Source organism: Paenarthrobacter nicotinovorans (genome assembly GCF_007670255.1).
GTDB lineage: Bacteria > Actinomycetota > Actinomycetes > Actinomycetales > Micrococcaceae > Arthrobacter > Arthrobacter nicotinovorans_B.
Window position 1 is genome coordinate 169,887 of sequence record NZ_SZVS01000006.1, and the last position, 56,206, is coordinate 226,092.

Below are 56,206 nucleotides of genomic sequence, written 5' to 3' on the forward strand. Positions count from 1 at the left end.
CATTCGCCACCAGAGCGCGTCCCTCTCCGTTGCGTCCAGGTCGTCGCGCATAGACTCTTGAAGTCGCTCAACAGCCAGCCCGAGGTTCTGTCGTTCAGTCTCATAGTCGTCGGAGAGGACAGCGTCAAAAGCTTGGCGTTGGCCCGCAGAGACTACGTTGGCAAAGGTCCGCACCTCCCTTGCAGCAATGATCTCAAGTCGCGCGTTAGTGGTATCAGTGATGTCTTTCAGCGGTACCTCCTTAGGAGGCTTATGACCGTGATGTTGCTCGTCCAAGGATCTTACTGAGACGTGCACTTGACGAAGAAGATTGGTGTAAGCATCGACTTTCTGGTTTCTAAGCCACTGCTTGTGTTCCGTTGTCATGCCAAGGCGCGCACCGACCCAAGCACCGGCCAAAGCTGCGGCAACAGGTACGAGAAGCCACCACCCTTAGCCTTGTCGGAGCAATTCATCCATGACACGAAACTACCCTGCAACCAAGGAATCTTCGGTTAGCACCGTGGCATGACTAGTGGCCCGGTGCACGATCGCTTGTTTGCTGCCGAAAAGGACTCCAAGGAGCCTCGATTCTCTTTTGAAAGAGAAGGGGGACAATCTCGGGATTTACTCAACGACTGAGCCCTTACCCGTGGAACGTGAGGACACGGAAATCATCGATACAACCGATGAGCACCACGATGCCCGGCACCTAACTCAGGTGCATGACGCTATCGAATGGGGAGTCAGTCCAACGGAAGACAACGGGTCATAGCGGACGCTGGCGCCGGTATCCGACCCCCGCGGGTCGCTCAAATAAACAGAAATCGTCTTGTCTCGGGTGGACGCATTACATTGGGCAGATGAGCGAAAATCAGGGCTCCGAGCCGAGTAACCTCCTATTCCACTACACGTCAGCCGAGGTTGGAATCTTCAATATCCTGATGGGAGGGACGCTGCGACTCTCGCCTATGAGCACCACCAATGACCCATGGGAAACTGAACCAGTAATGCCCGGCTTCCAGATAGTGCCCCCAGACGATGATGCGTTCGGGCCCGACCACGCCATTAAGGCTTGGGAGGAAATTGACCGAGACATTCGACTGCATTCAAAACTAGTAAGCCTCACCCAGGACTGGGGTCCCGCAGACATCTTCTTCGACACGCCTCGGCGTGGATGGAGTCATCTATCTTCGTGGGCGCACTATGGTGCACGTCAATCCGGCGTGTGCTTGGGCTTCGACCGTGAAATTCTTCTCGAAGAGTTCAGCAAGCTCGGCGACCCAGCAGCCCTGCATGTCCAGGGCCCGGTCACTTACTGGAGGGACGGTTCTCACGCCGTATTCCATCCAATACTCAGCACTCACCTCCGCAAGTACGGTACGGACGCCGTATCTCGACAATATGCAGAAGAGCACCAGCAAGCGTTGTTTCTGTCCAAGCACATCGACTGGGCAAACGAGTACGAGTACCGCCTCGCCCTGATGAACGGCTCAGCATTGCCTGAGTTCATAGACATAAGCCGGGCGATGAAAGCTGTGGTTGTCGGCAGTAAATTTTCGGCTGGTCTTAAGCCGGCGCTGGAAGAGGCCCTGAGTAAATATTCGAACGTAACCGTTGGACAGATTGGGGTGATGGGGCACCAGACATTTGCGACTCCATACCCGCTGAACGAAACGAAAGCGGAGACAAGCATCAAACCGAGTGAAGCGGGAGACCTCGCCACCCGCGTCGAGAACCTCCGCCAGGAGTACGCAGAGTACTCTGCTGAGAGACTTAAAGCCCTGAGCGAAATCCTAAATTAGTCTTGCTGCGAGGAAGTGGCGCCGCTCTAGACGAACAAAATGCCCCCACCTAACGCTCTGAGGTGGCGGCTTACTTGTGTCGCAAATACTAGGTTCACTGAACCGGTCTTATGTCGCCCTGCGAGGGTGCTCTGTTAACTGCAGGGCAGCGTCGATAGAATTGAAGTCATGCCTTCGTCCACAAGGTCAACCAGGTTTAGATAGAGGTCCGGTTCGAGCCCGGCTGAGCGAAAGCTCTGGAGCGCGAGTGGCAGCCCAAGAATGGCCCCGGTTTTCGCCAGGGCCATTCCAATGTCTTCACTCCGGGGCGCCTTCCTTGACCTCATTTACGGACACGTCACCGTCATGCGGCAACCACTGGGAAGTTAGCCGGTTCTTGAAATCGTCAATTACTTCCGCAAAACCGGAGTCACTTCCGGGGTGACAACTACTGTCATTGTGATGGTGATCTTCATCTTTCAGATTCCTTACGCTGGGTAGATGGCCGGGTAGAGCGAGTGCATGCCGTCCACCCACTGCTCAATCTCGGTGAGTGTCAGCACGCGGTTCCACAGAGCAATCTCGGCATAGGAGGCTGCGATGAACGCTCCCGCGCTGAAGTGGCCGGCAACGGCGGGGGCCAGCGGGTGGCAATTCGTCACGGAGGGTGCCAGCGATACGGACCTTGTTGGCGCTGATGGTCGCAGCGCCGCCCGTGGTGAGCGCTGCCGTGATGACGTTCCCAGCCAGGGGACGCCGCGACACTGATCGTGGTTCCGTCACCGTTGCGCATGTAGACCAACCCGGTAGCGGAGTTCCACACAACGTTGCCGTTGGAAGTGGTGGTCATGCCGGGCGGCGTGCTGTGTACCAGCCGGACTTCATACCCTTGGGCTGACCGGCGATGGCAACGATGATGCAGGGAAGCGCTTTGCCGGTCTTGACCTTGTCCAGGGCTGTAGGAGGGTACACCCAGTTGAAGCCATAAACGCCGCACTGTGCCTTTCCCGCGGTTCCTTGCCGAGAAGCTTGCGGTTCAGTGTGAGGGCAAGGGGCGTGACGATCTTGCTTTCCCTGGCGAGAACGGTCATCGCCTACGACTTGCGCGAGTCCACGAGGACAACATGAGTTGGTTTGGCAGCGCCGTGAAGCGTTCTGGGGTCCCGCGCATCACACGTCATGATCTGCGCCACTCTGCTGCGAGCTCTGCCGTTTCTGCCGGCGCAAACGTGAAGGCGGCTCAGAAGATGCTGGGCCACAGCTCCTCGGCGATGACTCTCGACGTGCCCGCGGATCTCTTTGACGGCGACTTGGACTCGGTTTCAGACGCCCAGGTCACGCCGTCTCTCTGGCGAATGTGCCCAAATTTGCCCACCAGCCTGATTCGGGTATGAAGAAAGGCCCCGCCTCCCTCATAAACAAAGGGAAGCAGGGCCTTTCTCATCGGCGGTGACGGTGGGATTTGAACCCACGTTGGCTTTTACACCAAACAACATTTCGAGTGTTGCACCTTCGGCCGCTCGGACACGTCACCAACTGAAATAGGGTACCGGAGTTGGACCCGGTTCCCCAAAACGAGACCCCAACACGCCAGCGCGGACACCCCGAAATCACCCACGAAACAGCGCCAACTTCCATCCGAAGCGCCCCGCCACTAGATTCGTAAGTACCATGACTATTCCTCGCGAGCACGTACACCAAGCCACCGCCTACTGGGTCACCAAGTCCGGCGATGGTGAACTGCGTCCCGAAGCCATTGAGAGCCCCACAGAAGAAGAGGCCCTGGTCAGGACCCTGTACTCCGGGGTCAGCCGGGGCACTGAGCGGGTGGTTCACGAGGGCCGTGTTCCCGAGCGAGTAGCAGATCTGATGCAGGCCCCGCACCAGGAAGGTGAGTTCCCTGGCCCGGTCAAGTACGGCTACCTGAGCGTCGGCGTCGTCGAACAGGGACCGGAAGAATGGCTCGGCAAGACCATCTTCAGCCTCCACCCGCACCAGGACTTCTACGTCGTCCCCACCAGCCAGCTGACTCCCATTCCCGCGGATGTCCCCGCGCGCCGCGCGGTGCTGACCGGCATTGTCGAAGTCGCCATCAATGCCATCTGGGAAGCCGGACCGAGGCTGGGAGACCGGGTCGCCGTCGTCGGTGGTGGCCTGGTGGGCGGCGTCCTGGCGACGCTGCTGCGCAAGTATCCGCTGGGTCGCCTGCAACTGGTGGACGCGGACCCGGAGAAACGAAGCCTCGCCGACAAGCTGGGCATCGAATTCGCCGAGCCTGACAACGCGGACAACGACAACGACATCGTCTTCCACTGCTCCGCCTCCAACGACGGCCTCAAACTGAGCCTGCAACTGGCCGGCGATGACTCTGACGTGATTGAGCTTTCCTGGTTCGCTGACAAGGAAGTCACCCTGCCGCTCGGTGAGGATTTCCATGCCCGCAGGTTGAACATCCGCTCCAGCCAGGTGGGCGCGGTGGCCCTGCCCCGCAGGCATCGGCGGACCAATGCGCAGCGCTTGCAGGAAGCGGCCGCCCAGCTCAAGGACCCACTGTTCGACACGTTCCTGACCAGTGAATGCCAGTTCCAAAACCTGCCCGCAACACTCGCTAGATTGCTTGAACGGCCCGGCGGTTTCTGCCACGTGGTCGCGTATCCAAACCCGGAGGATTAATACATGTTCAGCCTGACCGTCCGACGCCACTTCATGATCGCCCACAGCCTTCCCCGCGAAGCGTTCGGCCCGGCCCAAGGCCTCCACGGGGCCACGTTCGTTGCCGAAGTCAGCTTCCGGCGTCGTGAACTCAACAACGACGCAATCGTCCTGGACATCGGCGCCGCGGGCGGCATCCTGGAGGAAATACTCGAAGACCTGAACTACAAGAACCTGGACGAGCACCCCGCTTTCAAGGGCAAGCTCTCCACCACCGAGGCCCTCGCCAAGCACATCGCGGACGCCATGGCCACCCGGATCCAGGACACCGAGGACGGACCGGCGCTGGCTGGTATCGACGTCGTCCTCCGCGAGAACCCCGACGCCTGGGCGGGCTACTCGCTGGAGCTCGCGGCCAAGTAGGTGCGCATCCGCTTCCTCGTCCCCGGCAACGTCCGGCACGGCTCCGGCGGCAACAAATACAACGCCAAACTTGCCGAACACCTGACTGTCCTCGGCGCGACGGTCGAGACAGTAACGGTCGACGGCGATTGGCCGGTGGGCAGCGCAGCGGATCGGCAGCGTTTCGCTGACATGCTCGACGGCGGCAGCACCGTGATTGCCGACGGCTTGGTTGCCAGTGGGGCTCCGGAAGAGATCGCCGGCGCGGTGCAGGCCGGGACCAAGGTGTGGATCCTTTCGCACATGGCGTTGGCGGACCATCCCGGGCTTGAAGCGAGGGCGTTGGCAGCGGCGACGGGGATCATCTGCCCGAGTGCCCACTCAGCATCGGGATTGCAGGCAAGGCATGGCTCGCTGGACATAGTGGTGGCCACGCCGGGGGCAGAACCGGCCGACATCGGCGAGGGGTCCCAGCCCAAGCATATCGTGTCCGTCGCGGCCCTCCTGCCGAACAAGAGTCAAACACTCTTGATCGAAGCCCTAAGCGGGATCAAGGAACTCCCCTGGACGGCAGCCCTCATCGGCTCGGAAGAAGCCGACCCGGCGTACGCGGCCGAGGTGAGGGCCGCCGTCGAACGTCACGGTCTGCAGGACCGCATCCGTGTCACCGGCGAACTCACTGGGCAGGCGTTGCAGGACCAGTGGCGTCGGGCGGACCTGAGTGTGCTGATCTCGCAGTCGGAGTCGTTTGGGATGGTGGTGACGGAGTCACTGGCTCACGGGATTCCGGTGATTGTGCGGCAGGGGACCGGTGCCGTGGAGGCGCTGGGCGACAGCGGCGCTGGAAAGGCGTGGGATCCGGGAAGGTCGTTGGCGGGAACACTCCGGGCCTGGCTCACGGACGAGTTGCTCCAAGAGTCCTGGCGCAGCAACGCCCTTCAAGCCCGGCGCGGTTTGCAGCGCTGGGAATCGACCGCCCGGACCGTCCTGGACGCCTTGGAAGCTCCACCGAGATGACACTTAATGACAATTCCGGGCCGCCGGACTGTCATTAACTGCCAACTCGCGGGGCGGCTGCGGAGCCGGGCACGCGGTGCGCGGCGAAGAAGTCCCTAAGGAGCGCTGAACACTCGTCCTCGCGAACCCCTGGGTAGACCTCCACCCAGTGGTTGAGGCGGCGCTCGCGCAGGATGTCGAAGACAGAGCCCGCCGCGCCGGCTTTCTCATCCCACGCGCCAAAAACCACGCGGGGAATACGGGCCAACACAATCGCACCGGCACACATGGCGCACGGCTCGAGGGTCACCACCAAGGTGCAGTCCTCCAGCCGCCACCCATCACCGGAGGCACCGGAATCCACGGCGCGTTGCCGCAGCGCAGCGGCCGCCTGCCGGATCGCGACGACTTCGGCATGGGCGGTCGGGTCCCCGTGCGCCTCACGTTCGTTGCGGCCGGAACCCAGCACCCCGCCGTCGGGCCCTAACACGACGGCGCCGATCGGCACGTCGTCCGTCTCCAACGCCAACCGGGCTTCGTCCAGGGCAAGGCCCATCCAGGCCAAGTGATCTGCGTGATACGGCTCGGTGGCGCTCATGTCTCAATGATAGTTTTGGGGGATGCGCACATTCGTCGTGGACCACCCGCTGGTCGCTCACAAGCTCACCGTATTGCGGGACAAGAACACTCCTTCACCGGTCTTCCGGCAACTCACCGAAGAACTCGTCACCCTCCTGGCGTATGAAGCCACCCGCGAGGTCAAGACGCAGCCGGTCGAGATCGAGACCCCGGTCACCAAGACCATCGGCACCGCCTTCACCAAGCCCACGCCGCTGGTGGTACCCATCCTGCGCGCAGGGCTGGGCATGCTGGAGGGGATGACCAAGCTCGTCCCCACCGCGGAGGTCGGCTTCCTGGGAATGGCCCGCGACGAAGAAACCCTGGACATCATTACCTACGCCGAGCGCCTCCCCGAGGACCTCACCGGCCGGCAGATCTTCGTCCTGGATCCCATGCTCGCAACCGGCGGCACCCTGCGCGAGGCCATCAAGTTCCTTTTCAAGCGCGGCGCCTCGGACGTTACGTGCATCTGCCTGCTGGCAGCACCCGAAGGCCTGGCCAAGCTGGAAGAAGAGCTCTCCGACGCCAACGTCAACATCGTGCTGGCCTCGATTGATGAGAAGCTCAACGAAAAGTCGTACATCGTGCCGGGCCTGGGCGACGCCGGCGACCGCCTCTACGGCGTGGCCGGCTAGAGGGAGACCCCTACCGGTTTCCTGCCTGCCCCGTTAGCCTGTGGCGCATGGACTGGAAACTTGAACTGGTATTTGTCCCCGTGTCCGATGTCGACCGGGCGAAGGATTTCTACGTCAACAAGGTTGGTTTCAACGCCGATTACGATGAGCGTCCTACGGACGGCATCCGCTTCGTGCAGCTGACTCCGCCGGGTTCCGCCTGCTCCATCGCCATCGGGGAAGGCCTGAACGACGCGCCTCCAGGTTCGGCACCGTCGCTTCAGATCGTGGTGGCGGACATCAACAAAGCGCACGAACAACTCAAAGCCAACGGCGTGGACGTCAGCGACATCGACATCCAGGACTGGGGCCACTTCGTGTACTTCGCGGATCCGGATGGCAACAAGTGGGCGGTCCAGTACCTCCCTCAGCGGCCCAATGGGTGAGTAACTCCCGCCAGGTACGGCAGGATGGAACCATGAGCCATCCTGCCGCGAATGCTGCCACAGAACCGCCCGTGTTGACCGTCCGCGCCATCCTCTTCGACATGGACGGAACACTGGTTGATTCCACGGCCATCGTGGAGCAGGTCTGGCTGGAGTTCGCCGAACGCTACGGCCTGGACTACAACGAGATTCTTCGCACCTCCCACGGCGTCCAAGCAGGGGACACTATCCGCCGTTACGCGCCCGCAGACGCTGATCTTGAGGCGCTGACCGCAGAACTTGGCGAGATGGAGCGTTCCAGGACCGACGGCGTCATCGCGCTTCCCGGTGCCGAGGCCCTGCTTGCGGGACTGCCGGATGAGGCGATCGCTTTGGTCACCTCGGCGGATCGCATCCTGGCGGAAATCCGGATGAAGGCTGCCGGGCTCAGCATGCCGTCCACCACCGTCACTGCCGAATCCGTCACCCAGGGCAAGCCGCATCCGGAGGGATACCTCAAAGCCGCCGCGCTGCTGGGAGCCGAACCGGCCGACGTCGTGGTTTTTGAAGACGCGCCCGCAGGTATTGCCGCTGCGCGCGCGGCAGGCATGCGCACCGTTGTCGTCGGTGACTCCGGCGGCGAACTGGAAGAGGGCATGTGGCGGATCCCGGACTATACGGCGGTGACGGTCACCGCGGTGAAGGATGACGACGGCGGCCACCTCCTGACGCTGACCCTCTAATAAGGTTCAGTCCGGTCTGTTCCCGCCGGAAAACCGGGAGTACGCTGTGCGCATGTCTGCGATGCCGGAGGCTTACGGGGCTGCATTGGAACGGGCAATGGTCCACGCCGGTGCTTGGCTCACGTCGGTGCCTACTCGTCCTGTCCGCCCTTCCTCCGACGCCGATCAGGTAGCCGGCAGCATCCTGCAGCGCCTCCCTGATGAGGCCACCGATGCCGCCGAGGTGGTCGATGAGCTCGCAGCTTTGGCTGAGCCGGGCCTCATGGCGATCCAGTCCGGCCGTTTCTTCGGGTGGGTCATGGGCGGCACCTTGCCCGCGGCCATGGCCGCCGACTGGTTGGTCTCGGCGTGGGACCAGAACACTGGACTTCGTTTCGCTACGCCCGCGGCAGCTGCCATCGAGGAATCAGCGGCTGCCTGGCTCCTGGACCTTCTTCACCTTCCCACAACAGCCGACGTCGGATTCACTACAGGCGCTACCACCGCCAACTTCGTGGGGTTGGCAGCGGGACGGCAGTACCTGATGGACGAAGCCGGCTGGGACCTTGAGTCGTTGGGCTTGAACGGCGGGCCGAGGATCACCACCTTCGCTGGCAGGGAACGCCACGCCGCAGTGGACCTTGCGCTGCGGTACCTGGGCTTGGGGGCCTGCGTTCCTGTTGATGCTGACCACGAGGGCCGTATCCTCCCCGACGCCCTGGCAGCAGCCATGGATGAGCAGCCGGGCCCGTCCTTGGTGTGTTTGCAGGCAGGGAACCTGCACTCCGGCGCTTTCGATCCCATGGAAGAAGCAATCGCGGTTGCCCACGACCGTGGAGCGTGGGTCCATGTCGATGGTGCTTTCGGTCTGTGGGCTGCTGTGAGCCCGACTTTGAGACAGCGGCTGGCCGGTGTAGAGGAGGCCGACTCCTGGGCGACGGATGCCCATAAGACCCTCAACGTCCCCTATGACTGCGGACTGGCGATCGTCTCCCGCCCCGAATCCCTACGCCGCGCTTTCAGCGTCCACACCAGCTATCTAATTGCCAGCGAAACGGGGATGGGTGACCCTTTGGAGAAGGTTCCCGAGATGTCCCGCCGGGCACGCGGCATCCCGGTGTGGGCTGCCTTGCGGCAACTGGGCCGGTCCGGGGTGATCGCCATGGTGGAGCGGTTGGCGGCAAATGCGCGGGCATTGGCGGAAGGCCTGGCTGCGATTCCCGGCGTCGAAGTCCTCAATGACGTGGTTTTCACCCAAGTCTCCGTGAGCTTCGGCAGCGACGACCGCACCCACAGGATCACGCAACGTCTCATGGCCGAAGGCGCGGTGTGGATGTCGGGTTCGTCCTGGCGGGGCCGGGAGATCCTCAGGATTTCCGTGAGCAACTGGACCACGGATGCCGGAGACGTGGCGGCGTCCATCGCGGCGGTCCGTGGTGCAGTGGAGGCAGAGCCGGAGGAGTAGCGGCACGGATCCCTACTATGCCCGGGCCTTTTCCAGGTAGCCCATCAGACCTGCCAGATCCTCGGGGCTCCATGGCAGATTCGCGCTGATCGACTGGCTGTTCTCCTGCCACGCGGCCCGGGCTGCGGCTTTGGTGTCGTCGCTCGAATGGAACATGGCGCCGATTCCATCCCATGAGCGGACCCACTCCTGCACTGCAGGATCGGTGACTGGCGTGCCGGTGCGGGCGAAGGCCAGGCCCTCTTCGACCAATGCCGCCCACTTCTGCTTGGCATCCTCAATTTGTTCGGCTCCGAGCTCTTGGCGCCTGTCAGCAAGCTGTTGCCGCTGCTCCGCGGTGAAATGCTGTTCGTACACGGTGATCATCTCCAATGTCGTCATGAACTGTTCCGGGGTGGGCATGGCGGGTCCGTCCATCCGGGCCAATAAGTCGCCCAACCGGTCCTCAAGCAGGCGAACCTGTTCGGGCATGTTCGCGGACCTGGGCCAACTGCTGCTCCAAGAGGCCATGAAGCGAAGCTTCGGGGCTGTCCAGCACGTCAGCAATGGAGGCCAGAGGAAGGCCCAGCATCTGTAACGCCTTGATTCGGTAGAGCCGCCGAACATCGTCCTCGCCATAACGCCGATGTCCGGCTGCTGTCCGTTCACTCGCGGACAGCAGCCCGACCTGGTCGTAATGGTGCAGGGTTCGAACACTGACACCACACGCTGCTGCCAGTTCCCCGATGCTCCACGGACCGTTCCCTGGTGTTCCCGTCATGGGAACCACGCTAATTCCTGACGTTGCGTCAGGTGCAAGCCCCTAGCCCCGAAGCTCGTACACCGTGGTTCCACCAATGGTCTGCGCCTGATAGTTCGCGGCCACCCAAGCCGCGATCTCACTGGAAGCGTCCGAACCGCCGTTGCCCTGCATGAGGCGGCCTCCGATGAAGTAGTGGATCTTCCCGTCGGCCACGAGTTGCTGGAACTGCGCCAACGTCGGTGAAGGGTCCGTTCCGTTGAACCCGCCGACAGCCATGACCGGAAGCCCGGTGGCCAGTTGGTAGCCCGCCGCGTTGTTGGAACCCACGACGGCGGCCGCCAAGGTGTAGTTTCCGGCGTCGGCTTTGAGAGCGGTCACCAGTTCGGACGACGGCGTGGTGGCACCAAGCAGGCCGCCCATGGCGCCGCCCTGTCCGCCACCGCCGGCAAAGCCGCCGCCACCAAAACCTTGCCCGCCCAGCGCCTGACCCGTGCCCTGCCGTGTGGCCGGCCCCCGAACACCTTGCGCTGAAGCGTTGCGGCCGAAACCGGGACCGATTCCAGCCGTGGCCGGACCTGCGCTCACGATCGCACCTGTATGCGGCACGGCGGCGGTCGCCACTGAGTAGGCCAGCGGCGCGGCGAGGCCAACGGCGACGGCGAGTCCCGCCGTCGTACGCGTCAACCAGACCCAGCGCCAGCGGCCGGTCAGGACAACGACGGCGGCCAGCAGCACGGTGCCAAGAATCACCACCCACCGCAGCCACGGAAGGAACGTCGGGGCTAGGCCCAGGAGGGCGAAGGCCGTGAACCCCGCAGCCAGCAGTGACGCCCCAAGGAGCAAGGCGACAGGGAGTTGCGGGCGCCGCTGCCACAACAGCACACCGCCCAGGCCCACCAGCCCGGCAATTCCCGGAGCCAGCGCCACTGCGTAGTAGGGGTGGATGATGCCCTGCATGTAGCTGAACACCAGGCCGGTCACCAGCAGCCACGAACCCCACACAATGACCGACGCCCTGACCACGTCGGTTCGCGGCGCGCGGCGGCCCAGCCACAAGAGGGCGCCGCTAAGAATGAGCGCGGTCGGAATGAGCCACGCGATCTGGCCACCAAACTCCGTGCCGAACATGCGCAGCAAGCCCGGGGTGCCCCACCCGTTGCCGCCACCGCCCACACTGCCGGTCTCGTCGCCGTTGAGTCGGCCCAAGCCGTTGTAGCCAAACGTCAGTTCGAGGATGGAGTTGTTCTGCGACCCGCCGATATAGGGTCGCAGGTTCGCGGGGACGAGTTCGACGGCGGCAATCCACCAACCAGCCGAAGCCACCATCGCGCCTCCTGCGGCCAGGAGGTGGAGTACCCGCTTGCCCGGCTTGGGGTGGGCCGCAACAAGGTAGGCGAGCGCGAAGCCCGGAACCACCAGGAGGACCTGCAGCTGCTTGGCCAGGAAGCCGAAACCAAGGAATACCCCGGCAAGGATGAGCCATCGCAGTTTCCGGTCCTGGATGGAGCGGACCACCGCGTAGCCCGCTGCGGTCATCAGCAGGACAAGCAAAGCGTCCGGGTTGTTGAAGCGGAACATGAGCGTGGCAACGGGGGTGAGGGCCAGGACCGCGGCGGCCAGGAGGCCGGCGCGGTGTGCCAAGCGAAGGTTGTCCGTGGCGGGGAGCGCTGCCCGGCGGATGGCCAGGTACATGACCCAGGCGGTGGCCACCCCCATCAACGCCTGCGGAACCAGGATGCTCCAGGAGTTCAAGCCGAACAATCGGACGGACAGCCCAGTGATCCAGAGTGCCGCCGGAGGCTTGTCCACGGTGATGGAGTTGGCGGCGTCGGAGGAACCGAAGAACCACGCTGTCCAGTCCTGTGAGCCGGCCTGGGCTGCAGCGGAGTAGAACGCGTTGGCCCAGCCGGAGGCTCCGAGGCCCCAGATGTACAGGACCGCAGTTCCCACAAGGACTGCCGTGAGTTCCAAGCGGTGCCGGACGGGGCCGGGGTTGCTGCGTCGTACGGCCCCGCTTCGTGATGCCAGGCGGCTTGGTGCCGCGCTCGCCTGGCCTGCTGGTTCGGTCAGCGGTTTGAAGTACGTGGTCATGTCAGCCCACCAGCTTGTAGACGGTGGTGCCGCCGACGGTTTGGGCCTGGTAGTTGGCCGCTACCCAGGCTGCGACTTCGGAGTTGCCGCCCCGGCCGCCCATACCGCCACCCATGCCGCCACCGGAGATGAAGTAGCTGATCTGGCCTTTGTCCACCATGTCCTGGAATTGGGCCAGCGTGGGGTAGGGGTCGCCGCCGTTCCAGCCTCCCAACGCGATGACGCTGGTGTTCGTGGCGAGTTCCAGGTCGGCTGCCTGGGTGGCGCCGGAGACAATGGCGGACCATGTGGTGGTGGTGGACTTCAGCAGGGCGGTCAGCTCGGCGTTCGCGGTGCTCCCGCCTCCGGGCCCACCGATTCCTCCGGCGCCACCGATTCCTCCGGCGCCCGGGAAGTCGTTGGCTGCTGGGTCGGGCGTCCCGCCGAGGCCGTTCTCCGCATCGCCAAAGTCGCGGTTCCTGCCGTCCAGTCCTGCCCGGGCGCCAAAGCCGCCGCTGGCCGCGCCGGAAGGTCCCGACGTCGGGATGGAGCCTGAGTGCGGCGTCGCCGCAGTGGCCACTGTCCACGCCCCGGTTCCCAGCCCTCCGGCGAGCAACGACACCACGACGACGGCGGCAGCAGGCAGCCGCCTCAGGGCACCTTTAAGCCTGGACACACCCAGCTGATCCACACGAAGCAGGAGAGCCGCTGCTGCGAGGACACCAAGGACCACCACGACGATCCGCAGCCACGGCAGCCATGAGGCGTCCCGGCCCAGGAGCACTGCGGACCACAGCGCACTGCCCAGCACCACCACTGCCAGCACGATCCGCGCCATCCACGAGGCCCTGCCGCGCCAGAGTTCGACGCACCCGATTCCGATCAGGGCGGCAATCGCCGGGGCCAGTGCTGCCGCGTAGTAAGGGTGGACGATGCCGCTCATGAAGCTGAAGATGCCTGCGGTGACGATCAGCCAGCCACCCCACATCAACAGGGCAGCGCGGCTTCGCGAAGTGCGGGCTTCGCGACGGGTGAACCACAGCCCGGCCACCAGCAGGATCAACGCTGCGGGCAGGAGCCAGGAGACTTCACCGCCGAAACTGGTTCCGAACATCCGGCCCAGGCCGGCAGCCCCACCGAAGCCGCCGCCGCCGAAACCGCCACCCGGCCCACCAGCAAGGCCGCCAGTGGAACCGCCGGGCATGCCACCACCGGCACCGCCTTCACCCGAGCCGGTGATCCGCCCCAGCCCGTTGTAGCCGAAGGTGAGTTCCAGGAAGCTGTTGCCCGTCGAGCCGGCCATGTAAGGCCTGGCCGAGGCCGGAGTGAGCTGGAAGATCACAATGTAGCTACCCGCCACGGCCACGATGCCCGCGCCCGCTGCAAGAAGGTGCACGAGCCGGCTGCGAAGTGTGGTGGGAGCGGCCCAAAGGTAAGCAAGTGCCAGGCCCGGAACAATCAGGAAACCCTGGAGCATCTTGGTAAGGAACGCCAGGCCAACCACTGCCCCTGCCGCGGCCAACCATTTCCAGCCGGCCTTCTCAATGGCGCGGGTCGTCAGGTACGCGGCCAGGACCAGGCACAGCGTGAGCATGGCGTCGGGGTTGTTGAAACGGAACATCAAGGCAGCAACGGGTGTCAGCGCCAACGCGCCGCCGGCGAGGAGCCCTGCCGCAGGACCGGATACGCGCTTGACCGTCAGGTACAGAAGCCCGACGGCGGCGACCCCCATGAGTGCCTCAGGAACCAGCATGCTGGTAGGAGAGAAGCCGAAGATCCTGCCCACCAAGGCCGGAATCCAGAGGGACGCCGGCGGCTTATCCACCGTGATGGCGTTGCCGGCATCGAGCGAGCCGAAGAAGAGCGCGGTCCAGTCCTTGGTGCCGGCCTGGATAGCTGCTGCGTAGAAGGAGTTGCCGTATCCCGTTGCGGCAAGATTCCAGAGATAGAGGAAGGCGGTCCCCACAAGCAGCCCGGCGGCGGACGGACGCACCCACCGGGGTTGCTGCCCGAAAGCGAGGCGCTGCAAGCGGGTCGGTGTTTCCGGGGACTTCACAGGTTCGTCAACGGCATGGCTTGGCTGGAGGGCTGTAATCATTTCGCTGCCACCTCTGTGGTCTTGTCGGAACTCTCGGGGCGAGGGGCTGGTGTCGCGGGGCGGCGGAACACCCACAGGCGGAACAGCAGGAACCGTGCAACGGTTGCGGCGAGGTTCGCGCCAACTACGGTTGCCACCTCAAGCCAGCGGTCCGGCGTCGTGGTTCCATGCACCAGGGCCAGCGCGCCCGAGGTGAGGGCCAGGCCGATGCTGAAGACGATCAGGCCTTCAAAGTGGTGGCGGGCATGGTTGCCGCCTTGGATGCCGAACGTGAAGCGGCGGTTGGCGGCCGTGTTGGCGACGGCCGTCACGATGAGAGCCAGGAAGTTGGCCAGCTGCGGGTCCATGAATCCACGGCACAGCAGGAAGATCAGCAGGTAAGCCACCGTGGACGCAGCGCCAATGAATCCAAACCGCACCAATTGCCCGAACAAGCTGGCGCGCGGGGTCGATTCGGAGGTCCGCGACGACGCCGGCAACGGACCGCGGGCCAGTGCCGCGCGCAGCTCCGGGATGGGGATCCGGCCGGTGACGAGGTCGCGCGTCAGGCGCGCCATTCCGCGGAGGTCGGCCACGGCGGTTCGTACGACGTCGACACTTGAGTTGGGATCGTCCGTCCAGTCGACGGGGACTTCATGGACACGGAGGCCGCAGCGCTCGGCAAGGACCAGGAGTTCGGTGTCGAAGAACCAGGCGTTGTCCAGGGTGTGGGGGAGGATCCTGTGGGCGACGTCTGCCCGGATGGCCTTGAAGCCGCACTGGGCATCGGAGAACCGGGCCCCCATGAGCGTATGCAGGAGGACGTTGTAGCTGCGGGAGACGAACTCGCGTTTTGGCCCGCGGACCACGCGGGAGTTGCGGGACAGACGTGTACCGATGGCAAGGTCTGAGTGGCCGGAGATCAGTGGAGCCAGCAGGGGCGCCGGGGCGGCAAGATCAGTGGAAAGGTCCACATCCATGTAGGCGAGCACCGGGGACGGCGAGGCGAGCCAGACTTGGCGGAGGGCGTTGCCCCGGCCTTTTTCCTCGAAGCGCATGACGACGATTTCAGGGAGCTCGCGGGCCAGACGCTCGGCGATCTTCAGGGTGTTGTCCGTGCTCGCATTGTCCGCCACCGTGATACGGAACGTATGCGGGAACGTCTCCACCAGGTGGCCGTGCAGGCGGCGCAGGCATTCCTCGAGGTCGGTCTCTTCGTTGTGGACGGGAATGGTGACGTCCAGGACAGGGGCCGTGGTCCGCGTGTCCACGGGAGAGCGCCGCGGCTGCCGGTGGGGCAAGGCAGGAGCGGCGAAGCGCCCCGCATGGGCGGGGTTCGGCAGCGCACTGGTGGCGGGATCTATGAGCGTCATGCATTCACAGTGGGGCCGCCGATTGTGAGGGCTTTAGGCGGAAGCTGTGATGCGACTGTGTAAGTGTTCAGGGCCCTTTACACGCGAAAAGCCGCCCCCGGAACGGGAGCGGCTTTTCAGGAAACTTTTGGCTTAGTACCAGTTGTTGGCCAGGTGGAAGGCCAGGGCAGCTGACGGGGAGCCGTAGCGTTCCTTGATGTAGTTCAGGCCCCACTTGATCTGGGTCTGGTAGTTGGTCTGCCAGTCGGCACCGGCAGAAGCCATCTTGCCGGCCGGAAGCGACTGGACAATACCGTAGGCACCGCTGGAAGCGTTGGTGGCAGTGGTCCGCCAACCTGATTCCTTCTCCCACAGCGTGTTCAGTGCCGTCATCTCAGAGGCGCTCCAGCCGTAGCTGCCCAGAATGCTGGCAGCGTAGGCCTTGGCAGCAGCGGGGTCGTCAACAGCCTTGGGGGCTGCAGCGGCGGCTGCGGCTTCTGCGGCGGCGGCAGCAGCGGCGTCGGCTGCCTGCTTGGCGGCTGCGTCGGCGGCAGCCTTTTCTGCTGCGGCCTGGTCGGCAGCGGCCTTCTCGGCTGCTGCCTGTGCAGCGGCGGCCTGGTCGGCAGCGGCCTTGTCAGCGGCGGCCTTGTCGGCTGCAGCCTTGTCAGCTGCTGCTTTGTCAGCGGCGGCCTTGGCGGCAGCAGCCTTTTCGTCAGCGGCCTTCTTGGCGGCGGCGGCTTCTTCAGCGGCCTTGGCGTTGCTGGCCTCGGCGGCGGTCCGGGTCTCGGCAACGCGGCTTGCCTCGGGAAGGTTAAGCGCGGCATTGGCAGCTGTTCCCAGGGAGGCAACGCCCAGCGCGGCGGCAATAACGCCGGCCACTACGGGCATGCGGTTGCCGGACTTGCCCTCACGGGCGGCCTTTTTGAGGACGGTCTGCGACTTCTTCAACGGGGAGTCGTTCTGGTCGCGGTGACGCGCGGAAGGGCGCGTCTGATCGTTAAGTTCAGACATGTGTGATTACCTCTCAGCGCCTGCGGAGTTAGCTGTCGGGTTCGGATGAGGTCATCCGGCCGCGCGTCACGCTGCGGCTTCACCCCAAGGGCCGGCAAATGCCTGGGCCCGGAGACTCTGGGTCCCCCGTCTCTGCCTCGGAGTAAGAACGGACTCCGGGAAGTGGCAGAGCTCGGCGCATCCCGGATGCGGGCCCTTTTGAGCGACCCACCCTTTCGACGGTACAGGAGGATTCCGCAGAAGTCACATTTAGGTAACAGAGATCACGACGCCGGTGAGTCGCCTTGCCGGTTTCGTTATGCGCGGTTGCTGATGGCGGCCGGTAGCCGGACAGCGAACTCCGTCCGCCCGGGTTTGGACGTCACCTCCACGCTTCCGCCGTGGGCTTCGACGATGGACTCGACGATGGACAGGCCCAGGCCGGAGGTCCCTTCCGACCCCGATCTTGCGGCATCGGCGCGGGCGAACCGGGAGAAAATCCTGCCCTGGAAATCTCCGGGAATGCCGGGCCCGTTGTCCGTTACGGTAACCACTGCGCTGCCGTCTGCCGAGAGCATCACGCCGGTGACCACCGTGGTTCCGGGATCCGTGTGTTTGCGGGCGTTGGAGAGCAGATTGGCCAATACCTGATGCAGCTGCGTGGCATCTCCACGCACCGTGATCGGTTCGTCCGGCAAGGTCAGCTGCCAGATGTGGTCCGGGGCCATGACTTTCTCGTCGCTTACGGTCTCGATCACCAACTGTGTCAGGTCCACGTCCGTGACCTTCACCGGTTGGCCTTCGTCCAACCTTGCCAGCAACAGCAGGTCCTCCACCAGCGTCGTCATGCGTTCGGACTGGCTCTGGACCCGGGCAAGGGACTTCCTGCCGTCGTCGGTGAAGTTCTCGGTCATCCGCAGCAGCTCGGTGTAGCCACGGATGGCCGTCAGCGGCGTCCGCAGTTCGTGCGAGGCATCGGCCACGAACTGCCGCACTTTTGTCTCGCTTTCCTGGCGGGCCTCCAGCGCCCTCGCGACGTTGTTCAGCATCTGGTTCAGGGCGTGGCCTACCCTGCCAACTTCAGTCCCGGGATGGGAGGCCGACGGCGGTACACGCACCGCAAGTGCCACCTCGCCGGCGTCGAGAGGCAGTCGCGAAACCTTGGTGGCGACCTCGGAGAGCTGCTCCAGGGGCCGCATGGTGCGACGGATGATCACAGTTCCCACCAGGCCGATCACCACCAGGCCGCCAAGTGACACCAGCACCATGGTCCAGACCAGCGAAGCCTCCGCAGTCTGCTTGTCCGCCAGTGGCAGGCCCGTGACGATCACGTCGCCGTAATTGGTTTTGACGGCCATAAGCCGGTAGTCGCCGTTGGACAGTGAGCGGTCCACGGGGCGGTCGCCCGTCGGCAGCGCCAGGAGGACCTGCTCGTCGGCGGAAGACAAGGAAACGCGGTTGCCCCCGGCGTCGATCAGCCCGGAGCTGCGCACCGTTGACCCATCGATACGGGCGCTCAACGTACCGGCCGCCTGCCCGCGGGCCTCCAGCGGGTCCGGGCGTCCTGTCGGCGAGTTCGGAAAGCTCGACGGCGGCCTGCCGAAGTCGTCAGCGCGGCGCGACGCCTGCTCCAGCTGCCTGTCGAGCTGCTTGTTGAAAACCATGTCCATCGAGGCGTAGCTGACCAGCCCGACTGCGCCGCAAATGGCCACCAGCAAAGCCATGGCCACCAGGACCAAACGCGTGCGTAGATGCCATGTGGAGGGATTGAGCCAACTGTGCTGCGGGCTCCTGGCAATCCCCGAGAGTGTGCTCAAGGCCTAGTCCGCAGGTTTGATGACGTAGCCGGCTCCGCGAACAGTGTGGATCATCGGCGGGTGGTTCGCTTCGATCTTCTTGCGGAGATAGGAAATGTAGAGTTCGACGATGTTGGCCTGGCCGCCGAAGTCGTAGTCCCACACCCGGTCCAGGATTTGGGCCTTGCTGACAACCCGTTTCGGGTTCTCCATGAGATAGCGCAGGAGCTCGAACTGGGTTGCCGTCAGCGCGATGTCCTCCCCGGCGCGGGTCACTTCCCGGGTGTCCACGTTCAGGGTCAGATCACCCACGACGAGCTCGGCGGTGTCCATCGCGGCGACACCCGAGCGCTGGACCAGCCTGTGCAGGCGGAGCAGCACTTCCTCCATGCTGAAGGGCTTGGTGACGTAGTCGTCGCCTCCGGCCGCCAGACCCACAATGCGGTCCTGCACTGCGTCCTTGGCTGTCAGGAACAGGGCAGGCACTTCCGGGGCGAAGGCCCGTATCCGGTTGAGGACTTCCACGCCGTCAAAACCGGGGAGCATCACATCAAGCACCAGGACGTCAGGGCGGAATTCCTTGGCGACCTTTACGGCTTCGGGCCCGTCGGCGGCCACGCTTACTGACCAGCCGGCCATGCGGAGGCCCATGCTCATGAGTTCGGCAAGGCTCGGCTCGTCATCAACCACCAAGGCGCGGATAGGCGAGCCGTCGGGGTGCGTGAGCTGGGGAAGGTTGTTTGTCATGGAGTGCGGGGATGCCATGTGACAACTCTCCATTCTGCTGGTTTGCCGGCGCTGAGCCGCTCCTGTGAGGACCCTGTGAAGTCAACACTAGCGAGGTGGGAGTCCGCACACACAGGAATTCGCAGGTCACAGGAGCAACTGCTCCCCAACACAGCTTCCGCACAGCCACGGCACCGACGCTGGGCGTATTCGGACATCCACAGACAAGAGAGACCACCATGAGCGAGCAGAAATACCCCGAAAACCAGCAGTTTCCCCGCACCCCGGGGCCGCAGCCGCAGCAGGGACCGACTCCCGCCAACCGGCCGGCCGAAGCCGCATGGCCGCAGCCAGCCCAAACTGCCGCGCCCAACCCCGGATCATCCTGGGGCTGGGGAGAGCCTCAACCCGGCCAGAACCAAAGCAGCCAGCCCGGCAACAACGGGCCGTCGGCAGGATGGGGCGCGCCGTCGTCGGAAACGTCAGGGTCCGGATGGGGGTCGGCGCCTGCAGGCAAGGACAGGACCGGCGCGCAGAACCGGTGGAGCGTCAAGAGGACGTTGATAGTGGCCGGTGTTGCCGTGGTGGTAGCGGCAGGCACCGCCGCCGGCTTCTACTCACTGGGCAATGCAGGCTCTGCCGATGCTGCCAACGTTCCCTTGGGTCAGGCCGGTGGATTAGGTGGACAGCAGGGCCAGACAGTGCCCGGACAGGGACTGGGGCCGGGCGGAACAGGGCAAGATGGAACCGGTCAGGGAATGCCCGGTCAGATGCCCGGTCAGATGGGCGGGATGGCACCGGATGGGTTCGGAGGGGGCTTGAACGCCGCCATCCACTCGGAATACGTCATCCTTCGCGACAACGAGTACGTGTCCATGGCCGATCAATTGGGAGTTGTCAGCGAGGTTTCTTCGAACTCGTTGACCGTCAAGAGCACCGATGGATTTACGCGAACATACGTCCTCGGCTCGGAAACAGTGGTTGCGCAAGGTACTAGGCAGCGTGGCAGCACATCCAGCAGCCTCACCGTAGCCGACATCGCATCAGGTGCCACGGTCCGGGTCACGGCCTCCAAGAACGGGGACAGTTACGATGCGACCTCCGTGCGGCTGACCACCGCAACGTCGTCCACGGGGCAGGGCTCCACGTCCGGCTCAGGGACGACGTCCTGAGGAAACGGGCGCATGCCGCGCCCGTTTTCATCGCTTTTAACAGATCGCGGCCAAAAAAATCGAGATCGGCCCGGGCGCCGATTGGACAACACATGTTTCAGATCGTGAGATTCCGCAGGGAAAGCGTTGTCGTTCCTTAAGGTGCGAATGATGCCTCATGAGCCGAAGAAAATTCACTGGAAGGCGAATATTTCTTCCACTCGCCGAATCTCATGGCGTTCATTTCAAGAGTCCGCGGAATTGTGATTTGCCGCACAATAGACCTCCACGTCTCAAAATGTGGACGGTTCTGAGCTTTGTTACTTGCGTGTTGCCTTTGTTACGTTGCACACTTCCAATGTGAACAAGAACTCAACAGCACCTGCAGCCGCAGCAACCTGGTCCAGCACACCCGCTGGCCATGATGACCGCTGTTGTCGAATGCAAGCCTAACTTTCCACCCCAAGAAGTTTCAGGCATTCGCCCCCTAGCCCAGCGTTGGGCGCCCCTCCCCAAACTCATTGCGGGGACATTCAGCATTCGAAGCCGCGATGACGGCTATTCACTTTTGAGGTAAGCACTCCATGTCAGTTGCATCCGGATACGTCCACATCTCCGTCCGTAACGCCAACAAGGCCGCATCGAACGCAGGGCTCCGCCCCGGCTTCGGCAACCGCCCCGGCTATTCTCCTGCTTCGCAGGGTGCCGGCCAGCAGGCTCCCGGCTACGTGCCCCAGGGCTACAACCCCAACTCCTACGGCCAGTTGCGTGCAGTACCCACCACCGAGCCGGCACCCATTACCGCCCCCACCCCGGTGATCGCACACTCGGACAGGCTGCGCCCCGTTGCCAACGACAACGTGGCCCGTGGCTTCGTCCTCTACATGGGCATTGACGAAGAGACTGCGGCCGCGGCTGGAACTTCCATTGCAAAGCTCGCCCAGGAAATCCGCGCCTATGCGCAGTCCCTGGTGACCGGTGCCGAGAGCTACGCGGCCGTCGCCGTCGCCCCCGCCGGGGCACCCGGCTCCGCCCTCGACGTCGTACGTTCCACCTTCGGCGACCCCACCGTGGCCTCCCGCCAGCGCGCTGAAGCTCCGCGTCCGGCGCCCCAGCAGGAAGCCCGCCCCTCCGGCGTGCTGATCGATCTTGCCCGCCGCGAGGTACACCTGGATGGTGAGTCGCTGAACTTGACCTTCAAGGAGTTCGAGCTCCTCAACTACCTGGTTGAAAACGGCACGCGCACCGTCGGTCGCGATGAATTGCTTGAGGGCCTGTGGCGCAACGCCGAAGAAGTGCCGAATGAGCGCACCATCGACGTCCACATCCGCCGCCTCCGTTCCAAGCTGGGCCGCCTGGCCAACACCGTGCGCACGGTCCGCGGGCAGGGCTACCGCTTCTACGAGCACCCCGAGGTCATCGTCTGGGCCGCTCCGGAATACTCGATCTGATCTTTTGACTGCCGGAAGGCGGCATATCCCTCTGCGCCTGCGCTCGTTCCTCCCCACCGCCTCCCTCACCTCGCAAGCTCGGTCAGGGAATCCGGGCGGCGTGGGCCCAGCAACAACGGCGCTATCGGGATGTGCCGCCATTCGTCTTTTGTCGTGCCCGGTGAGCATTGGCCTCCACGGCTAAGGGGGCGGATAGGGTTATTGCATGAGCGACCACCACATCAAGCGACTCGTGATCATGCGTCATGCCAAGGCGGACTGGCCTGTGGGCGTGCCGGATCACGAGCGTCCCTTGGAGGAGCGTGGTCATCGCGAAGCGCCGCTCGCCGGGAAATGGTTGCTCAAGCACGGCGTAGTCCCCGATTTCATCCTCTGTTCTTCTGCCCTGAGGACCCGGCAGACGTGTACCTGGGTGTGCGACGAACTGGGGGAGAAGGCACCCACGCCCAAGCTCGAGGACGGGCTGTATTCCGCCTCCGCCAACCGGATGCTGACTGTGATCAACCACGTTCCTGACACCGTGACAACGTTGATGGTGATATCGCACATGCCGGGCGTTCAGGACCTCGCCATGCACCTGGCTTCCCGCGACTCCGACCACGACGCCTACATGGATGCAGCTACCCGGTACCCGACCAGTGCCTTGACAGTCATGGAGACAGAGAAGTCCTGGGCGGAGCTCGATGGGCAGGATGCCCGGCTGACGCACTTCACGGTGCCCCGGCACTAGCGCCGGCTACTGATCCAGTTGCTCCGCGGCTGCCTCCCGCAGCAAGCGGACAACGTGCCTGATGTTCGGGCTTGCCGTCATGGTTTTCCGATGCACAATGCCAACAGAGCGTTGCTGGGTGGGTTTGACCACGGGGATGGCCACGACCCCCGGCGGCAACGGCGGCCTGCCCAGCCGGGGGACCAGAGCGACCGCCACCCCTTGTTCCACCATGGCGATGTGGGTGGAAAAGTCGGGGTCGTAAACGCGGATATCAGGCACCCGGCCCAGCCCCGCAAAGATCTGCAGAAGTGCCTCGTTGCAGATGGCCCCCGCCGGGGTGCTGATCCAGGTCTCGTCCAGCAGGTCTTCACGTTCCACGGCGGTCCGCCCCGCGAGTGCGTGCGTGCTGTTGACCAGGACATCGGCCTGGTCGATGCAGAGGTCTTCGTGCACCAGGTTCTCCGGGATCACCAGCGGGACCGAGTTCCAGTTGTGGACCACCGCAAGTTCTGCTTCGCCTGAGGCGACCCGCTGCACGGCTTCGCGCGGATCCTCGGCCAAGACGGTGATGTCCAAAGCGGAGTGGGTGGCGGCCATGCGCCCGAGGACCGGTCCTACCAGCCCCCGGCATGCCGTGGAGAAAGCCACCAGCCGCAACAGCCCGGATGGCTTGGCCGGATCGGCCAGCAGCGTCGCCTGGAGTTCCTCGAGTTCGCCCATGATCCGTCGGCCGTAACCTGCCAGCGCCAGGCCCCGTTCCGTCAGCAGCACGCCCCGGCCGTTTCGCTCCAGCACGGCAACGCCTGTTTGCTTTTCGAGTTTCTTGATCTGCTGCGACACCGCGGAGGGGCTGTAGCCCATGACATCAGAAGCCGCTACTACCGAGCCGTGCTGTTCCACGGCGACCAAGGCCCGCAGAGCCGAAATATCGATCATGAAGCAAATCTACGTGGTTTCATGCTGAATTCAATGCTGGTGCTTCATCTAAAAGAGCGTCAGAGTGTAGTGGTGAACCTTCGCCACTCATTCCTCGCTGTTCTTGTAGCCGTCCTGTGGGGCGTCAACTTCGTCGCCATCGACCTCGGGCTGCATACGAACGGGCGGGATGTCCCACCCTTGCTTTTCGTGGCCATGCGCTTCCTCCTTGTCGTTTTTCCGTTCATCTTCTTCATCCGCAAACCTGACGTCGGCTGGAAGGCGATTGCCGGCGTCGGGCTCTTTATGAGCGCGGGGCAGTTCGGCCTGCTTTACCTGGGCATGGCACTCGGAATGCCCGCCGGTTTGGCCTCGCTGGTGCTGCAGGCGCAGGTCCTGTTTACCATCCTGCTCGCGGCGCGGTTCCTGGGGGAGAAGCCCAGCCGACGCCAGTTGCTTGGCGTGGTGCTGGGCATCGTGGGGCTGGGTGTGGTGGCGGTCGGACGAAGTGCCGTGGCTCCGGTGCTTCCGCTGATGATCGTGCTGGCTGCAGCCCTGTCCTGGGCAGTGGGAAACGTGGTGGCCCGGCATTCGAAAGCAGCCTCCGGTCTGGGCCTGGTGGTGTGGTCCGGGGCCGTGGTGCCGGTTCCGCTGGCCGGGTTGTCCTTGGTTGTGGATGGTCCGGGGGTCGTGTGGGCAACGCTCACCGACCTGCAGCCGGCTACTGTCCTCAGCGCCGTGTACACCGCAGTGTTCGCGTCGTTGGTGGGGTACGGCATCTGGAACCGGCTGTTGTCGCTGTACCCGAGTTCCGACGTCGTGCCCTTCACGCTCCTGGTCCCGGTGGTGGGCATGACGGCCGCGTGGCTGGTCCTGAACGAAATTCCGACGCCCGCAGAAATCACGGGAGGGGTGATCCTGCTTCTGGGTGTGGCGACGGCGGTGCTGGGCGCCTCCCGGAAGCGCCCCGGCACACCCGTTGTGCGGCCCGCTCTGCGCGTGTGAGCCGTGCGTAAGGCCGCAGAGCGGGCCTCACAATGCGGGGGAGTCAGCGTTTGGGGGATGGTTTGCGTTGGGATGAAGCGCTCGACGCCGGTCGCTTGGCTGGGGTGGCAGGCGTTCGGGGCGCGGGACGCTTGGCAGCCGGCGTCAGGGCGGCCGGGCGCTTGACGGGACGTTGGGCCTGGGCCGGACGTTGCTGGGCCGGACGTTGCTGTGCGGGGCGTTGTTGGCCGCTTGGTCGTTGGGCAGGTTTTCGCTGGGCGGGTGCACGCTTGGGAGAAGGCGCCGCACGTTTGACCGGAGCGGCCGCCCGCGATCCGAACGAGGGCACCACGGCTCCAAGGAACATCACGCCGAGGGTGCACACCCCCGCAGCAGCCGCCAGGTAGAAGTAGATGTCCGAATCTTTCGTGCTCACTGCGCTGCCGGCGCTCACTGAACCGCCAAGGGCGTTGGCGTCCTGGGTGAACGCGATGCCCCACATCCGCAGGAAGGCGATGCTGCAACCAATGAACAGGCTCGTGCCGACGGCGCCGAGCAGGATTACGAAGTAGCGGCGCCGGTTGAAGAGCTGAACGAGGGACGCGAGGTAGCAGAGCAGCACGCTCCCGAGAAACAGGTACAGCACCAGTTCTTCGAGCACCACCGCTGCAAGAACCAACAGCGCCAGTGCGACAAAAGCGGACACCACCGCAAGCTTCCCGCTGTTCCCCATGTGACGCATGAGGTTAATCATCGCCGACCAAGTGGCCGCGCCACGCCGTCGTACATTGCAGTTGGATACCGTTGTGCGGCCTGCTCTGCGTCCAATGGGCATGCCATGGAACGCAGAGCAGGCCTCGCAACGCTTTACTTGATGACGTACCCGTGCATGATGGTCATCACCGCGGCCACGCTTTGCTCGCGGGTCCGCTCGGGGTTGTAGGTCTGCCGGTCCAGGCCCACCACGAAGATGGCTCCGAAGATAGCCGCTTCAAGACTGCCCCGGGCAATGGACGTATCCACCGTGTAGCCGGCCGCGACGCGCTCCACGGCGGAACCGATCACGGCCAGGAGTTCAGCCCGAAGCTCGGCAAAGACGGCACTCCATTCACCGGGCGTCCGCCAGTTTTCGCTGACCCAGAGCCGGGCGAAGGATGGGTAATCGTCCATGAACTCCATGGCCTGTCCCACCATGTTCTGCATGGACTCCAGGGGGTCGCTGCTTTGCCCCTGGATGTCCTGGAGCCTGACCAGCATGATATCCACGCCGTGCCGCAGAAGCTGGGCGATGAGGTCCGACTTGCTGCCGAAGTTGTAGTACACGGTCCCCTTGGACACCCCGGCCGCGGCCGCGATCTCGTCGACGGTCACTCCCGCCGCACCACGTTCACCGATGAGTTCCATGGACGCCTCGAAGAGCCGCTGCTTGGTGGCGTTGGTGCGGCCCGGACGCAGCTTCTTCCCAGCAGTTCCGGCGGCGGCCGGCTCGGTGGTGCTCATACTGCGATCTCCGGCTTCAGGGTCTTGAGGGTCCACATCTTGTGTTTGCGGACTGCCAGTGTGGACAGTGCCGCTCCCAGCAAAGTGTATCCAAGCAGGCCCAGCACGGTAGGCCAGATCATGCTGAGTTCACCGCCATAGATCAGGTGCCGCATACCGGTGACGACGTAGCCCATGGGCAGGACCTCGTGCACCACATGTAGCGGCATGGGGGTGGTCTGCCACGGGAACGTGCCACCGGAGGACACGAGCTGCAAGACCAGCAGGATCAGGACCACGAACTTGCCCGGCGTACCCAGCAGCGCCACGATGCCTTGGATGATCGCGCTGAACGCCATCACCGCGGCCAGCATGAACAGCCACATCCCGATCGGGTGGGCCGGATTCAGTCCCAGACCCAGATCAACAACCACGGTGAGGATGGTGGCCTGCAGCACCGAGACCACGAAGAACGGCAGCCAGCCTCCTACAGCAATCTTCCAGGAGGGGGCGTTCGAAGCCAGGGCCCGCTGGGTGATGGGTCGCATCGCCTGGACAAGCATGAACACACCGATCCAGAGGGCCAACGTCAGGAAGAAGGGGGCCAGGCCCGCGCCGTAGGAACCTGCCTTCGCTTGGGAGACGTTGTTCACTGCAACGGGATCGGCGATCACCTTGGAGACGTTGCTCTTCTGCTCATCGTTCGGGTTCGGGATGTCTCCGGCGCCCTTCGCGAGTTCAGTGGCGAGCGTGTGGGAGCCATCGGCCGCGGTCACTGCGCCGCTGGCCAGTTGACCGGCGCCGTCGTCCAGTTGGTGGGCGCCGTCGTCGAGCTTTACAGCGCCATCCAAAGCGGTCTGCTGCCCGGCGGCCAAGGTGGCCGCGCCGGAATTCAGCTGCCCTGCCCCGGCTGCCGCCTGGGAGATGGCATCGGTCAGGGCCGGCGTTGCGCCAGCGAGCTTTTGGGCGCCAGCGCTGACTGCGGCAGAACCATCCGAGAGCTGCTGGATCTTGGCGGCGTCACCGGAGATCTTCGCCTTGGCGTCCGTCACCGGGCTGGAAGCTGCGGCGGCATCGAAGTCGGCGAGGACCTTGTCGGCCTGCTCCTGGGTCAGCACACCGGCAGCGACAAGCCGCGCGTTGGACTCGACCACCCGGTTGCGCAGGCCCTTGTCCGCTGCGTCCAGCTGTCCGACGACTTCCTGGACCTTCGCATTCAGCTCGGCGTTTCCAGCGGCTACCTGGGCAGCGCCGTCGGCGAGCTTCTGCGAATCCGCGGGGAGGGTGGCCGTTTTGTTCTTCAGCTCCGTAAGTCCGGAGCTGAGCTGGCCGGCACCGGCGTTCAGTTGCACAGCGCCGTCTCGCAGCTGGGTTTGGCCGGCCACAAGCTGGTCCGCGCCGGTAACCAGTTGCCCGGTGCCCGTCTGCAGGGTGGCGGCGCCGTCGCTGAGCTTTCCGACACCGGTGGCGAGCTCGGAGGCGCCGTCAGCGGCCTTCACAATGGAGGCGTGGATGGTGCCAAAACCGGTGAGGAGCTGGTTGGCGGTTTCTTCGCCCACTTCCTTGGCCACGGTGGAGTGCACGGCCGTGGTGAGCTTGTCCACGATGGTGCTCAGGAGGTAGTTGTTGGCGTCGTTCGTGGTGACGTGCAGCATGGCCTGGTTCGCGGCGTCGAAGCTGCCCGGGGAGACGAGGTTGGCCGAGAAGTCCTTGGGAATGCGCAGGGCGAACGCGTACTCGCCGGTTTTGACCCCGGCGTCGGCCTCTTCGGCGTTGGAGACTTGCTTCCAGTTGAAGACGTGGCCCTCCACCAGGCTGTCGGCAACTTTCTTGCCGGCCTGCAATTGCGTGCCGTCCTTCGCGGTGGCGCCGGTATCCTCGACCACCAATGCCGCGTCGATCTGGTTCAGGTTGCCGTACGGATCCCAGTTGGCGTACAGGTACACGGCGCCGTACAGCAGAGGCACCATGGTCAGGGCAAGGATGGTCAGCTTGGGCAGGAGCCCGCCGGTCATGCGCTTGAGTTCGGAGCGGGCAAGCCGCAGAACAGTCACTTTGCAGTCCTTTGGAGGGTTTCGGTTTCAGGTTCTTCAGCCAGGTCCGGCGCGGTATCGGCGGCGTGTTTGGCTTTGGGTTCGACGAGGACGGCGGCAGGCTTGGTGGGTGCGGAAGCCGGCTCGACCTCCGGTTCAGGGGGATGCCGGACCGAGTTGCCGATCACCGCTGCCGGGCCGGTCCAGTTCTCCGGAAGGGCACCCACGACGGCGACGACGGCAAGCGGCCGCCCGGCGTCGGACGCCAAAGCCTGGAGCCTTGGCAGCCAGGTCCGGGGATCCGCGCTGTGGCGATCGGGAGTGTCCACGATCAACAGGTCCGTGGCAGGGTCCGCCAGGGCCAGTGCCGTCAGGAGTTCGAGGCGGCGGCTGGCGGGGAGCTGTTCAATCCAGAGGCCTGCAATGTCTTCGAAGCTGTTCACTTTGAGCCACGGCTTGCTCAGCAGCGCGCCACGGTAGCGGCGGGGGATCAGGGAAAGGTCTTCGGTGACGAGATCGCGGACGCTGAGGTGCTGCTCGGGTTCGTTGACGCCGGGGGAGTCCACCAAAGCGCTCGCGAGCCGGATCTTCTTGGTCTTGGTGACGTTATCCCAGCTGAGTACACCGTTGCTGGGCTTCATGCGGCCGCTCAACGCCAAGGCGAGGGCGGTGCGCTGGTCCTGGCCTTCACCGGCGACCAGCAGGAGTTCGCCGCGGTGAACTTGGAGCGACGTGGCCGGGAGGAGGTCGTCCCGGCGGCCGTTGATCTGGAGTTGCTGTACGGACAGCACAATGAAGCCTTTCGCAGAACTGTTGTCTGCGATAAGTCTAACTAAACTGACTGGTCAGTTCAAATAGAACTCAAAGGCCGTACTTCTCCATCAGCCGGAGCCACACTTCGCTGATGGTCGGATATGACGGCACGGCATGCCAGAGCCTGTCCAAGGGAACCTCGCCGACGATCGCAATGGTTGCCGAATGGAGGAGTTCAGAAACGCCCGGGCCTGCAAAAGTGGCACCGATGATCACCCTCCTGTCCTCATCCACCACGATCTGGGCCCACCCCTCGTAGTCCGGGGAGTACAGCTGGGAGCCGCTGACGTTGATGGGAAGTTCAACCCCTGTCACGTTCTTTCCCTGCAGGAGTGCCTCCTCAAGGCCCTGTCCCACCGACGCCACCTCGGGGTCCGTGAAGACAACGCTGGGGACGGCGTGGTCGTTGGCCGTGTGTGCCCACGGACTCCACGGTTCGGGGCTGCCCTTGAGTTCACCCTTGGCACGGGCGACGATGGCGTCGCCCGTGGCCCGGGCCTCGTATTTGCCCTGATGCGTCAGGAGAACCTTTCCTGCGGCATCGCCGGCAGCGTAAAGCCACGAACCGCTGGTGCCATCGCTGGCCGGTCCTTCCACGAGGCCGCTCGCATCGGTCGTGAGCCGGGGAGCTTTGCCGTCTTCACCTTCAATGCCAACGCTCTCCAGGCCCAGATTGGCCAGGGCGGGACGCCTGCCGGACGCGACGAGTATCTGGTCGGCCTGGAGTGTCTTACCGTCGAGCGTCACGGTGATGGCGCCGTCGTCGTTCTTCTCAACCTTGGTGACGTCCGTGTGGAGGTGGACCGTCACTCCATCGGCGCGGAGCCCTGCCAGAACCAGGTCCGCCGCTTCCTCGGCGTAGCTGCTCAGGAGTCGTCCGCGGGCAACAAGCGTGACATCGGAGCCGAGCCGGGCGAACGCCTGGGCCAGTTCCACGCCGGCCACGCCGCCGCCGAGGACTACGAACCGCTGCGGGATCTCCTTGGCTGCGGTCGCTCCGCGGGTGGTCCAGTAGGGTACCTCCTTGAGCCCCTCGATGGCCGGAATGGTGGGCGTTGAACCGGTTGCCACGACGACCGCATGGTTGGCCTTGAGGGCGTAGCTGTTGCCGTCGAGAGCATCTACCTGGACCTCGCGGGGGCCCGTGATCCTGCCCCGTCCACGAATCAGGTCAATGCCGGCGCTGTCCAGCCATTCGACCTGGCTGCCGTCCTGCCAGTTGTTGGTGAACCAGTCCCGGTGCTTCAGGGCTGCCGGTGCGTTCAAGGTTCCGGTGATGGCTTCCGTGGCACCGGGGATTCCTTGGGCTGCGTGCAGGACGCTGCCGGGGCGAAGAAGTGCCTTCGAGGGAATGCAGGCCCAGTAGGAGCATTCACCGCCCACCAGTTCGCTTTCGATGATCACCGCCGATAAGCCGCCGCGCACGACGCGGTCGGCCACGTTTTCCCCAACGGCGCCTGCGCCGATCACTATTACGTCGTACTCGCGGGAGTTCTCGGCAGTCATGGGGAAAGCCTACGCCGGACCCTTCCCCTTGTGAGGCCCGTTCTGCGTGCCTTCACGGGTTTTTAGCGCGCAGAGCAGGCCTCACAAGTGCTGGGCCTGTCCAAATAATGGGATATGTATCTTGCATTGTGGAACGTGGGTCTAAGCTGCAACGCATGGGAGATGAGCTGAAGCCTTTTGTCGACTGGAGCTGGTGCGCTGCCAAGGCCGGAACACTCGTTCTTGCAGATTGCCGTTGGTATCTCGACGGCGCCTCCGGGCAGGAGGCCTACGAACGGGGACACCTCCCGGGCGCGGTCTTTATCGACCTGGACCGCTGGCTTTCGGGCCCGGCGTCCCCGGAAGTCGGACGGAACCCGTTGCCCGATCCCCGGGTATTCGCCGAAGGGATGCGGGAAGCCGGTATCAATGACGCGGATACCGTGGTTGCTTACGACGACGCAGGGGGAGTCATCGCGGCAAGGCTCGTGTGGATGCTCCGGGCCACCGGACACAAGGCGGCGGTTTTGAATGGGGGCATGGGTGCCTACCCGGGGGAGCTCTCCGTTGCGACATCGCCGCCGGGCAGGGGCAGTTTCACCGCCCGGGCATGGCCCTCGCGGTTCATTGCGGACATTTCGGAGGCAGCTTCAGGCGCCGCGGTTGATGCCAGGAACCGTGACCGCTTCGAGGGCCGGCAAGACCCCATCGATCCGCGACCCGGGCACATCCCTGGCGCCGTGAACGTCCCTTGCCGGGAGAACCTCGATGCCGCCGGATACCTTCTGCCGGAACCGCAGATCCGCATGAACTTCGAGCGGGCAGGCGTAATCGCGGCTGAAAACACCATCACCTATTGCGGCTCAGGAGTGACCGCGTGCCACAACCTGCTGATGATGGAGCACCTCGGAATGGGGCACGGCAAGCTGTTTGTCGGAGGGTGGTCCCAGTACGGGCACGCATGGGACCGGCCAGTGGAGACGACTCACTGCGCTCTCAGCGGGGACGGTATGTAGGCAGCAACCGGCTGCTGGGGAAGGCAGAAGTCAAAAGGCGCAGTGAGGTCTTTGGGCAACCAACCCGAGGTCGGCTCGGGGATGAGCGCCACGATTTCATCGCGGTTGAGGGGCTTGTCCCCGTAGCTGTGAAACAGCGCCCCGTGGGTGTCCTCGAGGCTGCCCGTCAGATGCGGCCGTACCAGTTCAGAGTAGAGCGGACCGAAATAGCTCCACCAGACGGGGTGCGCAGGAAGGCCACGCCACATGCCCCGAGTCCATTGGTTCGACGCCTCCTCGGCCTGCTTTACCTTTTCGGTGGTCACGTGGCTTCGCGTGATTTCGGCGCTTGCAAAGAAGGCGCCTAAGCGTTCTGCAAGTGTCAGGAAGAACGGTCTCAATCTGGACGCTGTCCCTGTATCCGCACTTCCATAAGCTGACAGACTCAGAGAGATGGCTCCGACGTACATCGGTGCATCATCGACGAGCTTCGAAAATCCGAGGTTCTGAACGAAGCCCGAGCCCGTTGCCCGCAGCCACGGCATCCTATTGGACTGCAGCGTCTCCAAGAACGATGCGTCGTCGTCCTGGGGCGCCAAGGGCCTGCACCCCAGGCTGCGTTGGTAATTCGCGGGCACGGCCTGGGGAAGATGCTCCCGACACACGTCCAAGTACTTCTGTCCCAGCAAGGCAGGGTCCTCGTCCTGAATGAAGTACCACTGTGCGGTGACAGAGTTGAGGTAATGCCCGGGGGACAGATGCTTGAAGTACTCCTCGTAAGCCGTGAGCGGAGGCTCCTTTGGCTCCGGCCACGTCCCGTCCGTCTGTGCATCTATGGCGACCCCGCTGACAGCTCTGGCCAGTTTCTTCGCGAACGCCCAAGCATGAGGGATTTCCGTTGCAGGACCGCCGCCCTCGACGCTGATGTCGTACCGGTACCTTATGCCGAGGACGACAATGCTTGCTTGGCGTTCGTCAATGTCCTCCCCGCTGTCAGCATAAGGACCCTCGACCGTGAAACTGTAGTTCCGTTGAGCGCTACGGCGGACCAGAAAACCCCACGTTTCTTCATCGGAGGGGCCACTTTCTGCAGGGTCGAAGGTCAGCCCGCGAATGTTGTTGATGCGCGTCGCGACGTCTTCATGGCTGAGCGCCTCTGAACCGTAAACAAAGAAATCGTAGGACACCGGCTCAGCCTAGCGCTCCGAATCTGAGATAAAGGGCAATTTCTGCTGGATCATCCAGTGCTGCAGCTTGAGTAACCCGTACCAGGTAGGGAACACGCAGGATGCGTCGACGGAATGATCCAGCAGAAAATGTCACTAAGAGTGCATCGCACCCTTGAACCAGCCCGTAATGCTGGCCGGATGGGTGATCGCCGTGCCCACAACCACGGCGAAAGCACCGGCGTCGAGGGCCTGACGCGCCTGGGCCGGGGTGTGGATGCGGCCCTCTGCGATGAGGGGCTTGCCCAGGTCTGCGCCCGCAATCAGGGACAGCAACTCCAGGTCCGGGCCGTCGGTCTTCATGCGCTCGCCGGTGTAGCCCGCCAAAGTAGTGCCGATCAGGTCTGCGCCGGCTTCAACAGCAGCAACGGCGTCATCTAACGAGCCACAATCAGCCATGACCAGTGCATGCGACTCCGCATGGATTCCGGAAATCGTCTCAGTCAGGGAAAGTCCATCCGGCCGCGAACGCCGCGTCCCGTCGATGGCCACCACATGCGCCCCGGCGTTGGCCACGGCCAACGCGTGACGGAGCGTGGGCGTGATGAAGACACCGTCGTGCCCGTCTTTCCAGAGTCCAATCACAGGAACTTCGACGGCGGCACGCGTGAGCTGCACGTCGGCAAGCCCTTGAACCCGGACCGCCGCGGCACCACCGATCACGGCCGAGGCCGCCACCTGCCCCGTGGTCCGGGGATCCCGCATGGGCTCGCCCGGATACGCCTGGCAAGAGACGATCAGCTGGGAACGCAGGGCTTCGAGGCTTTCGGACGTGAGGATCACAGGACAATTCCTTTACGGGAGTACGAGTTTCGCGGCACCAACAATGGCGGCGCTGTTACCCAGGGCCGCGCGGACAACGGGAACAGCGAGCAACGGAGCCAGCAGCTCCTGTCGCAGTGCGGCTTCCATGGGCTTCCACCACAGCTCGCCGGCATCAGCGAGGCCACCGGAAATAACAACGGTTTCGGGATCGAGGATGTTGATCAGCCCACCCACCGCTTGCCCAGCGGCTACAGCACCGAGTTCGACGGCGGCACGCGCCGCGGCCGCGGCAGCACCGCCGTCGTGGGTCTTCTTGGCGAGCTCGAACACGCCACGCGTGTCCGCCGCTTCAGCAGCCGAGCCACCAAAGCGCAGGAAGGACTCATGGATGGCGGGGCCGGAGGCGATCGCCTCCACATGACCGGCGGACCCGCACACGCAAGGCACGGGGCGACCTTCAAAAGCGGCAAAAGGCGACGCGAAGTGCCCTACATGGCCGCCCACAAAGTGATGGCCCAGGACGGGGGCGCCGTCCAGGACGAAGCTGCCGCCGACCCCCGTCCCGAAAGCGACCATGAGCGAACTCGAGGTACCGGCAGCGGCTCCCAGCCACGCCTCCCCGAGGGCGTGGGCGTGGACGTCGTTGACGGCGCGGACCTTCAGCCCGAGCCGCGCAGACAGCCCGGAAACAAGCGCTGTCCCGGCCCAGCCACGGATGGCTTCCGTCGCGGAAACCACAGACCCGGCAACAGCATCGATGACCCCCGCCGAGCCGACGCCGACGCCGGACACGGTCAGTCCGGCGTCGGCGGCGCGCCCCACCAAGCCCGCAACCAGTGCGGCGGTGGCATCAAGGATCGCCTCGCCACCGGCCCTGTTCAGCGTGGGAATGGTGCTCGAGAACAGCACTTCCCCGGAGGAGGAGACAACCCCGGCGGCGGTTTTGGTGCCGCCGAGGTCAACGCCGATTACGTGCGTCATGGAAGGGGGCATGAATGACTAGACCAGCCCGTTGCGTTCCAGGATTTCGCGGATCGCGGCAGTCTCGGACTCGTTCAGGGAAAGCATCGGCGAGCTCATCGTGTTGGACTCGATGATGCCCATGACCTGGAGCGCGGTCTTGAAGGCACCCAAGCCCGCGGCACCGCCGGACACGCGGCCACCAGGGGTGTAAACGATCTCGAAGACGTCGGCCAGGCGATCCTGCTCGCGGGCAGCGGCAGCCCAGTCGCCGGCCTGCGCGGCGTCGAAGAGGCGGCGGTAACCGGCGGGATCAACGTTGCCGAGGCCTGGAACAACGCCCTGCGCGCCGCCCAGGAGGGCGCCGTCAACCACGACTTCGTGACCGGTGAAGATGTCGAAGTTCGGGATGTCCTTGGCTGCAAGGAGCAGCTGTCGGAAGGAAACATCGTCGCCCGAGGAGTCCTTCACACCGGCAATGACGCCATCGCGGCCCAGGCGAACCAACAAATCGGTGGGCAACTTGAAGTGGGTGCGGACCGGCACGTCGTAGGCAAAGATCGGCTTGTCGATGGCTTCGTGGATGCTGCGGAAGTGGGTCTCGGTCTCCGCGACATTGCCGATCGCGTAGTACATGGACGTCACCACGATCGCGTCGGCACCGAGGTCAACCACCTTGCGGGCCTCCTCGATGACGCGGTTGGTGGTCTGCTCGTTGGCGCCCACGATCAGCGGGACGGCCCCGGCGTTGGCTTCGGCGATGATGGTCACCACCAGCTCGCGCTCTTCGTTGCTGAGGTAGGGGACTTCGCCGGATGAACCCAGGACGAAAAGCCCGGACACACCGCCGTCGATCAGGTGTTTGGTGACGTTTTTCAACGACTGGACGTCGATGCTGCCGTCTGCGTGGCGGGGCGTGATGACCGGGGGAATGACGCCCTGGAATTGAGTGGACACAGAAATCTCCGTTGTTTGTAACGTGTGAAAGGAAAAACTAGATGTGGAGCAGGCTCGGCGCGGCGCCAAGCAGCTTGCGGGTGTAGTCGTTGCTGGGGTTGTCAAAGACCTGGGCAGCGGTCCCTTGTTCGACGATCTTGCCGAAGTACATGACGCAGATGCGGTCCGAGACGTACCGGACGGTCTGGATGTCGTGCGAGATGAACACCATGCCGAGGTTCAGCTGCGTTTTCAGGTCGGACAGAAGGTTCAGCACCTGCGCCCGGACCGAAACGTCCAGGGCCGACGTCGGCTCGTCCGCCACGATGATGTCCGGGTCCAAGGCCAGTGCGCGGGCGATCGCCACACGCTGGCGCTGGCCGCCGGAAACTTGCGACGGCGTCACTTCTGCTGCCGACTGCGGCAAGCCAACCAGCGCCAACAGTTCCTTGACTTTTGCCAGACGGCTCGCGGCGGTACCGATGCCGTGGACCTGCAGGGGATCGGTGAGGATGTCCTGGATGGTCATGCGCGGGTTCAGCGCCGTGGACGGATCCTGGAAGACCACGGAGACGGAGCGGCCGAACTCGCGCCGCATGGCAGCGTTCCGCTTGATGGCCGGCTTGCCGTGGAACAAAACCTGGCCCGACGTCGGCGGCTGGAGTCCCACGAGCACTGACGCAAGGGTGGACTTTCCACAGCCGGACTCGCCCACGATGCCTACGGTCTCACCGCGGCTGATGGTGAAGTCAACGCCGTCGACGGCCTTGACGATGTTGGGACGGAACAGGCCGCCGGTGCGCGCCCGGTGGTAGACCTTGACGTCCTTGAGTTCAATCACTGGGGTGGCAGTCACTTGGCATCCTCCTTCAGGTGGCTCGCCCAGTAGTGGTCGGCATCGTCCCCGTTCGTCGCAGGGACAGTGGTGAGGACCAGCTTCTGGTTGGGGTCGGCGTCGGGCCGCAGCGAGCGCGCCGCGAAGCGGTCCCCCACAGCGAAATCGTGCGGTGAAGGAACCGTGCCGGGGATCTGGTGGAGCCTGGCGGCATCGGCTTCGATGGAGAGCACAGCGCCCAGCAGGCCACGGGTGTATTCGTGCTTCGGGTTCTGCAACAGCTCGGAAGCTTGTGCGGACTCAACCACCTGCCCGGCGTACATCACCGTGATGCGATGGGCCAGTGAAGCAACCAAAGCGAGGTCGTGGCTGACGAACACCATGGCGAAACCGAGCTGTTCACGCAGTTCGTTGAGCAGGTCCACCACCTGTTTCTGGACGGTGACGTCCAGGGCAGTGGTGGGCTCGTCCGCAACCACGATCTTCGGCGAGCGGGACAACGCCATGGCAATGAGCACGCGCTGGCGTTGGCCTCCGGAGAGCTCGTGGGGGTAGCTGGCCAGCGTCCGGACGGGGTCCAGCTTGACCATTTCCAGCAGCTCCGTGGGGGTCTTGCGGCCGCCACGCTTGGTGAGCTGCTCCAGCTGTTCCTTGATCTTCATGGACGGGTTCAGCGAGCTCAACGCGTCCTGGTACACCATGGCGATCTGCTCACCGCGGAGACCTACGTAGGCCTTGGGGTTGCTGTGCTTCGTCTTGGGATCCAGCAATTCCTTGCCGTCAAAGACGATGGAGCCAGTCACCTGGGCAGTCTTCGGCAGCAGGCCCATCACGGCGAGGGACGTGATCGACTTGCCGCAGCCGGACTCGCCAACCAGGCCCATGGTTTCGCCCTCCCGGACCGTGAAGGACACGTTGTCCACGATCGGGATGTCTCCGAAACGGCCCGGGAAACGGATGGACAGGTTCTTCACTTCAAGGACGTTGCGTGCGCCTGCCGGTACCTGGGGGAGGCGATCGGTGCGCTTCGCTTCGATCGAGGCAAGGAGTTCCAGTTCGCGGTCCAGGAGGAGGTGCGGATTGGCGGCGGCGGTGCGCACATCGGTGAGCAGGGCCGACTGGCCGGCCTCGGAAGTGGCAGCCATACCTGAAGCCGCCCGGACGCCGTCGAGCTCGTGTTCTTCAACCACCGAAGGTTGGGCGACAGTGGTTGCCACCTCGGTGTCGACGGCCACGGAAGCGGAGGAACCGTCGTCGTCCTTCACCACCGTAGCCTTGCGAAGCCTGGGGTTGACCATCGCATCGGTGAGGCCCTCGGCGAGGATGTTCAGGGACAGGACGGTCAGCAGGATGGTGAGGCCGGCGAAAGTGGTGGCCCACCAGCCGCCTGACAGGACCAGGTTGCGTCCGTAAGAGATGACGTTGCCCCAGGAAGGAGCGGGATCCTGCACGCCGGCGCCCAGGAAGGACAGGGATGCCTCGAGGATGATGGCGTCGGCCACCATGACCGTGGCGAACACGAGCACGGGGGCTGCGGTGTTGCGGACGATGTGCTTGACCAGGATGTAGAACCGGCCGGCGCCGATCACACGCTCGGCGCGGACGTAGTCTTCACCGTATTGGGCCAGGACGTTGGCCCGGACCACGCGGGCCAGCTGCGGCGTGTAGATGATGGCGATCGCGATGATGATGGTCGGGACCGAGTTGCCGAAGGCGGCCAGGAGTACGGCGGCCAGCGCGATACCCGGGAAGGCCATGAGGATGTCCATGATCCGCATGATGATTTCGTTGACGGACTTGCTCGAGGTGGCCGCGAACGAGCCCAGAAGCGCACCCACCAGGATGGCCAGGCCAACAGCGCCCAGGCCGATCATGAGCGAGGACTGTGCACCGAAGAGGAGCCGGGAGAAGATGTCGCGGCCCAGGCGGTCCGTTCCGAAGAAGTGCTCGGCTCCCGGGGGAGTCGCTGGGATGAACGTCTCCAGCGGATCATGCGGGGCCAGCACGGGCGCCAGGATGGCCGCCAGGACAATGAGCATGAGGAAAGACAGGGCGATGCGGGAGCCCCAGGGCAGAGCCTTGAAACGAAGGCCCGGGGCGCTTAGCCGTTCTGCGAGCTTGCTGCGCATGAGCTATACCGTCCTGATTCGGGGGTTGATGAGCAGGTAGAGAAGGTCCACCACGATGTTCACCAGAACAAAGGTGACCGAGATGGTGAGCACCACGCCCTGGACCAGGTTGACGTCCAGGTTGGTGATGCCGTTAAGGATCAGTTGGCCCATGCCGGGCAGGGCGAAGATCATTTCAATCACGACGGCGCCACCCAGCAGGTAGCCGACGCGGAGTCCCAGCACGGTCACCGGGGTGACGAGCGCGTTGCGGAGGACGTTCTTGGAGACGACCTCGCGGTATGGGACGCCGTTGCCGATGGCGGTGCGGACGTAGTCCCGGTCGAGTTCTTCCACCATCGAAGTGCGGACCACGCGGATCAGGGAGGCCGAGACCGGGATACCCAAGGCAAGGGCGGGCAGGGCCATCGAGTTGAGCCAACCGCCGAAGCCGGATTCCGGCGTCGCGATGCCGCCCGAGGGGAACATCGGGTTCTCGCCGAGCGCGAACCACTGGATGAGGAGGATGCCGAGCCAGAACGACGGCGTGGCAATTGCGGCGATCGAGAAGACCCGGACCAGCTGGTCCTGCCATTTGTCGCGGTACAGGGCTCCGATGATGCCGAACGCCAAGGAGACGACGATCGCGATCAGCACACCAAGGAAGGTCAGCTGAAGAGTGAGCGGAAAGGCCGAGCCGATCATCGAAGCGACGGACTTGGCTGGGGGAGTAGTGACCCCGAGGTCGAACTGCAGGAGCTTGCCGAGGAAACGGAAGTACTGCAGGACCAGGGGATCGTTGAGGCCGTTCTCCTGGCGGTACTGCTGCTTCGCTTCTTCGCTGGCGCCGTCACCGAGGGCCGAGCTGGCCTGGTCGCCGGGAGCGGCCTGCAGGACGAGGAAGACGAGCAACGTGATGCCCAGGATCATTAATGGCAATGCTGCAAGTCTGCGGCCGAGCAGACGCAATATCGTGACCAATGTGTTCTCCGGTTGATTGTGGGTTGCGGGGCCTGCTCTGCGCGCCAAGTGGGGGCTTTAGGACGCAAAGCGGGCCCCGCAACGGGTGGGGGACCGCCTAGGCGGTGCGTCCGACGTCGATGAACGACAGGCCGGTGGTCGGCAGCGGCTTGAAGCCGTTGAGCTTCTTCTCGTCCCAGGCGCTGGGCAGCTGGCGGTGGAAGACGGGGTACAACGGGACTTCTTCGGAGACGAGGTCCACAATTTCGCCCACGGTCTTCTTGGCTTCCTCTCCGGAGGCCTGGGAGCCCTTGTTCATGAGGTCCTGCAGCTTGGTGCGCTCCGGAGCGGTCCAGAAGGCGCGCTTTTCCATCCAGGTGGAGCCGGAGTAGAACCAGCTCAGGAGCAGGTCCGCGTCGTTGCCGAACACGGAAGGGTCACCTGGGGCGGCGACAACCGAGTAGTCGCCCTTGCCCACGCGGTCGCTGTACAAGGCGCCGGACTGGAGGCTCTTGACGGTGACCTTGACGCCGGGAATCTTGTTCCAGGATTCGAGGATCAGCGGCGCAACGTCCTTGACCCATGCCGTGTCGGTGGTGAGCAGTTCGAATTCGAGGTTGGTGACGCCGGCCTGCTTCAGCAAGTCCGCGGCCTTGGAAGCGTCGTAGCCGTAGACGTTCTTGGCCTTGACGTAGTCCGGGTGGCCTTCCTGGAAGTAGGAGCTGGCGGCCTTTGCATTGCCGAACAGGGCCTTCTTGATGATGGCTTCCTTGTCCAGGCCGTAGTGCAGGGCCTGGCGGACCAGCTTGTTGTCGAACGGAGCCTTGGCGCAGTTGAACATCAGGAACAGCAGGCCGAAGGACTGGACCGACTCAACCTTGACCTTGGACTTCAGTCCGTCGACATCAAGGTAGGGAACGTCCTCGATGGCCTGGACCCGGCCGGACTGGACGGCGGTGACGCGGGCTGCGGCGTCCGAAAGGAGCAGCCAGGTCATGCCCTTGGCCAAAGCAGGCTTGGGACCGTTGTAGTCGGCGAACGCCTCGAAGACGATCTTGTCGTCCTTGACTGCGGAGACCAACTTGTAGGGGCCGGAGCCAACCGGCTTGGCGTCGAAGGCCTTGAGATCGGTAGCGAGGGCCTTGGGAACGATCTTCACTACGGAGATGCGCGGACCGAAGCCGGGGAAGGCGTACTTAAGGGTGAACTCGACTGTCTTGGCATCAACAGGCTTCACGTCTTGGATGAACGGGATGAATTGCGAGAACAGCGACTTGTTGGCCGGATCCATGACGCGGGTGAAGGAAAAGGCCACGTCTTCGGTGGTGACGGGGGTGCCGTCGTGGAACTTGGCACCGTCGCGGATGGTCACCTGGTACGTGGTGTCGTTGATCTTTTTGGGGTCCGAGGCAGCCAGTGCGTTGTAAGGCTCGCGGGTTGCCGGGTGCAGTTCGATGAGGCCTTCGAAGATGTGCAGGTTGGCCGCCATCGGGGTAGCGCCGGAGGAGCTCAGCGGATCGAAGCCCGTGGAGAGCGCGTACGAAATGCCTGCTTCGATGGTCAGGTCCTTGTTCACCGCCGCCGTGTTCGTTGCGTTTCCGGTTGTGGTGCTGGCAGCGCCGCCGCACGCAGAAAGGGTTGCCGTGAAGGCGGCTGCTGCACCAACTGCGCCGCTTAGCTTCAGGAAGTTCCGGCGGCTGGCATCGTTGACCAGCGGCAGGCTTTGAATCGTCTTGCTCATAGGGTGCCTCACCAATCGAGTTTCGTGGGTTATCGGATGTAGGACGTCCGATGCTCGTAGTGAAACTGTAAGGGCGGTCACAACGGAACGTCAAGTGAGAAATGGAGCGCCGGGCCGTGCTTGGCTCCGGTAGAGGATGCCGCCTGCCGGGAAATTACGCACATGGCTATGAAGGAGGTGGGACATCCGATATTGTATGTTGCGAGCTACTCGTTCTGCAGCGGGCGCTATGCTCGCCTCAACATTAACACTGCGCCGCTACCACTTCCGGGACCGGTGCACGGCAAGGAGAAAGCCATGACAACTTCCGGCGTGGTTCCGCAGGCGCGGTTCAGTGCACAGGCCCGGCTGCGTGCGTTGCAATCGGACATTATGGAACTGATCCTTGAACGGGAGCTCGAAGCCGGCGATCCCTTGCCTACGGAAAGTGAGCTGTCGGTAGCTCTCGGCGTGGGACGCAATACGCTGCGCGAGTCCTTGAAAGTGCTCCAGGCCCTGGGCGTCATCGAAATCCGCCACGGGTTCGGCATGTTCGTCGCCCCCAGCAACTTCGATGCCCTCGCCGACGGACTCACCTTCCGCGGCCGGTTGTCCCTCCGCCACCAAGGCCTCGAAGCGCTGCAGCTGGTTGACGTACGCCAAGCCCTTGAGTCCGGACTGATCGGTTCCTCCATCGACGTCATGACACCGGAGCAGTTGTCATCCATCGAAGAATCGGTCAAGCAGATGGAGGAGCTGGCAGCAGCCGGCGAGAACTTCGTCGCCGCCGATGCCGAGTTCCACCGCCGGCTTTTCGAACCCCTCAACAACGAGCTCCTCATCAATCTGATGGGCGTTTTCTGGAAGGTATACCGGAAGATCCACGTCGAAATCGGCCCCGGCAACGAGGACCTGGTGAAGACTGCGACGATGCACCGCGACATTTACGCGGCCGTAGCCGCCGGCGACAAGGCCGCTGCCGCCGAACTGCTCAACCGGCACTTCGATGGCATCCGCCGCCGCATCAGCGAGGCCGTCGGCGAGTAGCGCACCCAACGCAAGGGCCGCCGTCGTACCCAACTAGGGGACAGATAACGTTCCACTGGCACTTCAGTGGAGCATTATCTGTCCCCTACTTGGGTGCGGCGCCACGCCAGCCCGCCACGAGCACCGAGCGCAGGTAGTCGTACCGGAAATCATTGATGTTTCCCAGGTCCGACAGGGCTGCGATCCTCTGGGGAAGCGCCGTGCCGGTGAGCGCGCCCACGCCGAACATGTAGGCCCATTCATGGAATCCCTGCGGCTTGTTGGGCAGTGCCTTGCGCATCACCTGTATGAAGTCCCTTGCCATGGGGTCGAAGTATTCGGCCAGAATGCCGCGTTCATGGGCGCCGGGATCGGAGGCCTCGCGGAGAACGAGCCGGGCGAACAGCTTCCCGTCTGCAGTCTCCTGGGCCTTCAGTGTTGGCATGAGGAAAGCGTCCACAATGCGTTCGACGGCGTCACTCGCCGAGGTCTCGACGGCCAGGACCTGCCGGCGGCGTTCTTCGTTGAGGTGCTGGTACCGGGCGAAGACCGCCCTGTAGAGCTCGAGCTTGGTGGCGAAGTGGTAGATGACCAGTGGCGCGGTGGTCCCGGTTTCCTCGGCTACCGCCCGCATGGTGGTGGCGTCAAAGCCCCGGTCCGCGAACATCCTTACCGCGACATCAAGGATCTGCTCCCGACGGCGCGTTCCCGCCGTATTCCCCTGCACTTCTGTGGACATGGGTTCCAGCCTATAGCTCCTTGAGTGGCGACCGTTGACACAAACTGAATGGGTGTATAAATTCTATCCCACATGAAACTGAACGAGTGTCAAAGTTCTGTTTCGTTCCGGGCAACGTCGCCCGCTTCAGAAGGGATCTCCACATGAAACGTGGAACCAAGTGGTTCATTCTCATTGGGTCATTCGTCATCTACCTCTTCGATGCCCTCGAAATTGCCGTGCTGTCCTTCGCGCTCCCGGCCATCAGCAAGGACTTGGCGCTCACTCCGCTGGCAGGCGGATTGCTGGCCACCGCGACGCTGCTCGGCATGGGCTGTTCCAGCGTGATCACAGGATGGCTGGCCGATAACCGCGGGCGACGGATCGCGCTCATCGTGTCCATGGCGGTGTTCGTCGCGCTGACCTCCGCCTTGTTTGTCGTGCCGAACTACGGCATCTTCGTGGCCCTCCGCTTTCTGGCGGGCATTGGACTTGGGGGAGTCTGGTCGGTCCTGTCCACCTACATCGTGGAAACCTGGCCGGCGCAGCAGCGCGGACGGGCGGTGGCTTTCGTGCTTGCCGCGTACCCGCTGGGTGGCGCGGGCGCAGCCCTCATCGCCGGCGTCTTCATGCCTGACTGGCGGATGCTCTTCCTGGTCACGGGCTTGTCCGCGCTCGTGCCGCTGCTCATGGTGGTGTTCTTCTTCCCGGAATCCAAGGCATGGCTGGAAGAGCGCGCGGGGCAGCAAACACCCTCCGTCACCGTCAGGGAACTGTTCACCGGCAGCTACCGCCGTCGCACGATCGTCGCCACGCTGGTCGCAGTCTGCGCCTTCGTTGGTTTTTACGGGGCTTCAACATGGATGCCCAGCTACCTGGCTACCGAGCGCGGCCTTGATCCCCGCCAGGTCAGCCTCTTCATGACCATCCTCAACCTCGGCATGTTCGCCGGGTACATCGTGTTTGGCTGGATCGCGGACAGGATCGGCCGTCGCAACGCCATCATGCTCTCCCTGGCCGGCACCGGTTTGTTGATGCCGCTTTATGGGCTTGTCACCAACCAGGCTGTCCTGTTGTGGATGGGGCCTCTGTACGCCTTCTTCATGACGTTCGCAGGCCTGTTCGGCTCCTACCTCGGGGAACTGTACCCCACCAGGATCCGCACAACCGGCGCGGGTTTCTGCTTCAACATCGGCCGGGGCGTTGCGGCTTTCGCACCCCTGGCCATGGGCGGAATCGCCGCCTCCTGGGGATTCTCATCCGGGCTCATCCTCTCCGGCGCAGTTTTCCTGGCAGGCGGCGCCCTCATGCTCTTCCTGCCCCACACCCACCGCGGCTCTTCCGCTGCCAACGCGGCAATCGAGCCCCACTTTCAGAAGGAGTCCGTCAACAATGCCTCACCTCATAGACCTGTCCGTCAGCCTCCGCGGCGGCATAGCCTCGGATCCGCCCGGGATGACCCCGGAGATCGAATATCTCACCCATAGGGAAACTGCCAAAGACCTGGTGTCCTATTTTCCCGGACTGACTGAAGGGGATCTGCCTACGGCGGAGGGCTGGGCCATTGAGCGCATCAATGCCACCACCCATACCGGTACACATCTGGATGCTCCGTATCACTATGCCTCCACCATGGACGGTGGAGCGCGGGCCATCACCATTGACGAAGTTCCGCTGGAATGGTGCTTTGGGCGCGGAGTGAAGCTGGACTTCCGCCACTTCGAGGATGGTTACGTTGCCAGGGCCGACGACGTCGAGACCGAACTGCTGCGGGTGGGGCACCAGCTCGAGCCGGGAGACATTGTGGTGGTCAACACCGCGGCCGGCTCCCGGTACGGCTTCGACGACTATCTCAGCAAAGGCTGCGGGATGGGACGCGAAGCCACCCTCTACCTCACCAGCCGCGGCGTCCGGGTCACCGGCACCGACGCCTGGAGTTGGGACGCCCCTTTCATCCACACGGCCAAGCGCTACGTTGAAACCGGTGACAGCTCGCTGATCTGGGAAGGCCACAAGGCCGGAAGGGAGATCGGTTACTGCCACATCGAGAAACTGCACAACCTTGAGGCCCTGCCGGCCACGGGGTTCCGGATTTCCTGCTTCCCGGTGAAAATCCACGGAGCCTCCGCCGGATGGACCCGTGCGGTGGCGATTCTGGATGAGGGGGCGGGTGAATGAAATTCTTCCGGTTAATGCTCGACGGCGTTCCCCGCCTTGGGCTGGCCAGTGCGGATTTGCTCTCTGGCCGGCTTTATCCGGAAGGGGTGGATGCGTTTGACGTGATTTCCCACCCCGGGATTACGGCCGATGGTGACTGTGTGGACTTTGCCGGAGCCGAGCTGCTGCCGCCCATTGACGTGTCCGCCATCCGTGACTTCATCACTTTCGAGCAGCACACGGAGGGCGCCTTGCGCTCAGTAGCCCCGGAGAAGGGTGTTCCAGACGCCTGGTACGAGGCGCCGTCGTTCTATTTCACCAATCCGCATGCGGCGATAGGCCATAACGCGACTGTTCCCATGGCGCCGGGCTCCCGGCAGTTCGATTTCGAGTTGGAGGTTGCGGCAGTCATAGGCACGGATGGGTTCAACCTCTCCGTGGAGGAGGCGGGAAATCACATCGCCGGCTACATGATCCTCAACGACTGGTCGGCCCGGGATGTGCAGCGCGGCGAAATGACCGTCGGCCTGGGTCCAGCCAAAGGCAAGGACACGGCGACATCCCTGGGGCCGTTGTTCGTGACCAAGGACGAGCTGGAGGACGTAACCTCGGACGGGTTCCTGGATTTGTCCATGAGCGTCTCTGTAAATGGCAAGGTCCTTGCCACAGATTCTCTGGCCAACATGGCCTGGAACTTTGCTGAGCTGGTGTCCTATGCGAGTCGGGGAACCTGGGTTCGACGTGGCGACATCCTGGGGTCCGGAACCAGCGGCGGAGGCTGTCTTGCTGAATTCTGGGGTTGGTACGGGGCCGAGGCTCCGCCGGCCTTGGAACGGGACGACGTTGTGAGCCTGACGGTGGAACGGCTCGGAACTCTGACCAACGTTGTGGGCGGCGCGTCTCCGGTGCACGGGATTCCCAAAGCCCGGAGGCGTTCCTATGTCCCGCCGATGCCGTTCGCCCCGCGCATCTAAACCCCCTCCCACCCAACTGGGGGACAGCACCTGTCCTACTGAGCGCTCATAGGACCCTGTTCTGTCCCCTGGTTGGGTTTCGGGGGAAACAAAAGACCCGCACCGGCGAACCGGTGCGGGTCTTGATCTGTGCGCCCAAAGGGATTCGAACCCCTGACCTTCTGTTCCGTAGACAGACGCTCTATCCAGCTGAGCTATGGGCGCATTTCGTGTGATTCTCGGCGGTCTGTTTCTCTGACCCCCTCGAACCTCAATAAACTTTACAGAAGTTCATGTGAAGTTCCAAATCGAGAAGCTGTAATCTGCGCAACTAGACCGGTCTACGTGACCTTAGTCACTTAAATTCGGCCTTGGTAAATCGCGAACCTTGATTTCTAGGGGTTTTTACTTTTCGAGTAGGTGGATGTCCGATGTCTGACAGCGGAATGGTCTGGTCCGCGGCCCCTATCGTTTAGGACACACCACTGAACCCGAGGAAGGGAACCGCAATGGGCGATCTGGCGCGACTGCCGCTGCTTGAGAAGGCACCTACTACGCATGCACGCCTGCTGGCCTGGGTTGAGGAAGTTGCCGAGCTGACTCAGCCGGACCGCATCCACTGGGTTGATGGCAGCGAAGCAGAAAACACGAAGCTCACGGACGAACTCGTCGAAGCCGGAACGCTGAAGCGACTCAACCCGGAAACCTTCCCCAATTCCTTCGCAGCATTCTCCGACCCCGCTGATGTCGCCCGCGTGGAAGAGCAGACCTTCATCTGCTCCGAGAACGAACGCGATGCAGGCTTCACCAACAACTGGATGGCTCCGGCCGAGATGAAGCAGAAGCTGCGCGGACTCTTCGCCGGTTCCATGCGTGGCCGCACCATGTACGTCATCCCGTTCGTCATGGGCCACCTTGATGCAGAAGACCCCAAGTTCGGCGTTGAGATCACCGACTCCGCCTACGTCGTAGCCTCCATGCGCATCATGGCCCGCATCGGCACGGACGTCCTGGACCGCATCACCCAGACCGATGCCTTCTTCGTTCCCGCCCTCCACTCGCTGGGCGCGCCGCTGGAACCCGGTCAGGCCGACGTCGCATGGCCTTGCAACCCGGACAAGTGGATCGTCCACTTCCCGGAAGAGCGCTCCATCTGGTCCTTCGGATCCGGCTACGGCGGCAACGCCCTGCTGGGCAAGAAGTGCTACGCGCTGCGCATCGCCTCCGTCATGGCACGCGATGAGGGCTGGCTCGCCGAGCACATGCTCATCCTGAAGCTGACCTCCCCGGAGCAGAAGACCTACTACGTCTCCGCTGCGTTCCCGTCCGCCTGCGGAAAGACCAACCTGGCCCTGCTCGACCCCACCATCAAGGGCTGGAAGGTCGAGACTCTCGGCGACGACATCACCTGGATGCGCTTCGGCAAGGAAGGCGAGCTTCGTGCCGTCAACCCCGAGGCCGGCCTGTTCGGCGTCGCACCGGGCACGGGCTGGGGCACCAACCCCAACGCCATGCGCGCCATTGCCAAGGGCAACAGCATCTTCACCAACGTGGCACTGACCGACGACGGTGGCGTCTGGTGGGAAGGCATGACGGAGGAAACTCCTGCGCACCTGACCGACTGGCGCGGCGAGTCCTGGACACCGGACTCCGACACGCCTGCAGCCCACCCGAACTCCCGCTTCTGCACGCCGATCGACCAGATCGACATGCTGGCCGAGGAATACTTCAGCCCTGAGGGTGTGGAGCTGTCCGCGATCCTGTTCGGCGGCCGCCGCAAGACCACCATTCCGCTGGTCACCGAAGCACGCAGCTGGTCCAACGGCATCTTCATGGGTTCCACGCTGTCCTCGGAAACCACGGCTGCCGCTGCCGGCGCTGTCGGTGTTGTCCGCCGCGACCCCATGGCCATGCTGCCGTTCATCGGCTACGACGCAGGCGACTACCTGAACCACTGGGTCAACCTGTCCGCCAAGGCCAACCCGGAGCGTCTGCCGAAGATCTTCCTGGTCAACTGGTTCCGCCGCACCCCCGAGGGTGGCTTCGCGTGGCCCGGATTCGGCGACAACGCCCGCGTGCTCAAGTGGGCCATCGAGCGCCTTGAAGGCAAGGCAGACGCCGTGGAGACCCCGATCGGTTTCGTCCCGACCGGTGAATCCATCGACCTCGAAGGCTTGGACATGACTCCGGCCGAGGTTGAGTCCGCTGTTCGCGTCGACGCCGAGGAGTGGTCAACCGAGCTGGCCTCCATCGAGGAATGGTTCGCCAACTTCGGCGAATCGCTCCCGGCGGCTCTGCAGTCCGAACTGGACGGTCTAAAGACCCGTCTGGGCTAGACCCCTTAGGAACAACGGCGTTCTTAAGTGCACGACGGCGGCCCGTCACCTTTCGCTTGGAAGGTGACGGGCCGCCGTCGTCATGAAGCGCTATGGTGCCACGCTCATCCGGATCCCGGGCCGAAGCCCGATTGATTCGAACACCGGGTCCATTTGGCGGGCGTGGGGGAGTGATGAGATCACGATGCCGTCCAACTCACGGTAGAAGGCCTCCCTGGCGCGGGTCATGGCATGGCGGAGTGCGCATTCGGTGATCAGGGGGCAGGCCTTGGCGGGCGACTGGCACTCGGCCGGGTCCTGGCGGCTGTCCAGGTGACGCAGGACCTGTCCGACCGTGGCTTGCCGCCCTGCGTCGTTCAGGCGGGATCCGCCGAGCCGACCCCGTTCGACGTTTATAAGTCCCAACGCGCGCAGGCGGACCATTGCCTTGCTGACGTGGTTGTAGGGAGTTCCCACGGCATCTGCCACCGCCTGCGTGGTCAGCAACGCACCGTCAGGAGCCGCGGCCAACACCATGAGGGCTCGAAGGCTCACATCTGCGAAGGCGTTGATTTTCATGGGATCAGTCCGTCGGTCTAGTCCACCCAGATGGATGGCTCGTGGGTATCCGGTTCCATGGGCGCGAAGTCGAATCCGTCTGTGCCGGGCACATAGGGGATGATGGCGGCCAGGACAGCCCCTTCACGGTGTTCGGCCGCGCCGTGAATGCCGTCGGAGCCGTGTTCCGGCAAGCTGACATCGCTGACGATGGCTACCGCCCGGTATTCATCGCGGCCTTGGCGAAGCAGCTCGTGGAGGTCGGACAGCATTTGTCCGGCGTCCACTTGTCCATCCTCGTCAGGTTCACCCGGCGTGACCATGACAATCCGTAGTTCGCCATCGTTGGCCAGGGTGATGCCGAAGGGGAAGAAGCCGCCGTTCTGCTGAAGATGCTCCTGCGCCGTTCCAAGACCTGTGCCCAGTGTCTCCCGCAGTTCGCGGTCCTCAGCAGACTCTTCCGGGACGGCGCTGGACGTTTGATCACTCATGCCGACCACACACGTGCTTCAGTGGGAAGTACTGCCGAATCTCCGAAGACGACGGCGTTGGATTGCCCGTCGATTTCGTAGGGCTTCAAGATGTTCATGGACAGCCCTTCGGCGTGTTCGATGTGCAGCCTGACTGCGTCCACGGCCCCACTGTCGCCAACCTGGACAGTAACGTCGGTCAGTATGCAGGTCCCCCTCAGGGTGTCTTTCTTGTTGCGGAATCCCTCGGTCATCATCTGCACGGACTCAATGGAGTCTACTTCCCCGTCCTCGTTGGCCTCCTGGTAGGCCATGTGATGCCCTACTTCACCGGAGAGGTCGGTGGTGATCCCGTAGGGCGCAAGGACGCCGTGCTTGCCCAGCTGGTCCTGGGCAAAAGGAACAGCGGCTCCGACGAGCTTGAAGACGTCCTGGATTGCCTGCTCGGAGAGGCCTTCGTGCCACCATTCCTCCGCCGGGGCCGGTGCTTCCCCGGACCAAACATGGGCTTCCTGTTCTTCGGTCCGGGGTTCCCCGAAGGTGGGGTGCTTCAGGAACTTCTTCCGGGTGAAGTCCACGCGGATGAGCTGGCTGATCCCACTCCGGTGTTCAGCCCAGAGATGGAGTGTGTCCTCGGTTTTGCCGGACTGCGGATCGAGCACAGCCACCATGGCGAGGAGGTTTTCGGCATGGCCCGAGAAGAGATCGATGGTCAGCTTCACCGCCAGCACAGGGTCCGGGGGCAGGGTTCCCTGGATTTCCCCGGGGACCTCGCCACGGTGGATGGCACCTTCACCGTCGAGCATGAAGACGAATGGAGTGAAGCTCTTGTTAAGGACCAACTGGGCGTCAGCCAATTTAAGGGCCTCGGCCACGACAGCCGCCAGTTCGGATTCGGGGGAGGTCCGTGCCTCGGGCGGAAGCTGCGTCATGGGTGTAAGCCTAACCCCGTACGAGAGCCAGAACGCGGTCGCGGATCTTTTCCATGGTGGGCTGGTCCTTGGCCTCGGCGTTCAGCCGCAGGAAGGGCTCGGTGTTGGAAGGCCGCAGGTTGAACCACCAGCTGCCATCCTTGGCCGTGAACGTGCTGCCATCCATGTGGTCGATCTCAATGTCTTCAGTTTCGAAGTCCACGCGCACACGCTCCACGGCGGCCGCCTTGTCCTCGATTTCTGAGTTGATCTCGCCGGAAGAGACGTACGGTTCATACTGGCGGCCGAGCTCCGAAAGTGGGCCGTCCTGCTCGCCGAGGGCGGCAAGGACATGCATGGCTGCCAGCATTCCAGTGTCAGCGTTCCAGAAGTCGCGGAAGTAGAAGTGCGCTGAGTGTTCGCCGCCGAAAACCGCTCCTTCCTCTGCCATGACTGCCTTGATGAAGGAGTGGCCCACGCGCGTGCGGACGGCTCGGCCGCCGTCGTTTGCCACAAGTTCCGGGACTGCCTTTGAGGTCAGGAGGTTGTGGATGATCACCGGGGTTTCTTCGCCGGACTGACGTGCGCGGGCGATCTCGCGTCGGGCAACCATGCCCGTAATGGCCGACGGGGAGACAGGCTGTCCCTTTTCGTCAACGACGAAGCAGCGGTCGGCGTCGCCGTCGAAAGCGAGACCGATATCCGCGCCATGCTTGACGACGGCAGCCTGGAGGTCGCGGAGGTTTTCCGGTTCCAGCGGGTTTGCCGGGTGGTTCGGGAAGGAGCCGTCCAGCTCAAAGTAGAGCGGGATGATTTCGAAGGGGAGCGCCGGGAGCAGCTTGTCGCCCAGGACGGCCGGAGTAGTCAGGCCGGCCATGCCGTTGCCGGCGTCAACCACGATCTTCAGGGGCCGGGAACCGGAGAGGTCCACCAGTTTGCGCAGGTACTCGGAGTAGTCCTTCAAAACATCATGGACCCCGATTTCGCCGCGGGTTGCCGCGGACGGAATGGAGCCGTCGTTCAGGTACTGCTCTGCAAGTGCCTGGATTTCCTTGAGGCCGCTTTCGGACGAGATCGGCTGGGCGCCCGCTTTGGCCATCTTGATGCCGTTGTATTCGGCTGGATTGTGGCTCGCGGTGAACGTGGCACCGGCGGCGTTCAGGGCGCCACAAGCGTAGTAGAGCTCGTCGGTGGAGATCAGGTCAAGGAGCTGAACGTTGGCACCACGGGTTGCCGCACCGTTGGCGAAGGCCTGGCTGAACTCAGGGGACGAAGGGCGCATGTCGCCGCCCACGAGGACGGTTTCCCCCTCAAGGCCCAGGACGTCGATGAAGGCAGCGCCGACGGCCTCGACGATTTCAGCGGTGATGGATTCACCTACGATGCCCCGGACGTCGTACGCCTTAAAGGATGCCGAGAGGTCGAATGTCTTGTTCTGCTCGCTAGTCACGGGCTCAATCCTACTGTGGCTGCCCATCGGTGCATGAACCCGCGGATGCGCTATGTGGATAGTTTTTATCGGCACAGCTGTTATCCACATAGCGGAGTCTGCCCGTGTTTGCTGTCAGTGGTGACTGGAATACTGGGGTCATGGCCCACAACTCCCCAAACACTGCCGCTCCCGTGCAATCAACAACCCAACAGGAAGCCCTGGCGTGCCTTCGTGAACTCGTCGGCCATCCGGAAGCCCAGTTCCATGAAGGCCAGTTTGAGGCGATCGAAGCGCTGGTGGATGCAGGCCGCAGGGCGCTCGTTGTCCAGCGCACGGGCTGGGGAAAGTCTGCGGTCTACTTTGTTTCCTCACTGCTCCTGCGCCGCAGGGGAGCCGGGCCCACGCTGATCGTTTCGCCGCTGCTCGCCCTCATGCGCGACCAAGTCGCCGCGGCGGCACGTGCGGGCGTTCGGGCCGTGGCCATCAACTCCGCCAACGCCCTTGAGTGGGACACAGTCTTGGCCCAGTTGGCCGCCGACGACGTCGATGTCCTCCTCGTGTCGCCGGAGCGGCTGACAAACCCGTCGTTCAGGGAGAACCAGCTGCCCGAGCTTATCCGGAGGACCGGACTTCTGGTGATCGATGAGGCTCACTGTATTTCCGACTGGGGGCACGACTTCCGCCCCGATTACCGCCGCATCTCGGACCTCATCGCGCAGTTGCCGGAGACTGTACCCGTCCTGGCAACTACGGCAACGGCCAACTCCCGGGTGGTCCACGATATCGAAGAACAACTCGGCGCCGGTGTGCTGACTATCCGTGGAGGCCTCGGCCGGGAATCCCTGCGCCTGGGTGTACTCAACCTCGCCGACTCCAGGGACCGGCTTGGCTGGCTGCTGACCCACTTGGCGGACATGCCCGGGAGCGGCATCATCTACACACTCACGGTCTCTGCAGCCGAAGACACCGCCCGGCTCCTTGCCGAGGCCGGACACAACGTTCTGTCCTATACCGGCAGGACGGACCCGGCGGATCGGGAGCGGGCAGAGCAATTGCTCAAGGACAACCAGGTGAAAGCCCTTGTGGCCACCTCCGCCCTGGGCATGGGATTCGACAAGCCGGACCTCGGTTTCGTGATCCACCTCGGTGCCCCGTCGTCACCTGTCGCCTATTACCAACAGGTCGGCCGTGCAGGCCGTGGTGCAGCCAATGCAGACGTCCTTCTCCTGCCGGGCTCAGAGGACCGCGAGATCTGGCAATACTTTGCCACTGCATCCATGCCATCGGAGGAAAAGGCCGCGGCAGTGCTGGCTGTGCTCGGCGATGCCGGCTCGGCCATGTCCACCGTCGCGCTGGAAGCACGCGTAGACCTTCGGCGCACGCCTTTGGAGCTTCTCCTGAAGGTTCTGGCCGTAGACGGAGCCGTCGAGCGCGTAGGCGGAGGCTGGAGGTCAACCGGAAGGCCGTGGCACTACGACGCCGAACGCTACGCCCGCATCGCTGAAGCACGGGTGGACGAGCAGGATTCCATGGTGGTCTACCAGGACACGGCTGGATGCCGGATGGAGTACATCACATCGGTCCTCGATGATGAGACTGCTGCCCCTTGCGGGCGCTGCGACAACTGTGCGGGCCGCTGGTTCCCCGTTGACGTGGCGGAATCGGCTGCGGATGCGGCCGGGCAGACGCTCCGCCGGGCAGGGATCGCCGTGGAACCGCGGCTTCAATGGCCCAGTGGTATGGACCGGTTGGGCGTCGCCGTCAAGGGAAAGATCAAGCCGGACGAGAGCATGGCCGAGGGTCGCGTTCTTGCCAGGCTGACGGACCTGGGTTGGGGTGGTGCTTTGCGTGAACTGTTTGCAGCAGGCGCACCGGACCGGGTGGTCGATCCGACAATGCTGCAGGCCTGCGTCCAGGTTCTGCGGGAGTGGTCCGGGGCCGAGGGCGGAACCCCATGGAGCGGAGCAGGCCGGCCCGCCGCTGTCGTCAGCATTCCCTCGCGCAGCAAGCCACAATTGGTTGAGTCGCTGGCTCAGGGAATCGCCGGGATCGGCAGGATGCCGTACTTGGGCCAGCTTCAGGTGGCTCACGGAGGACCCACCGGCTCGCGGGGAGGCAACAGCGCCTACAGGCTCGCCGGGGTGTGGGAACGGCTGGTTGTGGGACCGGAACTTGCCCAAGCATTGTCGGGGATCGGGAGCCAGCCTGTGCTGTTGGTGGATGACCTCGTCGATAGCCGCTGGACCATGACCGTGTCCGCGCGGGCGCTGCGGCAGGCAGGCGTTGCAGCGGTACTCCCTCTCGCACTGGCCCAAGCGGGGTAGACAGGGTAGGAAAGCGCAAGGTAGGAAACCGTCATTTTGTGATCGCTCCCACATCAGGTCTATAGGATCGAGGAAACACCCTGCTGCCCAGTCGCTGACCCCAGCCGGTGAGCGCAGCCCGAACCTGGACCGGAGCCATGACCACAAGACCCAGTGCCGACGTCACCGAGGCCAGCCCAACCAGCTGGCGGCCGCGCTTGGCCCTGCTGGTGGCAGCAACATTCTTCATGGAGTTCCTTGACGGGACCATCCTGACCACGGCTATCCCGAGCATCGCCTCCGACTTCCGTGTTGCTCCGGCGGACATCAACATCACCATGACGGCGTACCTGGTCACAGTCGCCATGGGAATCCCGCTGAGCAGTTGGTTGGCTGAGCGTTTTGGTGCCCGCAGGATCTTCTGCCTGGCCATTTCGGTGTTCACCATCGCATCCCTGCTCTGCGCTGTGAGTACTGACCTGACCATGCTCACCCTGAGCCGGGTGGCGCAGGGGATGGGTGGAGCAATGATGGTCCCCGTGGGAACCTTGGTGGTCCTTCGCGGTACGCCCAAGTCCGAGCTCCTCCGTGCCACTGCCTATCTGGTGTGGCCGGGCCTGCTCGCCCCCGTGTTGGCTCCGATGGTGGGCGGTGCCCTCACTACGTTCCTCTCGTGGCACTGGATCTTCATCATCAACGTTCCCTTGGGACTGGCGGCATTTATCGCGGCCCTCAGGCTGGTTCCGCGCACGCAGTTTGACGGCAAGCGACGCCTTGATTGGTTTGGCCTCCTGCTGACCACGTTGGGCGTGGGGGCGTTGGTGGTCGGTCTTGAGACCCTGGGCGGCCACGCTTCCAACCTTCTGGCCGTCCTGGTGGTCGTAGCCGGGGTGCTTTCACTGGCCGGGGCAGTTTTCTGGATGAGGAAGGCCAAAGTGCCGCTGTTCAACCTCAGCGTTTTTGGCACCAAGACCTTCCGGGCCACCTCCACGGGCGGGTTCATTTACCGGCTGACCATCAGCTCCGTGCCATTCCTGCTGCCCCTGATGTTCCAGGACGGCTTCGGATGGGATCCCCTCAAAGCCGGCGTCATGGTCGCGGCAGTGTTCGTGGGCAACATCGGCATCAAGCCCGCCACCACGCCGCTCATCAGGCGCTTCGGTTTCAAAGCTGTCCTGGTATTCGCTTCCTTCGCCTCGGCCGTGACGTTCGCCCTGTGTGCTTTCCTCAGCCCTCAAACGCCCGAACCCTTGATTTTTGCTTTGCTGCTGTTCAGCGGCGCCTTCCGCTCCATCGGATTCTCCGCGTACGCCTCAGTGCAGTACGCGGACATCGTTCCCGGTCAGCTGCCTTCAGCCAACGCGATCTCGGCCACGCTGGTTCAGCTGGCGACTGCTGCCGGAATCGCCGTCGGGGCCTTGTTCCTGCGCCTGTTCGACGCGACTCGTATGTTCGGTCCTGACCACGCAGGAGCCTACAAGGGGGCGTTCATCGCCATGGCTGTCCTGATGCTGATCAGCACCGTGGACAGCCTGACGTTGCACCGTCACGCGGGTGCGGAAGTCAGCGGAGTGGCGGCCGGGACCCGAAGCTAAAGCACACCCGAGCCGGGGCGATGAATACCCGAGCCCCTGAACGCCGTCGGTCCAAGCCGCTTAAACGCAAAAGGTCCCGGTTCGAAAACCGGGACCAATTCGCGGAGACGGGGGGATTTGAACCCCCGGTCGAGTTTAACCCCGACCCTTCATTAGCAGTGAAGTCCATTCGGCCGCTCTGGCACGTCTCCATCCGCTATTGCTAGCCCACCAAGGATACGCAGAAGGTGTCGTCCAGTGCAAAACAGCCGTGCAATCCAGTGTCAGCGTTCTGGAAGGGGTTACTTGCTCCCGGCCAGTGCGAGCCACAGGAAGTGGTTGCTCCGGGCTTGGAGCGCTGCAGCTTGCCTGTTGTCGGACGCTCCGGCGTGCCCGCCCTCCAATGCCTCGTGGAACCACACGTTCGGGATGCCCATGGCTTGCATCCGTGCCGCCATCTTCCGGGCTTGGACAGGACCTACCCGGTCGTCGGAGGTCGCCGTCCAGATGAACGTTTCAGGGTACTCGATGCCGTCGCGCAGCAGGTGGTACGGCGAGAACGTCCGGATGAATTCCCATTGCTCAGGGACATCCGGGTCACCGTATTCGGCGATCCAGGAGTAGCCCGCCGAAAGCTTGGTGTACCGCCGCATGTCCAGCAGGGGTACGCCGCAGGAGACCGCGCCAAAAAGTTCCGGGTATTGGGTCAGCATGTTGCCCACCAGGAGGCCGCCGTTGGAACCGCCCACGCAGCCCAGTCGGCGACGACTTGTGACGCCGCGCGAAATCAAGTCCTTGGCTACGGCGGCGAAGTCCTCGTAGGCGCGGTGCCGGTTCTCTTGGAGCGC

The 56,206-nt window shown here is 63.8% G+C and carries 52 protein-coding genes, 3 tRNA genes, 1 pseudogene and 1 riboswitch (1 of these 57 running past the window's edge); of the genes and pseudogenes, 21 read left to right on the forward strand and 35 right to left on the reverse strand.

Annotated features, from left to right (window positions below):
- Positions 1-842 precede the first annotated feature (842 nt).
- Complete coding sequence (locus tag FDP28_RS11365; RefSeq protein WP_186313598.1) at positions 843-1,784, forward strand: DUF2971 domain-containing protein; 942 nt, start codon at positions 843-845, stop codon at positions 1,782-1,784.
- 467 nt (positions 1,785-2,251) lie between these two features.
- Here the strand turns inward: FDP28_RS11365 and FDP28_RS20550 are convergent, their stop codons facing one another.
- From FDP28_RS20550 to FDP28_RS20775, 3 genes are read right to left on the reverse strand one after another with little or no spacing between them, the layout of a single operon-like run.
- A complete protein-coding gene (locus tag FDP28_RS20550; protein WP_186313599.1) occupies positions 2,252-2,425 on the reverse strand; it encodes a hypothetical protein in 174 nt (57 codons plus the stop codon).
- Positions 2,422-2,613: a hypothetical protein gene (locus FDP28_RS11370; protein WP_144661541.1), complete on the reverse strand. Its 192-nt coding sequence runs from the start codon at positions 2,611-2,613 to the stop codon at positions 2,422-2,424. Before FDP28_RS11370 ends, FDP28_RS20550 begins: the two co-directional genes overlap by 4 nt.
- On the reverse strand, positions 2,610-2,735 hold the full coding sequence (locus tag FDP28_RS20775) for a hypothetical protein (protein WP_260842437.1): 126 nt from the start codon (positions 2,733-2,735) through the stop codon (positions 2,610-2,612). The genes FDP28_RS11370 and FDP28_RS20775 overlap by 4 nt, the downstream gene beginning before the upstream one ends.
- A gap of 23 nt (positions 2,736-2,758) precedes the next feature.
- Between FDP28_RS20775 and FDP28_RS11375 the strand changes: the two are divergent.
- Positions 2,759-3,157: pseudogene (locus FDP28_RS11375) on the forward strand (tyrosine-type recombinase/integrase); the annotation flags it as partial.
- Positions 3,158-3,210: 53 nt separating this feature from the next.
- On the opposite strand, the gene FDP28_RS11380 reads toward FDP28_RS11375, so the two are convergent.
- Positions 3,211-3,297 (reverse strand) — tRNA-Ser (locus FDP28_RS11380).
- A 137-nt stretch (positions 3,298-3,434) separates the two neighbouring features.
- Here FDP28_RS11380 and FDP28_RS11385 point away from each other — a divergent pair.
- The 3 genes from FDP28_RS11385 to FDP28_RS11395 all read left to right on the forward strand — a co-directional run bounded on the left by FDP28_RS11385 (position 3,435) and on the right by FDP28_RS11395 (position 5,834).
- Positions 3,435-4,436 carry a zinc-dependent alcohol dehydrogenase gene (locus FDP28_RS11385; protein WP_144661543.1) on the forward strand — a complete coding sequence of 334 codons (1,002 nt, stop codon included), beginning with the start codon at positions 3,435-3,437 and terminating at the stop codon, positions 4,434-4,436.
- Positions 4,437-4,439: 3 nt separating this feature from the next.
- The gene (locus tag FDP28_RS11390) at positions 4,440-4,838 is read left to right on the forward strand and encodes a 6-pyruvoyl trahydropterin synthase family protein (RefSeq protein WP_144661544.1); all 399 of its coding nucleotides are present in this window, start codon (positions 4,440-4,442) and stop codon (positions 4,836-4,838) included.
- A 171-nt stretch (positions 4,839-5,009) separates the two neighbouring features.
- Positions 5,010-5,834 (forward strand): glycosyltransferase family 4 protein, encoded by an 825-nt coding sequence (locus FDP28_RS11395; RefSeq protein ID WP_144661655.1) that lies wholly within the window; start codon positions 5,010-5,012, stop codon positions 5,832-5,834.
- Between the two features lie 34 nt (positions 5,835-5,868).
- Here the strand turns inward: FDP28_RS11395 and FDP28_RS11400 are convergent, their stop codons facing one another.
- On the reverse strand, positions 5,869-6,411 hold the full coding sequence (locus tag FDP28_RS11400; RefSeq protein WP_144661545.1) for a nucleoside deaminase: 543 nt from the start codon (positions 6,409-6,411) through the stop codon (positions 5,869-5,871).
- Positions 6,412-6,433: 22 nt separating this feature from the next.
- On the opposite strand from FDP28_RS11400, the gene upp reads away from it, so the two are divergent.
- Genes upp through FDP28_RS11420 form a run of 4 tightly spaced genes read left to right on the forward strand, consistent with a single transcriptional unit; the run spans position 6,434 to position 9,660 of the window.
- Positions 6,434-7,069 (forward strand): uracil phosphoribosyltransferase, encoded by a 636-nt coding sequence (upp, locus tag FDP28_RS11405; RefSeq protein WP_144661546.1) that lies wholly within the window; start codon positions 6,434-6,436, stop codon positions 7,067-7,069.
- Positions 7,070-7,116: 47 nt separating this feature from the next.
- On the forward strand, positions 7,117-7,494 hold the full coding sequence (locus FDP28_RS11410; protein WP_144661547.1) for a VOC family protein: 378 nt from the start codon (positions 7,117-7,119) through the stop codon (positions 7,492-7,494).
- Between the two features lie 32 nt (positions 7,495-7,526).
- Complete coding sequence (locus FDP28_RS11415; RefSeq protein ID WP_144661548.1) at positions 7,527-8,216, forward strand: HAD-IA family hydrolase; 690 nt, start codon at positions 7,527-7,529, stop codon at positions 8,214-8,216.
- 52 nt (positions 8,217-8,268) lie between these two features.
- A complete protein-coding gene (locus FDP28_RS11420; RefSeq protein ID WP_144661549.1) occupies positions 8,269-9,660 on the forward strand; it encodes a pyridoxal phosphate-dependent decarboxylase family protein in 1,392 nt (463 codons plus the stop codon).
- A 15-nt stretch (positions 9,661-9,675) separates the two neighbouring features.
- Here FDP28_RS11420 and FDP28_RS20660 read toward each other — a convergent pair whose 3' ends face one another.
- The 8 genes from FDP28_RS20660 to FDP28_RS11455 form a co-directional block, all read right to left on the reverse strand.
- Entirely contained in the window at positions 9,676-10,131 is a 456-nt protein-coding gene (locus FDP28_RS20660) for a TipAS antibiotic-recognition domain-containing protein (protein WP_222120634.1), read from the reverse strand.
- A complete protein-coding gene (locus tag FDP28_RS20665; RefSeq protein ID WP_222120635.1) occupies positions 10,106-10,420 on the reverse strand; it encodes a MerR family transcriptional regulator in 315 nt (104 codons plus the stop codon). The genes FDP28_RS20660 and FDP28_RS20665 overlap by 26 nt, the downstream gene beginning before the upstream one ends.
- A 42-nt stretch (positions 10,421-10,462) precedes the next feature.
- Positions 10,463-12,493 carry an ArnT family glycosyltransferase gene (locus FDP28_RS11430; protein WP_144661550.1) on the reverse strand — a complete coding sequence of 677 codons (2,031 nt, stop codon included), beginning with the start codon at positions 12,491-12,493 and terminating at the stop codon, positions 10,463-10,465.
- Position 12,494: 1 nt separating this feature from the next.
- Complete coding sequence (locus FDP28_RS11435; RefSeq protein WP_144661551.1) at positions 12,495-14,570, reverse strand: glycosyltransferase family 39 protein; 2,076 nt, start codon at positions 14,568-14,570, stop codon at positions 12,495-12,497.
- The gene (locus FDP28_RS11440; RefSeq protein ID WP_144661552.1) at positions 14,567-15,922 is read right to left on the reverse strand and encodes a bifunctional glycosyltransferase family 2/GtrA family protein; all 1,356 of its coding nucleotides are present in this window, start codon (positions 15,920-15,922) and stop codon (positions 14,567-14,569) included. Before FDP28_RS11440 ends, FDP28_RS11435 begins: the two co-directional genes overlap by 4 nt.
- 132 nt (positions 15,923-16,054) lie before the next feature.
- Entirely contained in the window at positions 16,055-16,912 is an 858-nt protein-coding gene (locus tag FDP28_RS11445; RefSeq protein ID WP_144661553.1) for an aggregation-promoting factor C-terminal-like domain-containing protein, read from the reverse strand.
- A 5-nt stretch (positions 16,913-16,917) separates the two neighbouring features.
- Positions 16,918-17,076, reverse strand: a riboswitch (cyclic di-AMP (ydaO/yuaA leader).
- 132 nt (positions 17,077-17,208) lie between these two features.
- Complete coding sequence (locus tag FDP28_RS11450) at positions 17,209-18,708, reverse strand: sensor histidine kinase (RefSeq protein WP_144661554.1); 1,500 nt, start codon at positions 18,706-18,708, stop codon at positions 17,209-17,211.
- 3 nt (positions 18,709-18,711) lie between these two features.
- Complete coding sequence (locus tag FDP28_RS11455; protein WP_144661555.1) at positions 18,712-19,452, reverse strand: response regulator transcription factor; 741 nt, start codon at positions 19,450-19,452, stop codon at positions 18,712-18,714.
- 200 nt (positions 19,453-19,652) lie between these two features.
- On the opposite strand from FDP28_RS11455, the gene FDP28_RS11460 reads away from it, so the two are divergent.
- From FDP28_RS11460 to FDP28_RS11470, 3 genes are all read left to right on the forward strand, one after another.
- Positions 19,653-20,585, forward strand: a complete 933-nt coding sequence (locus tag FDP28_RS11460; protein WP_144661556.1) for a hypothetical protein — start codon at positions 19,653-19,655, stop codon at positions 20,583-20,585.
- Between the two features lie 563 nt (positions 20,586-21,148).
- Positions 21,149-22,015, forward strand: coding sequence for a winged helix-turn-helix domain-containing protein (locus FDP28_RS11465; protein ID WP_144661557.1), 867 nt, complete (start codon positions 21,149-21,151; stop codon positions 22,013-22,015).
- 205 nt (positions 22,016-22,220) lie between these two features.
- Positions 22,221-22,745 (forward strand): SixA phosphatase family protein, encoded by a 525-nt coding sequence (locus FDP28_RS11470; RefSeq protein ID WP_144661558.1) that lies wholly within the window; start codon positions 22,221-22,223, stop codon positions 22,743-22,745.
- Positions 22,746-22,751: 6 nt separating this feature from the next.
- Here the strand turns inward: FDP28_RS11470 and FDP28_RS11475 are convergent, their stop codons facing one another.
- On the reverse strand, positions 22,752-23,663 hold the full coding sequence (locus FDP28_RS11475) for a LysR family transcriptional regulator (protein ID WP_144661559.1): 912 nt from the start codon (positions 23,661-23,663) through the stop codon (positions 22,752-22,754).
- A gap of 72 nt (positions 23,664-23,735) precedes the next feature.
- Here FDP28_RS11475 and FDP28_RS11480 point away from each other — a divergent pair, with 72 nt between their 5' ends.
- Positions 23,736-24,647 (forward strand): EamA family transporter, encoded by a 912-nt coding sequence (locus FDP28_RS11480; protein WP_260842441.1) that lies wholly within the window; start codon positions 23,736-23,738, stop codon positions 24,645-24,647.
- Between the two features lie 43 nt (positions 24,648-24,690).
- Here the strand turns inward: FDP28_RS11480 and FDP28_RS11485 are convergent, their stop codons facing one another.
- The 5 genes from FDP28_RS11485 to FDP28_RS11505 all read right to left on the reverse strand — a co-directional run bounded on the left by FDP28_RS11485 (position 24,691) and on the right by FDP28_RS11505 (position 30,457).
- A complete protein-coding gene (locus tag FDP28_RS11485) occupies positions 24,691-25,359 on the reverse strand; it encodes a hypothetical protein (RefSeq protein WP_260842442.1) in 669 nt (222 codons plus the stop codon).
- 134 nt (positions 25,360-25,493) lie between these two features.
- A complete protein-coding gene (locus tag FDP28_RS11490; protein ID WP_144661562.1) occupies positions 25,494-26,126 on the reverse strand; it encodes a TetR/AcrR family transcriptional regulator in 633 nt (210 codons plus the stop codon).
- The gene (locus tag FDP28_RS11495; RefSeq protein ID WP_144661563.1) at positions 26,123-28,159 is read right to left on the reverse strand and encodes a YhgE/Pip domain-containing protein; all 2,037 of its coding nucleotides are present in this window, start codon (positions 28,157-28,159) and stop codon (positions 26,123-26,125) included. Before FDP28_RS11495 ends, FDP28_RS11490 begins: the two co-directional genes overlap by 4 nt.
- Positions 28,156-28,929: a P-loop NTPase family protein gene (locus FDP28_RS11500; RefSeq protein WP_144661564.1), complete on the reverse strand. Its 774-nt coding sequence runs from the start codon at positions 28,927-28,929 to the stop codon at positions 28,156-28,158. Before FDP28_RS11500 ends, FDP28_RS11495 begins: the two co-directional genes overlap by 4 nt.
- Positions 28,930-28,999: 70 nt before the next feature.
- Positions 29,000-30,457: a dihydrolipoyl dehydrogenase family protein gene (locus FDP28_RS11505; RefSeq protein WP_144661565.1), complete on the reverse strand. Its 1,458-nt coding sequence runs from the start codon at positions 30,455-30,457 to the stop codon at positions 29,000-29,002.
- A gap of 155 nt (positions 30,458-30,612) precedes the next feature.
- Here FDP28_RS11505 and FDP28_RS11510 point away from each other — a divergent pair, with 155 nt between their 5' ends.
- Complete coding sequence (locus tag FDP28_RS11510; protein WP_144661566.1) at positions 30,613-31,452, forward strand: sulfurtransferase; 840 nt, start codon at positions 30,613-30,615, stop codon at positions 31,450-31,452.
- Here FDP28_RS11510 and FDP28_RS11515 read toward each other — a convergent pair.
- The 8 genes from FDP28_RS11515 to FDP28_RS11550 all read right to left on the reverse strand — a co-directional run bounded on the left by FDP28_RS11515 (position 31,422) and on the right by FDP28_RS11550 (position 40,962).
- Positions 31,422-32,618 carry a hypothetical protein gene (locus FDP28_RS11515; RefSeq protein ID WP_144661567.1) on the reverse strand — a complete coding sequence of 399 codons (1,197 nt, stop codon included), beginning with the start codon at positions 32,616-32,618 and terminating at the stop codon, positions 31,422-31,424. The two genes, FDP28_RS11510 and FDP28_RS11515, sit on opposite strands and share 31 nt — an antisense overlap.
- Before the next feature lie 135 nt (positions 32,619-32,753).
- Entirely contained in the window at positions 32,754-33,440 is a 687-nt protein-coding gene (locus FDP28_RS11520; RefSeq protein WP_144661568.1) for an N-acetylmannosamine-6-phosphate 2-epimerase, read from the reverse strand.
- Positions 33,441-33,452: 12 nt separating this feature from the next.
- On the reverse strand, positions 33,453-34,403 hold the full coding sequence (locus FDP28_RS11525; RefSeq protein ID WP_144661569.1) for an ROK family protein: 951 nt from the start codon (positions 34,401-34,403) through the stop codon (positions 33,453-33,455).
- An 18-nt stretch (positions 34,404-34,421) separates the two neighbouring features.
- Entirely contained in the window at positions 34,422-35,339 is a 918-nt protein-coding gene (locus FDP28_RS11530) for a dihydrodipicolinate synthase family protein (RefSeq protein ID WP_144661570.1), read from the reverse strand.
- A gap of 37 nt (positions 35,340-35,376) precedes the next feature.
- Positions 35,377-36,174 carry an ATP-binding cassette domain-containing protein gene (locus FDP28_RS11535; protein ID WP_144661571.1) on the reverse strand — a complete coding sequence of 266 codons (798 nt, stop codon included), beginning with the start codon at positions 36,172-36,174 and terminating at the stop codon, positions 35,377-35,379.
- A complete protein-coding gene (locus FDP28_RS11540; protein ID WP_144661572.1) occupies positions 36,171-38,282 on the reverse strand; it encodes a dipeptide/oligopeptide/nickel ABC transporter permease/ATP-binding protein in 2,112 nt (703 codons plus the stop codon). Before FDP28_RS11540 ends, FDP28_RS11535 begins: the two co-directional genes overlap by 4 nt.
- Before the next feature lie 3 nt (positions 38,283-38,285).
- Positions 38,286-39,242, reverse strand: a complete 957-nt coding sequence (locus FDP28_RS11545) for an ABC transporter permease (RefSeq protein WP_186313600.1) — start codon at positions 39,240-39,242, stop codon at positions 38,286-38,288.
- Positions 39,243-39,339: 97 nt separating this feature from the next.
- Complete coding sequence (locus FDP28_RS11550; protein ID WP_186313601.1) at positions 39,340-40,962, reverse strand: ABC transporter substrate-binding protein; 1,623 nt, start codon at positions 40,960-40,962, stop codon at positions 39,340-39,342.
- Between the two features lie 297 nt (positions 40,963-41,259).
- Between FDP28_RS11550 and FDP28_RS11555 the strand changes: the two genes are divergently transcribed.
- Positions 41,260-41,988, forward strand: a complete 729-nt coding sequence (locus FDP28_RS11555; RefSeq protein ID WP_144661574.1) for a FadR/GntR family transcriptional regulator — start codon at positions 41,260-41,262, stop codon at positions 41,986-41,988.
- An 85-nt stretch (positions 41,989-42,073) separates the two neighbouring features.
- Here the strand turns inward: FDP28_RS11555 and FDP28_RS11560 are convergent, their stop codons facing one another.
- Positions 42,074-42,706, reverse strand: a complete 633-nt coding sequence (locus tag FDP28_RS11560; protein WP_144661575.1) for a TetR/AcrR family transcriptional regulator — start codon at positions 42,704-42,706, stop codon at positions 42,074-42,076.
- 143 nt (positions 42,707-42,849) lie between these two features.
- On the opposite strand from FDP28_RS11560, the gene FDP28_RS11565 reads away from it, so the two are divergent.
- The 3 genes from FDP28_RS11565 to FDP28_RS11575 are packed head-to-tail and all read left to right on the forward strand — an operon-like array spanning position 42,850 to position 45,816.
- Positions 42,850-44,172, forward strand: a complete 1,323-nt coding sequence (locus FDP28_RS11565; protein WP_144661576.1) for an MFS transporter — start codon at positions 42,850-42,852, stop codon at positions 44,170-44,172.
- Complete coding sequence (locus FDP28_RS11570; RefSeq protein WP_260842443.1) at positions 44,141-44,863, forward strand: cyclase family protein; 723 nt, start codon at positions 44,141-44,143, stop codon at positions 44,861-44,863. Before FDP28_RS11565 ends, FDP28_RS11570 begins: the two co-directional genes overlap by 32 nt.
- On the forward strand, positions 44,860-45,816 hold the full coding sequence (locus FDP28_RS11575) for a fumarylacetoacetate hydrolase family protein (protein WP_144661578.1): 957 nt from the start codon (positions 44,860-44,862) through the stop codon (positions 45,814-45,816). The genes FDP28_RS11570 and FDP28_RS11575 overlap by 4 nt, the downstream gene beginning before the upstream one ends.
- A gap of 130 nt (positions 45,817-45,946) precedes the next feature.
- On the opposite strand, the gene FDP28_RS11580 is transcribed toward FDP28_RS11575, so the two are convergent.
- Positions 45,947-46,020 (reverse strand) — tRNA-Arg (locus FDP28_RS11580).
- Between the two features lie 284 nt (positions 46,021-46,304).
- Here FDP28_RS11580 and FDP28_RS11585 point away from each other — a divergent pair.
- Positions 46,305-48,131, forward strand: coding sequence for a phosphoenolpyruvate carboxykinase (GTP) (locus tag FDP28_RS11585; protein ID WP_144661579.1), 1,827 nt, complete (start codon positions 46,305-46,307; stop codon positions 48,129-48,131).
- A gap of 90 nt (positions 48,132-48,221) precedes the next feature.
- Here the strand turns inward: FDP28_RS11585 and FDP28_RS11590 are convergent, their stop codons facing one another.
- The 4 genes from FDP28_RS11590 to FDP28_RS11605 are packed head-to-tail and all read right to left on the reverse strand — an operon-like array spanning position 48,222 to position 51,499.
- Positions 48,222-48,689, reverse strand: coding sequence for an RrF2 family transcriptional regulator (locus FDP28_RS11590; protein WP_144661580.1), 468 nt, complete (start codon positions 48,687-48,689; stop codon positions 48,222-48,224).
- Between the two features lie 17 nt (positions 48,690-48,706).
- Positions 48,707-49,159 carry a hypothetical protein gene (locus FDP28_RS11595; RefSeq protein ID WP_144661581.1) on the reverse strand — a complete coding sequence of 151 codons (453 nt, stop codon included), beginning with the start codon at positions 49,157-49,159 and terminating at the stop codon, positions 48,707-48,709.
- Positions 49,156-50,070 carry a hypothetical protein gene (locus FDP28_RS11600; protein WP_144661582.1) on the reverse strand — a complete coding sequence of 305 codons (915 nt, stop codon included), beginning with the start codon at positions 50,068-50,070 and terminating at the stop codon, positions 49,156-49,158. The genes FDP28_RS11595 and FDP28_RS11600 overlap by 4 nt, the downstream gene beginning before the upstream one ends.
- A gap of 10 nt (positions 50,071-50,080) precedes the next feature.
- Positions 50,081-51,499, reverse strand: a complete 1,419-nt coding sequence (locus tag FDP28_RS11605) for a phosphomannomutase/phosphoglucomutase (RefSeq protein WP_144661583.1) — start codon at positions 51,497-51,499, stop codon at positions 50,081-50,083.
- A 140-nt stretch (positions 51,500-51,639) separates the two neighbouring features.
- On the opposite strand from FDP28_RS11605, the gene FDP28_RS11610 reads away from it, so the two are divergent.
- Complete coding sequence (locus tag FDP28_RS11610) at positions 51,640-53,805, forward strand: RecQ family ATP-dependent DNA helicase (protein WP_144661584.1); 2,166 nt, start codon at positions 51,640-51,642, stop codon at positions 53,803-53,805.
- A gap of 137 nt (positions 53,806-53,942) precedes the next feature.
- Positions 53,943-55,379, forward strand: a complete 1,437-nt coding sequence (locus FDP28_RS11615; RefSeq protein ID WP_144661585.1) for an MFS transporter — start codon at positions 53,943-53,945, stop codon at positions 55,377-55,379.
- Positions 55,380-55,481: 102 nt separating this feature from the next.
- On the opposite strand, the gene FDP28_RS11620 is transcribed toward FDP28_RS11615, so the two are convergent.
- Positions 55,482-55,570: transfer RNA gene (locus tag FDP28_RS11620), tRNA-Ser, on the reverse strand.
- Between the two features lie 90 nt (positions 55,571-55,660).
- Positions 55,661-56,206 carry the final stretch of a prolyl oligopeptidase family serine peptidase gene (locus tag FDP28_RS11625; protein ID WP_144661586.1) on the reverse strand. The gene runs 1,659 nt beyond the window's last position, so the window shows 546 of its 2,205 coding nt (coding positions 1,660-2,205); its start codon lies off the right edge, out of view; the stop codon is at positions 55,661-55,663.

Excerpts from the sequence above, each read along its gene's own strand:
- FDP28_RS11365 (WP_186313598.1), top strand. The coding sequence starts at position 843 with ATGAGCGAAAATCAGGGCTCCGAGCCGAGTAACCTCCTATTCCACTAC.
- FDP28_RS11370 (WP_144661541.1), bottom strand. The coding sequence starts at position 2,613 with ATGACCACCACTTCCAACGGCAACGTTGTGTGGAACTCCGCTACCGGG.
- FDP28_RS11385 (WP_144661543.1), top strand. The coding sequence starts at position 3,435 with ATGACTATTCCTCGCGAGCACGTACACCAAGCCACCGCCTACTGGGTC.
- FDP28_RS11390 (WP_144661544.1), top strand. The coding sequence starts at position 4,440 with ATGTTCAGCCTGACCGTCCGACGCCACTTCATGATCGCCCACAGCCTT.
- FDP28_RS11395 (WP_144661655.1), top strand. The coding sequence starts at position 5,010 with ATGCTCGACGGCGGCAGCACCGTGATTGCCGACGGCTTGGTTGCCAGT.
- FDP28_RS11400 (WP_144661545.1), bottom strand. The coding sequence starts at position 6,411 with ATGAGCGCCACCGAGCCGTATCACGCAGATCACTTGGCCTGGATGGGC.
- upp (WP_144661546.1), top strand. The coding sequence starts at position 6,434 with ATGCGCACATTCGTCGTGGACCACCCGCTGGTCGCTCACAAGCTCACC.
- FDP28_RS11410 (WP_144661547.1), top strand. The coding sequence starts at position 7,117 with ATGGACTGGAAACTTGAACTGGTATTTGTCCCCGTGTCCGATGTCGAC.
- FDP28_RS11415 (WP_144661548.1), top strand. The coding sequence starts at position 7,527 with ATGAGCCATCCTGCCGCGAATGCTGCCACAGAACCGCCCGTGTTGACC.
- FDP28_RS11420 (WP_144661549.1), top strand. The coding sequence starts at position 8,269 with ATGTCTGCGATGCCGGAGGCTTACGGGGCTGCATTGGAACGGGCAATG.
- FDP28_RS20660 (WP_222120634.1), bottom strand. The coding sequence starts at position 10,131 with ATGCCCGAACAGGTTCGCCTGCTTGAGGACCGGTTGGGCGACTTATTG.
- FDP28_RS20665 (WP_222120635.1), bottom strand. The coding sequence starts at position 10,420 with ATGACGGGAACACCAGGGAACGGTCCGTGGAGCATCGGGGAACTGGCA.
- FDP28_RS11430 (WP_144661550.1), bottom strand. The coding sequence starts at position 12,493 with ATGACCACGTACTTCAAACCGCTGACCGAACCAGCAGGCCAGGCGAGC.
- FDP28_RS11435 (WP_144661551.1), bottom strand. The coding sequence starts at position 14,570 with ATGATTACAGCCCTCCAGCCAAGCCATGCCGTTGACGAACCTGTGAAG.
- FDP28_RS11440 (WP_144661552.1), bottom strand. The coding sequence starts at position 15,922 with ATGACGCTCATAGATCCCGCCACCAGTGCGCTGCCGAACCCCGCCCAT.
- FDP28_RS11445 (WP_144661553.1), bottom strand. The coding sequence starts at position 16,912 with ATGTCTGAACTTAACGATCAGACGCGCCCTTCCGCGCGTCACCGCGAC.
- FDP28_RS11455 (WP_144661555.1), bottom strand. The coding sequence starts at position 19,452 with ATGGCATCCCCGCACTCCATGACAAACAACCTTCCCCAGCTCACGCAC.
- FDP28_RS11460 (WP_144661556.1), top strand. The coding sequence starts at position 19,653 with ATGAGCGAGCAGAAATACCCCGAAAACCAGCAGTTTCCCCGCACCCCG.
- FDP28_RS11465 (WP_144661557.1), top strand. The coding sequence starts at position 21,149 with ATGTCAGTTGCATCCGGATACGTCCACATCTCCGTCCGTAACGCCAAC.
- FDP28_RS11470 (WP_144661558.1), top strand. The coding sequence starts at position 22,221 with ATGAGCGACCACCACATCAAGCGACTCGTGATCATGCGTCATGCCAAG.
- FDP28_RS11475 (WP_144661559.1), bottom strand. The coding sequence starts at position 23,663 with ATGATCGATATTTCGGCTCTGCGGGCCTTGGTCGCCGTGGAACAGCAC.
- FDP28_RS11485 (WP_260842442.1), bottom strand. The coding sequence starts at position 25,359 with ATGGGGAACAGCGGGAAGCTTGCGGTGGTGTCCGCTTTTGTCGCACTG.
- FDP28_RS11490 (WP_144661562.1), bottom strand. The coding sequence starts at position 26,126 with ATGAGCACCACCGAGCCGGCCGCCGCCGGAACTGCTGGGAAGAAGCTG.
- FDP28_RS11505 (WP_144661565.1), bottom strand. The coding sequence starts at position 30,457 with ATGACTGCCGAGAACTCCCGCGAGTACGACGTAATAGTGATCGGCGCA.
- FDP28_RS11510 (WP_144661566.1), top strand. The coding sequence starts at position 30,613 with ATGGGAGATGAGCTGAAGCCTTTTGTCGACTGGAGCTGGTGCGCTGCC.
- FDP28_RS11525 (WP_144661569.1), bottom strand. The coding sequence starts at position 34,403 with ATGACGCACGTAATCGGCGTTGACCTCGGCGGCACCAAAACCGCCGCC.
- FDP28_RS11540 (WP_144661572.1), bottom strand. The coding sequence starts at position 38,282 with ATGCGCAGCAAGCTCGCAGAACGGCTAAGCGCCCCGGGCCTTCGTTTC.
- FDP28_RS11550 (WP_186313601.1), bottom strand. The coding sequence starts at position 40,962 with ATGAGCAAGACGATTCAAAGCCTGCCGCTGGTCAACGATGCCAGCCGC.
- FDP28_RS11555 (WP_144661574.1), top strand. The coding sequence starts at position 41,260 with ATGACAACTTCCGGCGTGGTTCCGCAGGCGCGGTTCAGTGCACAGGCC.
- FDP28_RS11560 (WP_144661575.1), bottom strand. The coding sequence starts at position 42,706 with ATGTCCACAGAAGTGCAGGGGAATACGGCGGGAACGCGCCGTCGGGAG.
- FDP28_RS11565 (WP_144661576.1), top strand. The coding sequence starts at position 42,850 with ATGAAACGTGGAACCAAGTGGTTCATTCTCATTGGGTCATTCGTCATC.
- FDP28_RS11570 (WP_260842443.1), top strand. The coding sequence starts at position 44,141 with ATGACCCCGGAGATCGAATATCTCACCCATAGGGAAACTGCCAAAGAC.
- FDP28_RS11575 (WP_144661578.1), top strand. The coding sequence starts at position 44,860 with ATGAAATTCTTCCGGTTAATGCTCGACGGCGTTCCCCGCCTTGGGCTG.
- FDP28_RS11585 (WP_144661579.1), top strand. The coding sequence starts at position 46,305 with ATGGGCGATCTGGCGCGACTGCCGCTGCTTGAGAAGGCACCTACTACG.
- FDP28_RS11590 (WP_144661580.1), bottom strand. The coding sequence starts at position 48,689 with ATGAAAATCAACGCCTTCGCAGATGTGAGCCTTCGAGCCCTCATGGTG.
- FDP28_RS11595 (WP_144661581.1), bottom strand. The coding sequence starts at position 49,159 with ATGAGTGATCAAACGTCCAGCGCCGTCCCGGAAGAGTCTGCTGAGGAC.
- FDP28_RS11600 (WP_144661582.1), bottom strand. The coding sequence starts at position 50,070 with ATGACGCAGCTTCCGCCCGAGGCACGGACCTCCCCCGAATCCGAACTG.
- FDP28_RS11610 (WP_144661584.1), top strand. The coding sequence starts at position 51,640 with ATGGCCCACAACTCCCCAAACACTGCCGCTCCCGTGCAATCAACAACC.
- FDP28_RS11615 (WP_144661585.1), top strand. The coding sequence starts at position 53,943 with ATGACCACAAGACCCAGTGCCGACGTCACCGAGGCCAGCCCAACCAGC.